General features: G+C 62.3%; 53 protein-coding genes (1 of these 53 running past the window's edge). 27 read left to right on the plus strand and 26 right to left on the minus strand.

Going from position 1 to position 56,408, the window contains the following annotated elements:
• Positions 1 to 140 precede the first annotated feature (140 nt).
• The gene (locus GFJ39_RS04755; protein WP_153430268.1) at positions 141 to 2,135 is read left to right on the plus strand and encodes a hypothetical protein; all 1,995 of its coding nucleotides are present in this window, start codon (positions 141 to 143) and stop codon (positions 2,133 to 2,135) included.
• Positions 2,136 to 2,246: 111 nt separating this feature from the next.
• On the opposite strand, the gene GFJ39_RS04760 is transcribed toward GFJ39_RS04755, so the two are convergent.
• From GFJ39_RS04760 to GFJ39_RS04770, 3 genes are all read right to left on the minus strand, one after another.
• On the minus strand, positions 2,247 to 3,155 hold the full coding sequence (locus tag GFJ39_RS04760) for a GDP-mannose 4,6-dehydratase (RefSeq protein ID WP_153430269.1): 909 nt from the start codon (positions 3,153 to 3,155) through the stop codon (positions 2,247 to 2,249).
• Between the two features lie 12 nt (positions 3,156 to 3,167).
• The gene (gene gmd, locus GFJ39_RS04765; protein ID WP_153430270.1) at positions 3,168 to 4,151 is read right to left on the minus strand and encodes a GDP-mannose 4,6-dehydratase; all 984 of its coding nucleotides are present in this window, start codon (positions 4,149 to 4,151) and stop codon (positions 3,168 to 3,170) included.
• A 465-nt stretch (positions 4,152 to 4,616) separates the two neighbouring features.
• On the minus strand, positions 4,617 to 6,329 hold the full coding sequence (locus tag GFJ39_RS04770; protein ID WP_194285293.1) for a putative bifunctional diguanylate cyclase/phosphodiesterase: 1,713 nt from the start codon (positions 6,327 to 6,329) through the stop codon (positions 4,617 to 4,619).
• 169 nt (positions 6,330 to 6,498) lie between these two features.
• Here GFJ39_RS04770 and GFJ39_RS04775 point away from each other — a divergent pair, with 169 nt between their 5' ends.
• Positions 6,499 to 7,581, plus strand: coding sequence for a glycosyltransferase family 4 protein (locus GFJ39_RS04775; RefSeq protein ID WP_228391800.1), 1,083 nt, complete (start codon positions 6,499 to 6,501; stop codon positions 7,579 to 7,581).
• Between the two features lie 2 nt (positions 7,582 to 7,583).
• Here the strand turns inward: GFJ39_RS04775 and GFJ39_RS04780 are convergent, their stop codons facing one another.
• Entirely contained in the window at positions 7,584 to 8,582 is a 999-nt protein-coding gene (locus tag GFJ39_RS04780) for an aldo/keto reductase (RefSeq protein ID WP_153430273.1), read from the minus strand.
• A 51-nt stretch (positions 8,583 to 8,633) separates the two neighbouring features.
• On the opposite strand from GFJ39_RS04780, the gene GFJ39_RS04785 reads away from it, so the two are divergent.
• The 3 genes from GFJ39_RS04785 to GFJ39_RS04795 are packed head-to-tail and all read left to right on the plus strand — an operon-like array spanning position 8,634 to position 12,020.
• Positions 8,634 to 9,965, plus strand: a complete 1,332-nt coding sequence (locus tag GFJ39_RS04785) for an O-antigen ligase family protein (RefSeq protein ID WP_325062832.1) — start codon at positions 8,634 to 8,636, stop codon at positions 9,963 to 9,965.
• 19 nt (positions 9,966 to 9,984) lie between these two features.
• Positions 9,985 to 10,983, plus strand: a complete 999-nt coding sequence (locus tag GFJ39_RS04790) for a CobW family GTP-binding protein (RefSeq protein WP_153430275.1) — start codon at positions 9,985 to 9,987, stop codon at positions 10,981 to 10,983.
• Complete coding sequence (locus GFJ39_RS04795; RefSeq protein ID WP_153430276.1) at positions 10,980 to 12,020, plus strand: WD40 repeat domain-containing protein; 1,041 nt, start codon at positions 10,980 to 10,982, stop codon at positions 12,018 to 12,020. The genes GFJ39_RS04790 and GFJ39_RS04795 overlap by 4 nt, the downstream gene beginning before the upstream one ends.
• A gap of 149 nt (positions 12,021 to 12,169) precedes the next feature.
• On the opposite strand, the gene GFJ39_RS04800 is transcribed toward GFJ39_RS04795, so the two are convergent.
• On the minus strand, positions 12,170 to 12,463 hold the full coding sequence (locus GFJ39_RS04800) for a SelT/SelW/SelH family protein (protein WP_153430277.1): 294 nt from the start codon (positions 12,461 to 12,463) through the stop codon (positions 12,170 to 12,172).
• A gap of 145 nt (positions 12,464 to 12,608) precedes the next feature.
• On the opposite strand from GFJ39_RS04800, the gene GFJ39_RS04805 reads away from it, so the two are divergent.
• Positions 12,609 to 13,418, plus strand: coding sequence for an acid phosphatase (locus GFJ39_RS04805; protein ID WP_153430278.1), 810 nt, complete (start codon positions 12,609 to 12,611; stop codon positions 13,416 to 13,418).
• A 24-nt stretch (positions 13,419 to 13,442) separates the two neighbouring features.
• Here GFJ39_RS04805 and GFJ39_RS04810 read toward each other — a convergent pair whose 3' ends face one another.
• The 3 genes from GFJ39_RS04810 to GFJ39_RS04820 form a co-directional block, all read right to left on the minus strand.
• Complete coding sequence (locus tag GFJ39_RS04810; RefSeq protein ID WP_194285298.1) at positions 13,443 to 14,801, minus strand: chloride channel protein; 1,359 nt, start codon at positions 14,799 to 14,801, stop codon at positions 13,443 to 13,445.
• Positions 14,802 to 15,082: 281 nt separating this feature from the next.
• Positions 15,083 to 15,976, minus strand: coding sequence for a cation diffusion facilitator family transporter (locus GFJ39_RS04815; protein WP_153430279.1), 894 nt, complete (start codon positions 15,974 to 15,976; stop codon positions 15,083 to 15,085).
• 9 nt (positions 15,977 to 15,985) lie between these two features.
• A complete protein-coding gene (locus tag GFJ39_RS04820) occupies positions 15,986 to 17,041 on the minus strand; it encodes a cation diffusion facilitator family transporter (RefSeq protein WP_153430280.1) in 1,056 nt (351 codons plus the stop codon).
• Between the two features lie 140 nt (positions 17,042 to 17,181).
• Between GFJ39_RS04820 and GFJ39_RS04825 the strand changes: the two genes are divergently transcribed.
• The 3 genes from GFJ39_RS04825 (at position 17,182) to GFJ39_RS04835 (ending at position 20,074) form a co-directional block, all read left to right on the plus strand.
• Positions 17,182 to 17,784 carry a DJ-1/PfpI family protein gene (locus GFJ39_RS04825; protein WP_407645865.1) on the plus strand — a complete coding sequence of 201 codons (603 nt, stop codon included), beginning with the start codon at positions 17,182 to 17,184 and terminating at the stop codon, positions 17,782 to 17,784.
• Between the two features lie 65 nt (positions 17,785 to 17,849).
• On the plus strand, positions 17,850 to 18,467 hold the full coding sequence (locus GFJ39_RS04830) for a TIGR00645 family protein (protein ID WP_153430281.1): 618 nt from the start codon (positions 17,850 to 17,852) through the stop codon (positions 18,465 to 18,467).
• On the plus strand, positions 18,467 to 20,074 hold the full coding sequence (locus GFJ39_RS04835; protein ID WP_153430282.1) for an NAD(P)/FAD-dependent oxidoreductase: 1,608 nt from the start codon (positions 18,467 to 18,469) through the stop codon (positions 20,072 to 20,074). Before GFJ39_RS04830 ends, GFJ39_RS04835 begins: the two co-directional genes overlap by 1 nt.
• Here the strand turns inward: GFJ39_RS04835 and GFJ39_RS04840 are convergent.
• Complete coding sequence (locus GFJ39_RS04840) at positions 20,071 to 21,354, minus strand: MFS transporter (RefSeq protein WP_153430283.1); 1,284 nt, start codon at positions 21,352 to 21,354, stop codon at positions 20,071 to 20,073. The two genes, GFJ39_RS04835 and GFJ39_RS04840, sit on opposite strands and share 4 nt — an antisense overlap.
• 292 nt (positions 21,355 to 21,646) lie before the next feature.
• On the opposite strand from GFJ39_RS04840, the gene GFJ39_RS04845 reads away from it, so the two are divergent.
• On the plus strand, positions 21,647 to 22,618 hold the full coding sequence (locus GFJ39_RS04845) for an EAL domain-containing protein (protein ID WP_325062833.1): 972 nt from the start codon (positions 21,647 to 21,649) through the stop codon (positions 22,616 to 22,618).
• A 64-nt stretch (positions 22,619 to 22,682) separates the two neighbouring features.
• Here GFJ39_RS04845 and GFJ39_RS04850 read toward each other — a convergent pair whose 3' ends face one another.
• Entirely contained in the window at positions 22,683 to 23,081 is a 399-nt protein-coding gene (locus tag GFJ39_RS04850; RefSeq protein WP_153430284.1) for a YidB family protein, read from the minus strand.
• Between the two features lie 163 nt (positions 23,082 to 23,244).
• Complete coding sequence (locus GFJ39_RS04855) at positions 23,245 to 23,949, minus strand: pirin family protein (RefSeq protein ID WP_153430285.1); 705 nt, start codon at positions 23,947 to 23,949, stop codon at positions 23,245 to 23,247.
• A 99-nt stretch (positions 23,950 to 24,048) separates the two neighbouring features.
• On the opposite strand from GFJ39_RS04855, the gene GFJ39_RS04860 reads away from it, so the two are divergent.
• Both GFJ39_RS04860 and hemA read left to right on the plus strand, forming a co-directional pair.
• Positions 24,049 to 25,008, plus strand: coding sequence for a LysR family transcriptional regulator (locus GFJ39_RS04860; protein WP_153430286.1), 960 nt, complete (start codon positions 24,049 to 24,051; stop codon positions 25,006 to 25,008).
• Entirely contained in the window at positions 25,005 to 26,222 is a 1,218-nt protein-coding gene (hemA, locus tag GFJ39_RS04865; protein WP_153430287.1) for a 5-aminolevulinate synthase, read from the plus strand. Before GFJ39_RS04860 ends, hemA begins: the two co-directional genes overlap by 4 nt.
• A gap of 120 nt (positions 26,223 to 26,342) precedes the next feature.
• Here hemA and GFJ39_RS04870 read toward each other — a convergent pair whose 3' ends face one another.
• Positions 26,343 to 28,211: a Hint domain-containing protein gene (locus GFJ39_RS04870; protein WP_153430288.1), complete on the minus strand. Its 1,869-nt coding sequence runs from the start codon at positions 28,209 to 28,211 to the stop codon at positions 26,343 to 26,345.
• Between the two features lie 435 nt (positions 28,212 to 28,646).
• Between GFJ39_RS04870 and GFJ39_RS04875 the strand changes: the two genes are divergently transcribed.
• Genes GFJ39_RS04875 through purF form a run of 3 tightly spaced genes read left to right on the plus strand, consistent with a single transcriptional unit; the run spans position 28,647 to position 30,877 of the window.
• Positions 28,647 to 28,847: a hypothetical protein gene (locus GFJ39_RS04875; protein ID WP_228391801.1), complete on the plus strand. Its 201-nt coding sequence runs from the start codon at positions 28,647 to 28,649 to the stop codon at positions 28,845 to 28,847.
• Position 28,848: 1 nt separating this feature from the next.
• Complete coding sequence (locus GFJ39_RS04880; protein ID WP_153430290.1) at positions 28,849 to 29,412, plus strand: CvpA family protein; 564 nt, start codon at positions 28,849 to 28,851, stop codon at positions 29,410 to 29,412.
• Between the two features lie 25 nt (positions 29,413 to 29,437).
• Complete coding sequence (gene purF, locus GFJ39_RS04885) at positions 29,438 to 30,877, plus strand: amidophosphoribosyltransferase (RefSeq protein WP_153430291.1); 1,440 nt, start codon at positions 29,438 to 29,440, stop codon at positions 30,875 to 30,877.
• 98 nt (positions 30,878 to 30,975) lie between these two features.
• On the opposite strand, the gene GFJ39_RS04890 is transcribed toward purF, so the two are convergent.
• From GFJ39_RS04890 to GFJ39_RS04940, 12 genes are all read right to left on the minus strand, one after another.
• Positions 30,976 to 33,141 carry a histidine kinase dimerization/phosphoacceptor domain -containing protein gene (locus GFJ39_RS04890; protein ID WP_153430292.1) on the minus strand — a complete coding sequence of 722 codons (2,166 nt, stop codon included), beginning with the start codon at positions 33,139 to 33,141 and terminating at the stop codon, positions 30,976 to 30,978.
• A gap of 200 nt (positions 33,142 to 33,341) precedes the next feature.
• On the minus strand, positions 33,342 to 34,841 hold the full coding sequence (locus GFJ39_RS04895; RefSeq protein ID WP_153430293.1) for a S10 family peptidase: 1,500 nt from the start codon (positions 34,839 to 34,841) through the stop codon (positions 33,342 to 33,344).
• Positions 34,842 to 34,961: 120 nt separating this feature from the next.
• Positions 34,962 to 36,365, minus strand: coding sequence for a class II fumarate hydratase (locus GFJ39_RS04900; protein ID WP_153430294.1), 1,404 nt, complete (start codon positions 36,363 to 36,365; stop codon positions 34,962 to 34,964).
• 126 nt (positions 36,366 to 36,491) lie between these two features.
• Positions 36,492 to 37,388, minus strand: a complete 897-nt coding sequence (locus GFJ39_RS04905; protein ID WP_153430295.1) for a DMT family transporter — start codon at positions 37,386 to 37,388, stop codon at positions 36,492 to 36,494.
• Between the two features lie 92 nt (positions 37,389 to 37,480).
• Positions 37,481 to 37,762, minus strand: coding sequence for a hypothetical protein (locus GFJ39_RS04910; protein ID WP_325062834.1), 282 nt, complete (start codon positions 37,760 to 37,762; stop codon positions 37,481 to 37,483).
• Positions 37,759 to 38,499: a c-type cytochrome biogenesis protein CcmI gene (gene ccmI / locus GFJ39_RS04915; RefSeq protein WP_153430296.1), complete on the minus strand. Its 741-nt coding sequence runs from the start codon at positions 38,497 to 38,499 to the stop codon at positions 37,759 to 37,761. The genes GFJ39_RS04910 and ccmI overlap by 4 nt, the downstream gene beginning before the upstream one ends.
• Positions 38,500 to 38,504: 5 nt before the next feature.
• Entirely contained in the window at positions 38,505 to 38,975 is a 471-nt protein-coding gene (locus tag GFJ39_RS04920; protein WP_153430297.1) for a cytochrome c-type biogenesis protein, read from the minus strand.
• Positions 38,972 to 39,526, minus strand: coding sequence for a DsbE family thiol:disulfide interchange protein (locus tag GFJ39_RS04925; protein ID WP_153430298.1), 555 nt, complete (start codon positions 39,524 to 39,526; stop codon positions 38,972 to 38,974). Before GFJ39_RS04925 ends, GFJ39_RS04920 begins: the two co-directional genes overlap by 4 nt.
• Before the next feature lie 12 nt (positions 39,527 to 39,538).
• A complete protein-coding gene (locus GFJ39_RS04930) occupies positions 39,539 to 41,518 on the minus strand; it encodes a heme lyase CcmF/NrfE family subunit (protein WP_153430299.1) in 1,980 nt (659 codons plus the stop codon).
• A gap of 7 nt (positions 41,519 to 41,525) precedes the next feature.
• A complete protein-coding gene (gene ccmE / locus GFJ39_RS04935) occupies positions 41,526 to 42,029 on the minus strand; it encodes a cytochrome c maturation protein CcmE (RefSeq protein ID WP_011253174.1) in 504 nt (167 codons plus the stop codon).
• Complete coding sequence (locus tag GFJ39_RS14035; protein WP_194285294.1) at positions 42,026 to 42,193, minus strand: hypothetical protein; 168 nt, start codon at positions 42,191 to 42,193, stop codon at positions 42,026 to 42,028. Before GFJ39_RS14035 ends, ccmE begins: the two co-directional genes overlap by 4 nt.
• Positions 42,190 to 42,951 carry a heme ABC transporter permease gene (locus tag GFJ39_RS04940; protein WP_325062835.1) on the minus strand — a complete coding sequence of 254 codons (762 nt, stop codon included), beginning with the start codon at positions 42,949 to 42,951 and terminating at the stop codon, positions 42,190 to 42,192. The genes GFJ39_RS14035 and GFJ39_RS04940 overlap by 4 nt, the downstream gene beginning before the upstream one ends.
• Positions 42,952 to 43,112: 161 nt before the next feature.
• On the opposite strand from GFJ39_RS04940, the gene GFJ39_RS04945 reads away from it, so the two are divergent.
• Positions 43,113 to 43,529 (plus strand): EVE domain-containing protein, encoded by a 417-nt coding sequence (locus GFJ39_RS04945; RefSeq protein ID WP_325062836.1) that lies wholly within the window; start codon positions 43,113 to 43,115, stop codon positions 43,527 to 43,529.
• A gap of 6 nt (positions 43,530 to 43,535) precedes the next feature.
• Here the strand turns inward: GFJ39_RS04945 and GFJ39_RS04950 are convergent, their stop codons facing one another.
• The gene (locus GFJ39_RS04950; RefSeq protein ID WP_153430300.1) at positions 43,536 to 44,054 is read right to left on the minus strand and encodes a hypothetical protein; all 519 of its coding nucleotides are present in this window, start codon (positions 44,052 to 44,054) and stop codon (positions 43,536 to 43,538) included.
• Between the two features lie 142 nt (positions 44,055 to 44,196).
• Between GFJ39_RS04950 and GFJ39_RS04955 the strand changes: the two genes are divergently transcribed.
• Together GFJ39_RS04955 and GFJ39_RS04960 are read left to right on the plus strand one after the other, a co-directional pair.
• On the plus strand, positions 44,197 to 45,039 hold the full coding sequence (locus tag GFJ39_RS04955; protein WP_153430301.1) for an EcsC family protein: 843 nt from the start codon (positions 44,197 to 44,199) through the stop codon (positions 45,037 to 45,039).
• Between the two features lie 27 nt (positions 45,040 to 45,066).
• Positions 45,067 to 45,456 (plus strand): MAPEG family protein, encoded by a 390-nt coding sequence (locus tag GFJ39_RS04960; RefSeq protein WP_153430302.1) that lies wholly within the window; start codon positions 45,067 to 45,069, stop codon positions 45,454 to 45,456.
• Here GFJ39_RS04960 and GFJ39_RS04965 read toward each other — a convergent pair.
• A complete protein-coding gene (locus GFJ39_RS04965; RefSeq protein WP_153430303.1) occupies positions 45,443 to 45,646 on the minus strand; it encodes a hypothetical protein in 204 nt (67 codons plus the stop codon). The genes GFJ39_RS04960 and GFJ39_RS04965 overlap by 14 nt on opposite strands.
• A gap of 106 nt (positions 45,647 to 45,752) precedes the next feature.
• Here GFJ39_RS04965 and aat point away from each other — a divergent pair, with 106 nt between their 5' ends.
• The 9 genes from aat to GFJ39_RS05010 form a co-directional block, all read left to right on the plus strand.
• The gene (gene aat, locus GFJ39_RS04970) at positions 45,753 to 46,430 is read left to right on the plus strand and encodes a leucyl/phenylalanyl-tRNA--protein transferase (RefSeq protein ID WP_228391802.1); all 678 of its coding nucleotides are present in this window, start codon (positions 45,753 to 45,755) and stop codon (positions 46,428 to 46,430) included.
• On the plus strand, positions 46,427 to 47,344 hold the full coding sequence (locus GFJ39_RS04975; protein WP_153430305.1) for a hypothetical protein: 918 nt from the start codon (positions 46,427 to 46,429) through the stop codon (positions 47,342 to 47,344). The genes aat and GFJ39_RS04975 overlap by 4 nt, the downstream gene beginning before the upstream one ends.
• On the plus strand, positions 47,341 to 47,961 hold the full coding sequence (locus tag GFJ39_RS04980; RefSeq protein WP_153430306.1) for a hypothetical protein: 621 nt from the start codon (positions 47,341 to 47,343) through the stop codon (positions 47,959 to 47,961). Before GFJ39_RS04975 ends, GFJ39_RS04980 begins: the two co-directional genes overlap by 4 nt.
• A gap of 164 nt (positions 47,962 to 48,125) precedes the next feature.
• The gene (locus tag GFJ39_RS04985; protein WP_153430307.1) at positions 48,126 to 48,503 is read left to right on the plus strand and encodes a hypothetical protein; all 378 of its coding nucleotides are present in this window, start codon (positions 48,126 to 48,128) and stop codon (positions 48,501 to 48,503) included.
• Between the two features lie 63 nt (positions 48,504 to 48,566).
• A complete protein-coding gene (bcp, locus tag GFJ39_RS04990; protein WP_153430308.1) occupies positions 48,567 to 49,073 on the plus strand; it encodes a thioredoxin-dependent thiol peroxidase in 507 nt (168 codons plus the stop codon).
• Between the two features lie 59 nt (positions 49,074 to 49,132).
• Complete coding sequence (locus GFJ39_RS04995; protein WP_153430309.1) at positions 49,133 to 52,399, plus strand: YhdP family protein; 3,267 nt, start codon at positions 49,133 to 49,135, stop codon at positions 52,397 to 52,399.
• Between the two features lie 127 nt (positions 52,400 to 52,526).
• A complete protein-coding gene (locus GFJ39_RS05000; RefSeq protein ID WP_153430360.1) occupies positions 52,527 to 53,936 on the plus strand; it encodes a replication-associated recombination protein A in 1,410 nt (469 codons plus the stop codon).
• Complete coding sequence (locus tag GFJ39_RS05005; RefSeq protein ID WP_153430310.1) at positions 53,933 to 54,940, plus strand: RluA family pseudouridine synthase; 1,008 nt, start codon at positions 53,933 to 53,935, stop codon at positions 54,938 to 54,940. The genes GFJ39_RS05000 and GFJ39_RS05005 overlap by 4 nt, the downstream gene beginning before the upstream one ends.
• On the plus strand, positions 54,937 to 56,408 hold the 5' portion of the coding sequence (locus GFJ39_RS05010) for an AsmA family protein (RefSeq protein ID WP_153430311.1). Its footprint extends 1,027 nt past the window's final position; the window shows 1,472 of its 2,499 coding nt (coding positions 1-1,472); it begins with the start codon at positions 54,937 to 54,939; the stop codon falls past the right edge of the window. Before GFJ39_RS05005 ends, GFJ39_RS05010 begins: the two co-directional genes overlap by 4 nt.

A 56,408-nucleotide genomic window follows, 5' to 3' on the forward strand; every position in this document is an offset into this window, starting at 1 on the left:
GGGACGGAGGCTGATTTTTCGTGGTCCCGTAACCATGGTCCCGTAAGGTCCCGCGTTTTGTCCTTCGGGAGTGTGATCGCCCTCGAAGCAGGCTCGTTTTTTATTTAACCATCCCTTAAGACGCTTAGAAAAAGAAACGGATGTTTGCCGATGATCGCTGCCTTGTGAAAGCCGCCACAAAGATACGAACCAGTGCGTTCGTGCTCTATTTCGCACTCTCTGCCTTGCTGCTCGTCAAAGGGTTTTCCCTGCGTCACCACCTGATTGGTGTGGGGGCCGATGTGGAGGCCTTTGCCTGGATGCTTTACTGGTGGCCCTGGGCCATCGGGCATGGCATCAATCCGTTTGTGACGGATCTGGCGTGGAATGGTCTGGGCTATAACCTGACCTGGGCAACCGCGCTGCCGACGTTCGGGCTTCTCCTTGCGCCTCTGACCTGGCTGGGTGGCCCGGTTCTGACAACCAATCTTGTGATTGTGCTGGCCCCCGCCTGTGCGGCTTTCGCGGCTTTCGTGTTGCTTCAGTCCGTGACCGGGCGCTGGGGGGCGGCGTTTCTGGGGGGGCTGGTTTTCGGGTTCTCGCCGTATGAGGTGGGGCAGTCGCTTGGTCATCTCAATCTGACGAGCGTCGCTCTGGTGCCGGTCTGCCTGCTTTTGTGCAAGGCGTATTTCGACCAGACGATCACAAGGACCCGCTTTATTGCGGTGCTGTCGATTACGGCCTTGCTCCAGCTCGGCATCTCCACGGAGGTCCTGTTTACTTCTGCCGTGATGGGGGTTGTGACCTGGTGCGTGTTTGTGGTGACTGCGCCGGGCAAGGTACGACACGCTTATTTTCTGCTGGCACGTGATGTCGTTCTGGCCGGAATCGTAACGATTATTCTTGCATCGCCGTTTTTATTCTATCTGGTCAAGGGCATGAAGGTCGTGCCGGGTCAGTTGAATGATGCGGATTTCTATTCTGCCGACATTCTCAATTTTCTGGTTCCCACGCCGGTGACGCTGCCCGGTGGGGCGCTGTTCAGTTCGATATCCGATCAGTTCACGGGAAATATCAGTGAGCAGGATGCTTATATCGGGTTGCCGTTTTTTCTTCTGACCGTCTGTTTTTCAACCATCGCCTTGCGGAGTTCGCTTCTGGTGAAGCGGTGTGTGCTGGTGTTCTGGATTTCCGCTCTTTTCTCGCTGGGCGGTGTTCTCCACGCCGGGAAGAACGTCGCCCATGTTCCTCTGCCATGGCACCTCGTGGATCGTCTGCCGATTGTGAGTTCGGTTCTTCCAGTCAGATTTGCGATGTTTACCAGCCTGGCTCTGGCTGTCCTGTGTGCGGTGTTTCTCGCGCAACGTCCGACAGTGGGCCGCTATGGCATTGTTCTGTGTGGGCTTCTGTTCCTGTTTCCCGCTCCGGCGGCGCAGGGGTGGGAAGCGACAACGTCCAGTCCGTTTTTCACCGAGGCCAGTATAAAGCGTCATTTCGGGAGCGATCCTGTCCTGGTTGTCCTGCCGTTCGGTTATCTGGGTCATGCCATGTGGTGGCAGCTTCAGTCCGGCTACGCCTTCCGGCAGACGGGTGGATATCTTGGCTATACTCCGACCAGCGAGCATAATGATGCTGTTCTTTCAGCCTTTCTGAATAACGCCATACTGCCGCATTTTGATGAGCAACTGGGTTTTTACTGTCTCGATCATCACGCGGCGGCCATTGTCATCGGGCCCGGGACGAAGGGCGTATTGAGGCAGGCGATCCTTGAAACACACTGGCCGGCTGAACGGGATGGAGACACGATCATCGTGCGGGTTCCACCGCGCGAGACGCTACCGCTCTTTCACATTTCAGGAGACTACTGGCCCAGTGCCGCTGAGGTGAACTGGATGGGGCAGCAGATCGTGGTCGAGACGGGTGTTATGCCAGCCCGGCTCGAAATTGGCCGGCCCTATGCTGTTTCTTCGCCCGGAGTGTCGGTCGCTACGGGCCATAGTGTACGACACATTGGCTTTCAGCCTGGAGAGAAGACGGTGATCGATCTTCCGGCAAACAGCAGGACGACCATTCGGGCGGATAAGGTGTTTGTGCCTGCAAAGGAGAAAATCAATACGGATCAGCGGGCCCTTTCCCTTCTGATTGGTCGTCGCTGATGCCGCATCAATGGGGAAAGTAATGTCCGCGAAACCCTCGCCTGTATCGCCAGCAGAACTGATTGCATCAGGGGAGGGGTTCTGATTCCTGACGGAGCCGTCAGGTGAGACTCAGGCCGTTGTCTTTCGCATGCAGTCTTCATAGACATCACGCAGGGTGTCTTCCCATGCGATCTGTCGTCTCCATCCCAGCCTTGAGGTTATGAGTGTCGCATCGCCTCGGGCAACGGGGATATCCGAGGGGCGTAACCTGTCAGGGTCCGTGACGATTTCGGCGTTGACGCCGCTGATGGTCAGAAGATCGTCCAGAATGGAGCGAATGGAACGCGTCTCACCAGAGCACACATTGAAGATCGTGCCTGGCGCCAGAGACTTATTCGCCATGAGGACATCAAGATAGGCGTCGCACACATCGCGGACATCGAGAAAATCGCGCCGGGCGTCCAGATTGCCGACGCTGATTTCCGGCTTCTGTAGCCCTTTCGCGATGCGCGCGATCTGGGACGCAAAGGCGGGAACCACGAAATCGGGAGACTGGCCGGGGCCGGTATGGTTGAACGGACGCATCCGGATGACCCGCAGGCCCTCTCTGGCCATTGCGCCCAGGGCCAGGTCGGCAGCAGCCTTGGTCGCCGCATAGGTATTGCCCGGGGCGAGGGGGGCATCCTCGCTCAGCGCCGTCCAGCGCTGGAACGTGGTTCCATAGGATTCTGCCGTGGAAGCGAAGAGGAAGGCGCTGTTTGGAACATGGCGCAACATGGCGCGTGCGACATTGAGGGTGCCATGCAGATTGACTTCCCAGGCGTGATCGGGAGACTTTCGGGCCGCGCCAATGGTCGATACCGCGGCGAGATGGACGCAGTGGTCCGGCTTTGCGGACGCGATGGCCTTCTCAACCGTCTGCGTATCCCGAATATCCGGGATGGAAGGTAAAATCTCGCTGTCTGGGAAGCGTTTTTGCGCCTGATGTTGCAGGTGTCGCCCGACAAACCCCCCCGACCCCGTTATGAGCAGGCGCATACGACCAGCCGTTCAGAGGCTGTGACGTTTGCGATGCCGGACGAGGTCCGCTTCCACCATCTCGGTAATCATCCCTTCGAGCGTGGTTTCCGGCTCCCACCCAAGGGCTTTTTTCGCCTTGCTGGCGTCACCCAGAAGGACTTCGACTTCTGCCGGACGCAGGAACGCGGGATTGGTGACAACGTGATCCTCGTAATTCAGGCCAACCGACGAGAAGGCGATGCGGCACAGGTCGCGGATACTGGTCGTGCGGCCAGTTGCAATGACGTAGTCGTCAGGAACTGACTGCTGGAGCATCAGATACATGGCACGGACATAGTCTCGCGCATGTCCCCAGTCACGGGTGGCGTCCAGATTGCCCAGGGCCAGCTCTTTCGCCAGGCCGAGTTTGATGCGGGCGACGCCGTCCGTGACCTTGCGGGTTACGAATTCGATGCCCCGCAGCGGGCTTTCATGGTTGAACAGGATGCCTGAGGACGCATGCATCCCGAAGCTCTCGCGGTAGTTTACGGTCATCCAGTGCGCGTAAAGCTTGGCCGCGGCATACGGAGAGCGCGGATAGAACGGCGTTTTTTCGTTCTGCACAGGCTCCTGGATCAGTCCGTACATTTCGGATGAGGAGGCCTGATAGAAACGGGCATCGCTTTTGACGATGCGGGCCGCTTCAAGCATGTTGACTGTTCCAATGCCGGTGACGTTTCCGGTCAGCAGGGGCTGCTGCCAGGATGCGGCGACAAAGCTCTGGGCGGCAAGATTGTAGATTTCGTCAGGCTTGACGGTTTCCACGATGCGAATGAGCGAGGACAGGTCCGTCATATTGCCATCGAGCAGTTCGACATCATCAAGAATGCCGAGCCAGCGGAGACGCTCGCCAATCACATCTGCGGAAGCGGAACGGCGCAGAAGGCCGACGACGCGGTAGCCTTTTCCAAGCAGAAGCTGACTGAGATAGGCGCCGTCCTGGCCGGTGATTCCTGTAATGAGAGCTGTAGGCATGCTTTTTCACGTCCGGCTTGATGGCGGTCTGTGCCCATCGTAGGGGCTTATATGGTTTCAGGGGTTAACCTTCCGTATCGCAGTGGTCAACGTCTGAGTGGGCGTCCTGTCCGGACATTGTGGAGCAGAAGTCAGGACTGTCCTGTACAAATCACGAAGAGGTGTCTGTGCGGAGGGCAATATGCTCACACTGATGCAGGCAGGGGAGGCACACCGGCCCCCTCGACAGATCAAAAGTATTCCGGTTACAATCTGTAGCAAATATCTGAATGGAAAGACGATGGCATCTTACAGAAAAACAGAGGGGTCTTCGTTTCATATTTCTGTGGAGTCACAGGGCGCCCCGTCTTCTGAAAGGGAGAGCAAGCCGGCGCTGTCGGCGGTTGAGAAGTATCGTCTGCTTCGCGAGACACGTCGTGTCCTCAGGCGCGAGCGCCTCGCCGGAGAGCGGAAAGCCGCCCTGCGTTAAGGGGCAGTCGCCAGGGAAGTCCTGTCCTGACCTGATATGACGGAAGTGTCTGTCAGCCCAGGATGGGCTGACAGATTGGTGAGAGGGGCTGGTCGTCCCATCAGGAAGCCCTGCGCCGTGCTGCAGGAGGTGTGCTTCAGCATGTCGAGCTGGGCAGCGGTTTCGACGCCTTCGGCGATGACTTCCATCGACATGGCGTGTCCCAGTGTCATGATGGCGTTGACGATACTCTGGGCCTGGGGGTCATTCAGCATGTCGCGGATGAATGAGCGGTCAATCTTGATCCGGTCGAAGGGGAATCTGCGCAGGTAATTGAGGCTGGAAAACCCGATACCGAAATCGTCCATGACGATCTTGACGCCAAGGGCGCGGATCTTGGTCATGGTTTCCAGATTGCGCTGGACGGCGTCGAGAAAAATGCTTTCCGTCAGTTCGAGTTCGAGACGCTCCCCAGCCAGTCCTGTCTGGAAGAGGGTCTGGATAACGGCAGCGTACATGTCGTCCTGAAGGAACTGGACGGCGGAAATATTGACGGCGACCCTGACATGCGATTGCAGCCTGCTGATCTGGGCGCAGGCTTCGAACAGGACCCATCGGCCGATCGGGACGATGAGACCGCTCTCTTCGGCTATGGGAATAAACTCATTGGGAGAAATGACCCCTCTTGTCGGGTGTTGCCAGCGCAGGAGTGCTTCAACGCATTCGATCCGGTTCGTCCTGAGGCAGATCAGAGGCTGGAATTCCAGGAAAAACTGGTTTGTTTCGAGCGCCTGTTGCAGATCATGTTCCAGCTCTGAGCGATGATGGACATCGGCATGCATGATAGGGGTGAAGTTGATCCAGTCCGGAGACTGAAGACGACGGGCTTCTTTCATGGCCAGCTCAGCGTAATGGCAGGCTGTTTCGAAGCGATAGGTATCGAACGGAATGAGGCAGCAGCCGATACTGGCCGTCAGATGGATTCTGTGCCCGTCTATCACGAGGGTGGTGTGGAAAATATCCCGGACAATCTGGGCCCAGCGGTTGGCGTGGGTGGGGTGTTCATAAGGAAACGGGCAGAAAATGCCGAAATCGTCGCCGATCGGTCGTGCGACGATGCACTCCTCGGTCAGAAAGGCGCGAAGGCGCTGCCCGATTTCGCCGAGAACCCAGTCGGCAATGCGCAGACCATAACGCTCGTTAATGGTGCGGAAACGATTGATGTTGGCGTGCAGGAGGATCCCTGCCGGCTGTCGTGTCGTTCCATTGCCGAGAAATGCTTTTACACCTTTCTCGAAGTCCGCCTGCTCGCACAGTCCCGTACCACTCTCCGGGGAGGGGCTGTGGGATGCGGAGAGGCAGGGAGGAAAGGTGATGGCCAGAGCCAGACAGTCCAGGTCATTACGTCGAAGAGGGGTCAGCCGGAACTCAACCTGAAAGCTGCGTCCTTCCAACGTCCGCAGCATTCCGGGATGGTAACTGTTGTCCGGAGGGGTTTTCAGGGCTCCGGGCAGGATATCGCGAATGGAAGGAAAGTTCTGAAGCTCGGTTCCGACACAGGAGAGGAGGGGCCTGTTGGCCTCGATGATCCGGTCCTGATAGAGGATGGCCAATCCTTCGCTGGAGGCGTCGGCGAGATGATGGATGGGAAACAGGGCCGTGATGTTTTCTCGTGAGGTGCTGTCAGGTGCCTTTTCCCAGGGCTCAGTCTGCGGAAAAGCGGCGTCCATGCGATGTGGCGCCCCTTTCTGACTGGGCCTTTGGGAAATACGCACGATCATTTCTGTTCCTCTGTCTTCGAAGAGGATGGCTCGGTTTTTGTTAAGAAACTGGAAATATCGGACAGTCAGGAATTGTCCAAACTAAAACAAAATGTTTCTGAGGGAGGATTTGGACATCATGCAGCACCCTGTCCTGACCATTCTGCCACCGCGGGAGCGTTATGAGGCGGGGCATGCGGGGGCGATTTCCCTTCTTGTCAGTCGGCAAGCACGGTTGTCGGATATTGTGGCGGGGATGGGACGGATCGGAACGCCTCTGCCCGGCGGGCAGTACAGGCCCCTGATCCTGCCACCGTTTCCGCTCTCACGGAGATGGCGTCTGCGTCTCGGCTGTCTGGCGATGATGCGGTTCTGTCGCCCGGCTTTGACGGAAGTTCACAATCGCCCCGATCTGGCGCGCTTTCTGGCCCGGTTCGGCCCCGTCAGACTGATTCTTCATAACGATCCCCGCACCATGCAGGGGGCACGCTCCGCCCGGCAGAGGGAAGATCTTGCCCGGCATGCTCTGGTCTGCGGCGTTTCGGACTGGGTGACCGGGTGTTTTCGCGAAGGATGTGGGCCGATCCGGACGGAGGTGCAGCCCAATTGTATTGATTTGTCTGTCTTGCCGGAGACAGGTCCGCGACAGAAGGTTGTGCTGTTCGCCGGGCGGGTTGTGGCCGACAAGGGGGTGGATGCGTTTGTCCGGGCCTGGGGGACGATCCGGGCGCGGTATCCGGGATGGCGGGCTGTCATCATGGGGGCGGACCGCTTTGGACCCGATTCACCGGAAACGCCTTTTCTGGAAAAGCTGCGGCCTCAGGCTGCCGCCGCGGGGGTCATGATGACGGGATACCGGCCTCATAATGATGTGCTGGAGGCGATGGCCGGGGCGGCTGTCGTGGTGGTGCCCAGTCGCTGGGAAGAGCCTTTTGGCATGACGGCGCTGGAGGCCATGGGATGTGGCGCTGCAGTTGTCGCGTCACCTGTGGGGGCGCTCCCTGATCTGGTGGGAGATGCGACTTTGCTCGCAGCGCCAGACGAAGCCGGGGCCCTGGAACAGGCTCTGAGCCATCTGATGGACGACGAGGGGCTTAGAAGCCGGTTGGGAGAACGGGGGCGCGAACGGGCAGCGCTGTTCGATGTGGCGGCTGCCCGTGTCCGGCAGGAAGAGCTGCGGCAGGCGGCGATTGCATTCGCGCGCCGCCCATCGCAGCTTTGAGGTCAGTCCCGTGCTGGGGGCGCCATGAAGGTCGGGTCGATGGGATTTGGGACGTGCCGGGCCAGAATGTCGTCCACGGCTTTATTTTCCTCGTCGGTCAGGGACCAGCCGAAGACGTCCTTTACGCCTGAGACCTGACCCGGCTTGCGGGCGCCCCACAGGGCGATGACCGGGCCCTGGTCGAGTACCCAGCGAACGGCGAAGGCCATCACCGACTTGCCGCGTTTTTCAGCAAGCTTTTCGAACTCGTCCACGGCTGCGAGATATTTCTCGAAATTCGGCTTTTGGAACTTCGGATCGTTCGAGCGCAGGTCATCTTTCGGGAAAGTCGTGTCTCGGTTCATCTTGCCTGTCAGCAGGCCGCGGCAAAGGGCGCCGTAGGCCAGTACGACGGCATTGTGCTTTTCGGCATAGGGCAGGATGTCCTTTTCGATCGTGCGTTCAAAAAGGTTCAGCGGTGGCTGGATGGTCGCGAGCGGGGCGACTTCACGGAAAATGTCCATCTGTTCCGGCGAGAAGTTGCTCACGCCGAGGGCACGGATCTTGCCTTCCTGATGGAGCTTCTGAAGCTCGCGGGCGCTCTCGTCGATCGGGGTCTTGTCGTCGGGCCAGTGGATCTGTTCGAGATCAATCGTCTCCACACGCAGGCGACGCAGGGAGTCCTCGACTTCCTTGCGGATGCGGGCCGGACGGGAATCCCGGAAAACCTTCATGTTCTTTTCGTCTTCGCCCACCCAGTGCAGGCCGAGCTTGGTCGCGACATGCGCCTTGTTGGGCTTCTCGGCGAGAGCGCGGCCGACGATTTCTTCGGAATGGCCAAAGCCATAGACCGGGGCGGTGTCGATCAGGTTGATGCCTTCGTCGAGGGCCGCGTGAATGGTGCGGACACCGTTGTCATCGTCGGGGCCGCCCCACATCCAGCCGCCGATGGCCCAGGTGCCAAGGGCGACGCGGGAGAGGGGCGTGTCGATGCCGGGGATGCGGATGGTGTCGGATGCCATGAGTGTCTCCACTTGAAATGGACGGTAACGAAAAAGCGCTTCGGACTGTAAGTGGTTGCATGGCGGCGGGAAACCTTCCATCCACGCCAGATGCGTTTCTCTCCTTCTGTCCTGACCCGGACCGGCCGCTGGGCTGCTGTGGTCCTGCCTCTGGCCCTGACGCATGTGCGCGTGGCAGCAGAGGCCGATCTCGATATTCTGGCCGTTCTGCTCCTGCTGCATTCCGCGATGATCGGACGGCGGCAGGGGGGATGGGACTGGTTCCGCGAACCCTGGGTTGTCGTCACGTTCTGCTGGTGGGGATGGCAGGTGCTGTGCACGCTGTGGGTCTCGCCGGGACATGGGGCACTTGTCCAGTCGCTGCTGGCGATCCGGTTTCCGCTGGCCGCGGCGGCATTGGGGTGCTGGGTGCTGCGGGACGCAGTCTGGCGGAGGCGTGTGCTCTGGCTGACCTGTGCCTGCGGGCTTTATATCGCCGGGCAGATGCTGGTTCAGGCCGTGTTCGGGCGTAATCTGTTCGGAATCCCGCGTTTTCATGATGGAACGCTGACGGGGCCTTACGAGCATCCCCGCGCCGCGGCGCCGCTGTCACGGCTGGTTCTGCCGCTCCTGATGGCCGGATGTGCCATGGCTGAAGGAGCACGAAGCCGTCTGATGCGGACGCTGGGTCTGTGCGCGGCAACGGTTCTGGCTGTTGGAGTCATGGTGCTGGCGGGACAGAGGATGCCGCTGGCCCTGTCGCTGCTTGGAATCGGAGTGTGCGCGCTGCTGTATCGTCCGATGCGTCCGGCGGCGTTTGCGGCTGCGGCGACGCTGCCCGTGCTCGTTCTGGCGGCACGGATTTTCTCGCCCGGCAGTTTCTTTCATCTCGTGACGCTGGCCCGGCAGCAGCTGACCCATTTCGGGCAGTCCCCATATGGAGAGATCTATACCCATGCGCTCGTCATGGCGCAGCAGCATCCGTGGCTGGGGCAGGGATATGACGGCTATCGTCACTACTGCTCGGACCCGACCACGTTCCACGGGATTTCATGGTTGTCCGATGCCGTTCCGAAAACAGGCTGGCTCGAACTGTGCGTGCAGCACCCGCACAGCCATTATCTTCAGGCGCTGGTCAATTCCGGCGTGCCGGGGCTTATCCTGTTTACGCTGATGATCGCGACATGGCTCAAGGCGATCTGGCCGGGACGAAACGGGCAGGCTGTTCCAATCGGTCTTTTCGCGGCGGTGCTGATCCAGGAATGGCCGATCGCTTCCACCTCCGATTTCCTGAACCTGCCATTGAGCGGCTGGGGATTCCTGCTTCTGGGGCTCGCTCTGGCTCATCGGGCCTCCCCGAGACAGGACGGCTTTCAAGCAGGCGGGGTCCGGCCTATATCGTAAGGCGGATTACGGAGGCCTTATGTCCAGCACCCCTGACACCACTGCGACCCCGGCACGGACCGGAACCGTTCCCGTGACGGTCCTCACGGGCTTTCTCGGCGCCGGCAAGACGACGCTTCTCAATCATATCCTCACGGCGGAGCATGGCCGCAAATACGCGGTCGTCGTGAACGAGTTCGGCGAACTCGGGATCGACAACGACCTCGTGGTGGATGCTGACGAGGAAGTGTTCGAAATGAACAACGGCTGCATCTGCTGCACGGTGCGCGGAGATCTGATCCGCATTCTGGGCAGTCTGCTACGGCGTCGGAACCGGTTTGACGGTATCATCGTCGAGACGACCGGGCTCGCCGATCCGGCCCCGGTCGCGCAGACGTTCTTCGTGGATGAGAACCTGCGCGAGAAAGCGCGTCTGGACGCGGTCGTGACAGTCGTTGATGCGTTCAACGTCATGGAAACGCTGGACGAAAGCCCCGAGGCCGTGAACCAGATCGCATTCGCGGATGTGATCGTGCTCAACAAGGTCGATCTTGCGGATGAAGAACGCCGCAGGGAGATCGTGGCCCGTCTGCGCAAGATCAATGCGGTGGCGCAGATCCATGAGGCGCGGCATGGTGGCGTGAAGCTGACGGATATTCTGGACCGTGGCGGCTTCGATCTGACGCGCGCGCTCAGGACGATGCCGGATTTTCTGGAGAACGAGCATCATTCCCATGAGGAAGGCATCACCAGCATTTCCCTGAGCATCAGGGAACTGATCGACCAGCGTCGTTTTCAGGCCTGGATCGGAGCGATCCTTCAGGAGCAGGGTGCGGACATCCTGCGGGCCAAGGGGATCCTGCATTTCAAGGGCGAGAAGGACCGCTTTGCGTTTCAGGCCGTGCACATGATGGCGGATGGCGACTTCATCGGTCCGTTCCGGGAGGGTGAGAGCCGGGACTCCCGTCTGGTGTTCATCGGCCGCAACCTCAATCGTCCGCAGCTTCGCCGCGGCTTTGAAAGCTGCATCGCGGAATGATGGGTGATCTTCTGGCGGACCGGAGCGGAGAGCGCCGGTTCGGGAGCCCGGTTGTCCATGTCGTCTCTTCGCGCGACGGGCACGGTTTCGCGGCGTTGACGGCGGACGGGGAGCTTGTGCTGATCCCCCGGGACCGTCTGCGTGATCCGGAAAGCTGGACGGTTATCGCGGCGCATGATGGCGGCCTGTGTCTGGCGCAGGATTGCGCTCCGGATGCGTTCCTGTCCGGCGGTGAGGACGGAAAGCTTGTCCGGACCTTTGCTGACGGCCGGAGCGAGACCCTCCATGAGGGTCGGCGCTGGATCGACTGTGTGGCGAGCACGCCGGACCATCTGGCATTCTCGACGGGCAAGCGGATCGAGGTCCGCATGGCGGAAGGGCATCAGACGCTCAAGGTTCTGGAGCACCCTTCGACCGTGACCGGCATCGTATTCGATGCGAAGGGCAAGCGGATCGCGGCGTCACATTATAATGGCGCGTCGATGTGGTTCGTGCAGGCCAAGGTCGATACCGTGCGGCCGTTTGAATGGAAGGGCAGCCATATCGCGATCGCCATCCATCCGGGCGGTGAGGCGCTGGTGACGTCCATGCAGGAAAACGACCTGCATGGCTGGCGCCTGTCGGACGGGCACAACATGCGCATGAGCGGCTATCCGAAGCAGGTGAAATCGCTGGCGTTTACGCGCAATGGCCGCTGGCTGGCGACGGCCGGGGCGGATGCGATCATCCTGTGGCCGTTCTTTGGCGGTGGACCGATGGGCAAGGCCCCGGCCGAACTTGCGCGTCTGCCGGGACTGTTCGTCAGTGCGGTCTGTCCGAACCCGAAGGAAGACATCGTCGCGGCGGGTTATGAAGACGGGACGGTCGTGCTCGCGGAAATCGGAGGAGGCGACCAGCGCGTCCTGCCGCTGTGCTCCGGGCAGGATACGAAGCGGGGCAAGGTGACGTCGCTGGGGTTCACGCCACAGGGCGGGTCTCTGGTGTTCGGAACCGAAGAGGGTGTTCTGGCGGCGATTGACCTGTCCAGTGCGGACTGAAGCCTGAAAGGGGCGGCGGCTTTCCTGGTGAATTGTTGCTGTCCCTGAAACAGCTATGCTCGGTGGCGCGGGTGTTCGTTTCCAGGCCGGGCAGGGTCAGGCAGGTTTTCGAGACGATGCCCTGGCCGGACTGTGCTTCAGCGTTCCGGCTATGGATCCGAGGGCCGGTCCGTGTGGCCGAGGTCGCGTTCGGGGGCAATGATGTCCCTGACGCGCTGTTTCAGTTCTTTCGGACCAGGAAAGCCGCCGTCGCGTTTGCGCTCCCAGATCAGCGTTTCGTTTACATGGATTTCGAATCGGCCGCCCGTATCGGGGATGAGCGCGACTTCCCCCAGGGCCTGACCAAAGGTGGAGAGCAGTTCCTGCGCCATCCAGCCCGAGCGGAGCAGCCAGTTGCACTGCGTGCAGTAGCGGATGGAAACGCGGGGTGAAGCAGGTGTCATGAAGATCCTGTGGAGGCTTTGGAATGTTTGTCCCGAGACAGTCTCATAAGAGTTTCACACGTAAAAGCCTTCGCGCCCGCGGCCGTGAACGTTAAGGATACGGACTGGTTCCTCATTCCGTTTTCCTGACTGGATTTTCCGGCTTATGCGTCCTGCCTTTCGTCTGCCCGCTGCACTGCTCCTGTGTGCGACCGTTCTTTCCGCCTGCGCTCCTGCGGCGCATACGTCCGGAGTTGCCCAGGGCGGCATCCTGCCGGATAGTGCGGCTCCGGACGAGCGCCTCGTTCTGGCTCCGCCGCCCGCGCCAGGAAGTGCCGCGCAGAGTGATGACGACCGGGTGTTTCATGTCACGCGCGCGCTGAAGGACACGCCGCGCTGGAAACTGGCGCAGAACGATGCGGATCTGGATCCGGCGCATCTGGTCCGGGATTTCTCCTGTGCGGCGGGTTTCGGGATCGATCTGGCAAAGGCGCCGCATCTGGCCCGCGTGCTGGAGCGGATTCGCCATGCCGTCGGGCACCGGACTTCGGACGTGAAGAAATACTGGCACCGTACGCGGCCTTTCGTGGGCACGAACCTGCCGATCTGTACGTCCCCCGAAGGGCTGGGACTCCACTCGTCCTATCCGTCCGGGCATACGACGGCGGGGTACGGAATGGCGCTGCTGCTGGCACGTCTGATGCCGGAACATGCCTCGGCCATTCTCCAGCGCGGGCGTGTGTTCGGGGAAAGCCGGATCGTCTGCGGGGTACACTGGAAATCGGATGTCCAGGCGGGATATCTGAATGCGTCCACGCTGGTGGACGTACTGCTGGCGCGGCCGGAGCTTCAGGACGATCTGGCGGCGGCGCGGCAGGAACTGCTGGTCATGCAGGGAACGGCCCCGGCGCCTGAGGCGGGGACATGTGCCGTTGAGCATGACGCCGCGATCCATTCCCTGCTGAGCGAACCGTAAGTTCGCGACCGGTGCCCTGAGAGATCAGGGCACCGGTTTCCCGTCAGCCGGCGGTGGGTGGCTGTGGTGAGCGCCACGGTCATTGGCTTCCATGAAGCGGTCGGCCAGGCTGCTATACAGCGAATGTGGACAGATCATCTTCGAGACGCCGAAGGCGAGGAAGGACGTGGCCAGAAGCGCCAGCGTGACCTGCTGGTTGTCGCACATTTCCATGACGATGATCGTCGCGGTCAGGGGAGCCTGCGACATGCCGCAGAAATATGCCACCGTGCCAAGCAGTATGACTGCGCCGGGTGTGGTATGGGGCAGGAACTGCTCCACCCAACCGCCGATCCCCGCCCCGATGGCAAGCGAGGGCGCGAACATGCCGCCCGGGATTCCCGAGCAGTATGAGACGATCATCGCCAGGTATTTGAGGATGAAGAATGAGGCGGGATAGTGCTCGCTGCCATCGAAGATGGCGCGCGCCTGATCGTAGCCCGTACCGTAGGTTGCCCCTTTCGAGACCAGTCCAATCAGTGCGAGCACGAAGCCGCAGATTGCCGAGAAGGCGATCGGACGCATAGCGGCGAACTGCCCGATTCGTCCCGGAATACCTTGGGATGCCTTGATGAGAATGGCCGAGAAGCACCCGCCCGCCAGCCCCCCCAGAATGCCGCAGGTCAGCACCGCGATCCAGGCCGTGCCGACCGGCACGTCCACGTCTGCATGGCCGAAATAAGTGTAATTTCCGATCAGCGCGATGGCGGTGACGCCGGACAGGACCACGACGGTCAGAGTGCGCCCCGAGGTCTTCTGTTCGAAGGAGTGGGAGAGCTCCTCAATGGCGAACATGATTCCTGCGAGCGGCGTGTTGAAGGCGGCGGCCATACCGGCCGCTCCACCGGCCAGGATCATGCTGCGACGCGCGGTGATGTTCGACTGTCCGAGCAGGCGGGAAAAGGCGTGCATGATGGACGCGCCGACCTGAACGCTGGGACCTTCACGACCGATGGACGCGCCGCAGATCAGTCCGAAGGATGTCAGCAGGATCTTGCCGAGGGAGGTCTTGAGAGACAGGACACGGTCCACGACGACAACGTTCTCGATGTGTAGTGTCGCAATCGTCTGCGGGATGCCGGAACCCTGCGCGCCCTTGACGATGGTGCGTGTGGCCCAGGTGATGAGGGCGAGTCCTGCGGGTGCCACGACCAGCATGGCGGTGGGGTGCCAGTCAACGATCTGATGGCGCACGCTTGCCGCCAGGTTACCCAGCCGGGCGAACAGGACCGCCACGATGCCGACCAGAACCGCACCCACCCAGTAGACTGCCGTGCGGCGCCACTGATGCGTCGTGACCTTCGCCGAGCGTCGCAGATGCAGAATGCGGTCTTTGCGGCGCATGGCATGCTGCGAGGAGCGGGCCTCCTGGAACGTAAGCTCGGGCGGGACGACGGCGACGGGTGAAGGAGGCAGTTTATCAGCCAATATTCGGACGTCCGGGAGGGAGGGCAGGATGTGAAAGAGACGCCCGGTTCAAGCCCGTGCGCTGATGTTCTGCACGTGCCATTAACGCGGGAAAGGGGTCAAGAGTTCTTGCCCGATGGGACACGGGGACCGCAATCCGTCCATGGCTGTGTCATAAACCGCACAGTCTGATGCAGCTTCTCCGCAGTCGTGGTGGTTCAGGTCAGGACGAGCGCGCCGGAATGTTTGGCCTTGTCTTCAGGCTCGACATGGATGTGGATGGAGGCGCGGCCGAGTTCCGATCGGATGGCGGCTTCGATCTGGTCACAGATCTCGTGGGCATCATGCACCGTGAGCGTCCCTGGAACCACGAGATGGAACTCCACGAAGGACAGGGCGCCGACCTTGCGGATGCGCAGGTCATGGGCCTCGAGTGCACCCGTGGCGCTTCTGGAAATTACAGCCTTGACCGCATCCATCTGCTCTGGCAAGGGCGCTTCGTCCATCAGGCCGGACAGGGAGTGCTTCATCATGGAGAAGCCCGCGCGCATGACGTTCAGTGCCACCAGCGCGGACAGAACGGCATCAAGACGGTCCCATTTAAGCACTGGGATCAGCGAGACACCGATCACGAGCGCAATCGTGGCCCAGACATCCGAGACGACATGCTCGCCCGCGGCCTGAAGGGCCTGTGAGGACTGTTTGCGGCCGACCGCGAGCAGGATGCGACCCCAGGCGAGATTGACCAGTCCCGCCAGCGCGTTGAGCGCCACGCCGGAGAAAGGGGCGTTGACCGGTTCGGGGTGGCGCCAGTCATGGATGGCGATGGCCAGGATGCCGATGGCGGTGAGGACGACCAGCACGCCTTCGATAACGGCGGAGAGATATTCCGCCTTGCCGTGTCCGTAAGGGTGGTTGTCATCGGCGGGGCGGGCTGCCACGGACATGGCCCAGAGCGTTCCCACGGCGGCCACCACATTCAGGATCGTCTCGATCGCATCGGACAGCAGGGCTTCCGAACCTGAAACCACATACGCGGCGTATTTGATGCCCAGCGCCACCAGACTCAGCATGATGGAGGCGCGGGCGACCGTGATGCGGGTGGATGTCATGACAGGTCCTCAGCAGCAGGGCTGGTGCGTGTCGCAGACCGAGGGGTGGGTTTCAAGCTGGAAAGTGGGATGGGCGATGTCAAATCGCGTCCGGACCAGTTCCGCGGCATGCGCGATGAGCAGATCCGTGCTGACGGGTTTCGTGGGGTCGCAGACGAGATGGACGGTCAGGGCGGTCTCGGTCGTGCTCATGGCCCAGATGTGCAAATGATGCAGGCCGGAGACGCCATCAAGCGACAGGAGGGCGGCCTGCACGGCATCCGGATCGATCCCCGCCGGGACCGCATCGAGCGCCAGGTTCAGCGAACTCCGCAGCAGCGACCACGTCCCGACCACAATGGAGACCGACACGATCAGGCTCATGATCGGATCGATAACCGTATAGCCCGTGAACGCGATCAGCAGTCCCGCGATGACGACTGAAAACGCCATGACGGCATCGGCCGCCATATGCATGAAGGCACCACGGATGTTGAGGTCGCTCGATGCGCCTTTCATGAAGAGCAGGGCTGTCACGGCATTGACGGCGATCCCGACCAGAGCAACCCAGCTGATGACCTCGCCCTGGACATTCTGGTGCGAGAACAGGCGCAGGACGGATTCCCAGACGATGCCACCGGTGACGAGCAGCAGGATCGTGGCGTTCGCGAGGGCCGAGAGGATTGTCGAGCGTCGCAGGCCGTAAGTGAAGCGCGCGCTGGACGGGCGTGTGGAGAGAACCTGCGCCAGCCAGGCACCGGCGAGACCAAGTACGTCCGACAGGTTGTGTCCCGCATCGGCCAGAAGGGACATGGATTGCGCCCAGATGCCCCACAGGGTCTCACCCGCGACATAGGCCGTGTTCAGGGTGATGCCGACTGCAAACGCCATGCCGAAACTGGCGGGAGCATGGACGTGCTGGTGGCCGAATCCGAAACCGTGACTGTGCCCGCCGCAATGGTCGTGATCATGGTGATGGTCATCATGATCGTGGTCCGCGGGACCATGTGTGTGATGCTCATGCGGAACGGTGATGCCATGATGATCGTGATCGCAGGCGCAGTCGTGATGGGAATCCGGGGTCATGGAGGCCAGTGCTGTGAGAATTGAAAGCCGGACCTTACTGCATGTGAGGCGGCCGTCCCATATTCTATTGCCGAACCGTGCATGGCATGGTGTCGTGACTGGTATGAACGGCAGCGCTCCTGATGCGTCAGGATGTGCACATGAAGAAGGATAAAGAGACGATGGCTGAAAAGCGTATTCTCATGCTCGCAGGTGATTTCGTCGAGGACTATGAAATCATGGTTCCGTTCCAGATGCTGCTTCTGGTCGGGCACAAGGTCGATGTCGTCTCGCCGGGAAAGAAAGCCGGGGAGCAGGTCGTAACGGCCATTCATGATTTCGAGGGGCATCAGACCTATACCGAAAAGCGTGGCCATAACTTCACGCTGAACGCGACCTATGCGGGTGTGACGGCCGACGCCTATGACGCGCTGGTTATTCCGGGCGGACGGGCTCCGGAACAGCTCAGCACCGATGAAAGCGTGCTGCATCTGGTCCGCGCCTTCGTCGAGAGCGGAAAGCCGGTCGCGGCTGTCTGTCATGGCCCGCAGCTTCTGGCGGCAGCGGGTGTCATCAAGGGGAAGAAGATTTCGGCCTATCCGGCCTGCCGGGCGGAAGTGCTGCTCGCCGGAGCCGAATACCAATCCCTCCCGATGGATGGCGCGGTGACGGACGGCCAGTTCGTGACGGGACCGGCATGGCCCGCGCATCCTGCCTGGATCGGGCAGTTCCTGAAGGTTCTGGGCACGCAGATCACGCCGTAAGGGATTTGCGCCGGATCGCTCACAACATTGTGGCGAAACGCGGCCTGAAATCGTAGAGAGGGAGCATGACGACTTCCTCTCCTTCTCCCGATCAGCAGCCCAGACGACGCACCGGCAGTTTCGGCCGTGCCGAAGGTCTGGTGGAACGTGCGTTCTTTGCCACGCGATGGATTGCCGCACCGCTCTATTTCGGGCTGACGGTCGGGTTACTTCTGGTGGCCTTCAAGTTCTTCCAGCAGTTGATCGGACTGGTGCTGAAAGCCTCAGGGCTGGATTTCGACGACGTGTTCGTCGGTGTGCTGGACCTGATCGATCTTGTCCTGCTGGCCAACCTGCTGCTGATCGTCATGTTCTCGGGATACGAGAACTTCGTCTCCCGCCTCGATATCCGCAGTCACGAGGATTATCCGAGCTGGATCGGGCATGTCACGTTCGGGGACATCAAGATCAAGCTCATGGCCTCGATCGTGGCGATGTCCGCGATCCATGTGCTGGCGGACTTCATCCGCGTGGACGAGACCTCGACGCGCGCTCTGGAATGGAGCGTAGGCATCCATCTTGCCTTCGTCGTCTCCGGTGTGCTGATGGCCATCATGGACCGGATCATGGAAGGCTCACCCGATACGCATCACGCTGACCCCGCGCCGGCTGTCTCAAAAACGACAGGGGACGGGCACCACTGATGATCCGCATTACCGAACTGCGCCTGCCGCTGGATCATCCGGAGGAGGCGCTGCGTGAGGCTGTTCTCGCACGTCTGAACATTCCTGCCGAAGACCTGAAGTCCCTGCACGTTGCGCGTCGTGGATACGATGCCCGCAAGCGCGGCCATATCGTGCTGGTCTATAACGTGGACTGCGACGTTGCCGGCGAAGCTGCGGTACTGGCCGCGCATGAGGACGACCAGCATGTGCGGCCGACGCCGGATACGACCTATCATCCGCCGGAAGCCACGCTGCCCGAGGGCATGGCGCGTCCCGTCGTGATCGGGGCCGGACCATGCGGGATCATGGCGGCGCTGACGCTGGCTCAGGCCGGGCTGAAGCCCATCATCATCGAACGTGGCAAGGACGTGAAGGCGCGGACGGTCGATACGTTCGCCCTGTGGCGCAAATCCGTCCTGACGCCTGAAAGCAACGTGCAGTTCGGTGAAGGTGGAGCCGGGACGTTCTCGGACGGCAAGCTCTATTCCGGCGTTTCGGACCCGCGGCATCTGGGGCGGCATGTCTTGGAAGAATTCGTGCGGGCAGGGGCTCCGGAAGAAATCCTGACCATTTCCAAACCCCATATCGGCACGTTCCGTCTGGTCACGATGGTGATGTTCATCCGTGCCGAGATCGAGCGTCTGGGTGGTGAGTACCGGTTCGAGACCCGCGTGGAAAGGTTCGAGATGGAAGGCGAGGGCACGGAGCGTCGGCTGCGCGGCCTGCGTCTGTCCAATGGCGAAACGCTGCCGGCGGAACGTGTCATTCTGGCTGTCGGACATTCGGCGCGTGATACGTTCGAGATGCTGCGTGACGCGCAGGTGGAAATGGATGCCAAGCCGTTCTCTATCGGTGTGCGGATCGAACATCCGCAGTCGGTGATCGACGTGGCTCGGTTCGGGGCCAGTGCCGGGCATGAAATGCTGGGGGCGGCGGATTACAAGCTCGTCCATCATGCGTCGAATGGCCGTGCGGTCTATTCGTTCTGCATGTGCCCCGGCGGACAGGTCGTAGCGGCGACATCCGAGGAGGGGCAGGTTGTCACCAACGGTATGAGCCAGTATTCGCGGGCCGAGCGCAATGCCAATAGCGGCATCGTCGTCGAGGTGAAGCCGGAACTGGATTTTCCGGACGATGTTCTGGGCGGCGTGGCGTTTCAGCGGAAATGGGAAAAAGCAGCGTTTGTCGCAGGCGGCAGCAACTACAACGCGCCAGCCCAGCGCGTCGGGGACTTTCTGGCCGGGCGTCCGTCCACATCGCTTGGGGCAGTCGTGCCATCCTATCAGCCGGGTGTGACGCCGACGGATCTGACGCAGTGCCTGCCGGTTTTCGTAACGGATGCCATCCGCGAGGCCCTGCCGCAGTTCGAGCGCAAGCTGCGCGGATTTTCGATGGAAGATGCGGTCATGACCGGCGTGGAAACGCGGACCTCCTCTCCGATCCGGCTGCGTCGAGACCGTGACGGCCAGAGCCCGACATTGCGCGGTCTGTTTCCGGCCGGGGAGGGCGCAGGATATGCCGGTGGTATCCTGTCCGCCGGTATTGATGGCATCCGCGCAGCGGAATGGCTGGCGGCCTCTCTTTAAGAGGCCGTTTCGTCGCCTTCCATGTGTTCTCCAGGAAGGTCTTTCGGGCGGATGAGGGCGATGGCGCCGGTTACGAGGCTGGTGCCCAGTACGAAGATTTCCGCTGACAGCGGCAGGGTCAGGGCTGTCGGGCCGAACATGGGCACGAATTTCTGCGCCATGCCCTGCCCGATGGAGCCGAGCGCATAGCCCAGCCCCATGCCGAAGCTGCGCGTGTCGGACGGAAAGCGCTGCGCCAGATAATGCGGGACAAGGGCGAAGATGCCTGAAGCGGCTCCGCCCATGACGAAGGCGGCGATCAGCAGCATGTTCCAGCCAGGTGCACTCAGGAACGGCCAGATCGTCAGCATCACGACAACCAGCGCGCTGAGCATGACGCGGACTTCCCCGAACCGCTCTGCCAGCCAGCCGCAGAAGACCTTTCCGCCAAACGATCCAAGGCAGTAAAGCGTTACGGGCCAGAAGATCGCCTGCTGGGTCAGGTGATGGCTGCCGCGCAGAATTGTCGGATAATAGGTGTAGATCGCGGCTTTCTGGAATTCGAGAAAGCTCATGAACGCAATGGCCTGAAAGGCTGCGCCCGTGAGGCGGAATTTCGGACGCAGCCGGGGCGGCGCGTGCTCCTTTCGCCCCTGTGCCAGGCGGGCTTCGCGGTTGCGAAGCCACACCGGGCTTTCGGGCACGCCGATCCGGATGAACAGCGCCAGCGCGGCGGGTGCCAGACCGATGAAGAACAGAACGCGCCAGCCGTAATGCGGCAGGATCAGGGCCTGCACGCCGGCCGCGACGAAATAGCCGACTTCATAGCCGGACATCATGAGGGCGGAGGCCATGGGGCGTGTCCAGGCGGGAACGCTTTCCATCAGGAGGGCGGCCGAGGCGGTCCATTCGCCGCCAAAGCCGATTCCGAACATGAACTGCACCGCCATGAGCACATAAAAGTGATGGGAGAGACCCGTGAGAGCGGAAAAGACCGCAAACCAGACCACGCCGAGCATGAAGGCCGGCTTGCGACCATAGCGGTCGGCCAGCCATCCCCAGCCGGTATTGCCGACGGCCCGACCGATGGACTGCCCCATCAGAACGGCTCCCAGATCGGCGATGGTGCACCCGAAATCATGGGCAATGTCCGGCAGCGTGAACATGAGCGTCGTCTGGTCGAAAGCATCCAGAAACCAGCCCAGAAAAGACGCGAAAGTGACCTGCCAGTAGGGCAGGAGGGCGCTCAGGGAGCCTTGGGAAGAAGATGTTACGGCGGAGCGGGTGGTGGCATCCGTCATGCAGAATGGGTCCTGTTCCGGCATTGGAGAGAAGCCGTGCCGAAGGGGTGTCACAGGCCCGGAAAAGCCTCCGGGCGGGAAACCGTAACAGCTTTGTCCGGATTGATCGAACGAAGAGTTCAGGCCGCCAGGGAATGGATAGGCGGGGTGGGTATGAGAGCGCGGCGTGTGTCAGGATCGCGCCATAAAAACCCATCCCATTAAGGAAAAATTAGGCTCTTGAGCGGCATTGTCCCCGGCATGAAGAACGGAGGTGTCCGCATTGGATGATCTAGGACAGGGAGCGACTTCGGTGCCGGCAGCCCCTCAGGACCTGCATGCCGGCCGGACAGTCATGGCAGAGGGACTGTCCGACCTGCCGAAAGGCAAGACCGGCCACGCCTTACCCATGGCTGCGTCCAGCGCAGGAATGTTTGCAACGACATTAAGGAGTCGGAGAGCACGCCAGAAAAGTGCGCTGCCCCCTCTGCGATGGCTGCCGCGCTTTGTGGTGGGACGCGGTGGAGCAGACAAGGTGATCGGGGCGCAGGTGGATATGAGCCAGCTCTGGCTTTCGGTTCCGCGCCGGACCCTGCGCAAGAGCCGGCGCAAGAGCTTGGGCCAGCAGCAGCGGGAGTTTGACGCGGATCTGCTGGGAAATGCCTGTGCACAGGCCGCGACATGGCCGGAAGGCATGCGGCTGATGGTTTCGCTGGAAGACGATCAGGCGCCGGATGGGGATTTCAACAACCGCCTGAATACCGTTCTTCAGGATAGCGGTTTCCCGGTCAGCCGACTTGATCTCGTGTTTCAGGAAAGCGGTCTGGCGCAGGACGACAAGGAAACCTGTTACACTCTGTCAGCGCTGCGCGATCAGGGATGCCAGATTTTTCTGGGCGGGTTTGGCAGCGCGCCTTCCAGTCTGAGTCTTCTGCGGGAACGCGCGATGGGAGGATTGCTGGACGGGGTCCAGTTCGATGCGTCCATGCTCGCACCCTCCGGCATGACCTGGCGTCAGTCCGGCGATGCTCCGCTGCTGGATGAAACCGCCACGCTCTTTTACCGCGCGGCACTTGAGACCGTGAAGGCACTGGGCCTGAAGGTCCGCAGTATCGGCGTGGATCTTCCGGATCTTCTGACTTTCGTACAGAAAGTCGGATGTATCGAAGCGTCCGGAACGGTACTGGCCGCACCGGAAACCACGGCACAGATCAACGAGCGGTTCGAGGAGACGGCAGGACGTCCGCGCCGCCGCCGCATGGCAAGAACGGCGGAAGGTCTCTGAGGGGACCTTCCGCCGTATTGGCCGCAAAGGAACGGGACAGTCTGTCAGAACGGGAGAGGATCGCTCAGTTGATCCTGCACTGATAACTGAAGAGGCGTTCCGGATTTTCCCGAAGCATGGTGGCCAGCATCGGCAGCACTTCGGTCAGCGCCGTCTCGACGGCTTCTGGCGACTGACCGGTCTGGTCACAGATATAGTTCAGCCGCTTTTCCCCCATGAGATCATCGACCTGTTCGGGGGACAGGGGCGTTGAAGGAGGAAGCCGGATTTCGCTGATGGTGGTGGCGAACTGGCAGTCTTCCTTCATCATCCTGATTGTGACTTCCGTCAGGCCGGAACGGTCAGTGCTTGCGCCGCTCAGCCAGTCACCGAAACGGGTGAACACGGATGTCGCGGCCTGGGCTTCGGTCTGGCCTTTACCGGATACCGGAGACTTGGTTGTGAATGTGTTCTGAACGGTCATTGTCAGGCTCCTTCATCTCAGGAGAAAACGGGCCTTTGCCGGGCTGGTGGCCCTGCGATCACAACGCCCTTCAGGACTGAAGGCTGCGCGACCGGGACAACACCTTTCTGTGTGATCTGTCACAGAATTTCCGGGTGTTGTCACAATCCGCCGCCTGGCCGGTTCAGCGGAGCGCGGCACTTTCCACGAGAACGATTTCCGCATCTTCCAGCGCGGTGATCGTGAAGCGCTCCACGTCATGAATCGCCGCGCCATCCCTGTGTCCGACAGTCCGGCCGTCGATTTCCACGCTGCCGGTGGCGGGGACGAAATAGGAAAACATGCTGCGATCCGTCTCGTAGGTCAGGGTTTCTCCAGCCTCCAGCGTCGCTCCGAGCACCCGTCCGCGGGTGCGGATCGGCAGTGCGTTGTCTTCCGGAAAGCCGGATGCGAGCGGAACGAACCGCCCGTTGCGCTCATGTCGGGGAAAAGGACGTGTGCCCCAGGACGGCGTACCGCCCGTTTCATCCGGGATCAGCCAGATCTGGAACAGCGTCGTGGCTTCGTCATCCCGGTTGAATTCGGAATGGATGATGCCGCTTCCCGCTGACATGACCTGCACATCGCCTGCTTCGGTGCGTCCGCGATTGCCGAGGCTGTCTTCATGCGTGATGGCACCCGTGCGGACATAGGTGATGATTTCCATGTCGTGGTGCGGATGCGCGCCAAAGCCGTTATGGGGCGCGATGCGGTCGTCGTTCCAGACGCGCAGCCGTCCCCAGTGCATGCGGTTGCGGTTGTGATAGTCCGAGAAGGAAAAATGATAGTGGGCGTCGAGCCAGCCATGGTTGGCATGACCGAGGGTCTTGAAAGGTCTGATGTCCAGCATGGGATCATGCTCCTGAATTGATGTCCTGTCGTAGAGAATGGGGTATGGAGACCATGAAGGAAATGGAAAGGATGGAAATGTGAAGTTTCCGAAAACGGCATGACCGGTCTGCCCGACTTTGAAGGCTGGGCCGTTTTCGCGCGGGTTGCGGAAAGCGGCTCCTTTGCTGCTGCCGCGCGCTCCCTGGGACTGTCCGCCCCCACGGTATCCAAGATCATGGGGCGGCTGGAACATCGTCTGGGAGCGACGCTGTTCCAGCGCAGTGCGCGCCATCTTTCCCTGACGGCCGAGGGCGCGGAATGTCTGGATCGGGCGCGCCGCATCCTGTCGGAAGGAGAGGGGCTGGAAACCGAACTGCGTGAAGGAATGGCGACGCCACGCGGCATGATCCGGCTGGCAGCCCCGATGACGTTCGGCCGCGAGGTGCTCGGCCCGGCCTTGCCGGGATTTCTGGAACAGTATCCGGATATTATGCTGGAGATGGATCTGGATGACGGGGTCGTGGATCTGCTTGGCGGCAGATTTGAAGCGGCGGTCCGGATCACGTCTGGCCTGTTGCGGCCGGCGGTGTCGGGACAGGCGTTCCTGCTGTGCCGGTCCGTGACGCGGCTTGTCTGTTCGGAGCAGTTTCGCGCCCGGCTGGATGAGGTGGAAAATCCCGAGGATCTGGCGGGGCAGCCGGGGCTTCTTTACACCAATGCGGCCGTTCCGGATTTCCTGCGCCTCAGACACACCGATGGTCGTCAGGCGTCTGTCCGGCTGAAGGGGCGGGTGAGTGCCAATAGCGGAGACATGCTCCTGCCAGCCATCCGGGCCGGACTGGGGATCGCGCTTCTGCCCGATTTCATGCTGAGGCCGAATCTGGAAAGCGGCCGGATTGTGGAAGTGCTTCCCGGCTGGACAGGCGCCGAACTGTCCGTCTGGTTCATCGTCACGGGGTGCGGGACCACGCGGACGCAGATGTCGGCAAGGCTGCGGGTTCTGCTGGCTTATCTGGAGAGAGTGCTTGGCGAGATCGTGTCACAGGATTACAGTGCCGGGCAGGAGAAAACGCGATGAACTATGATGCGATGTTTCAGTCCGCCCTTGACGGTCTGCATGCGGATGGCAGCTACCGTTACTTTGCGGATCTGGAGCGCCGGGCCGGAAATTTCCCCAAGGCTTTCCATCATGGCCTGGGCCGTGATGTCACGGTCTGGTGCTCCAACGACTATCTCGGCATGGGGCAGCACCCTGAAGTCCTGACGGCCATGCACAAGGCACTGGACGAAACGGGCGCCGGAGCAGGCGGAACCCGCAATATTTCGGGCACCAACCACTATCATGTGGAACTGGAAAAGGAGCTCGCCTCCCTGCACGGCAAGGAAAGCGCCCTGCTTTTCAATTCCGGTTACCTGTCGAACTGGGTGACGCTCGGAACCATCGCGGGACGTCTGCGCAACTGCGTCGTGCTGTCCGATGAACTCAACCATGCGTCCATGATCGAGGGCATCCGTCATTCCCGCGCCGAGAAACAGATCTTCCGTCACAATGACGTTGAGGATCTGGAGCGTCGTCTGAAGGAACTTCCCGCGGATGTTCCGAAGATCATCGCTTTCGAGTCGGTCTATTCGATGGATGGCGATATCGCCCCGATCGAAGCTTTCTGTGATCTGGCCGACAAATACGGCGCCATGACCTATCTCGACGAGGTTCATGCCGTTGGCATGTATGGCGATCACGGCGCAGGCGTGGCTGAGCAGCTTGGCCTGTCCCATCGTCTGACGGTCGTCGAGGGAACGCTCGGCAAGGGCTATGGCGTTGTGGGCGGCTATATTGCCGCATCCGCCGCGCTTTGCGACTTCGTCCGTTCCTTCGGGTCCGGGTTCATTTTCTCCACGGCTCTTCCGCCCATGATTGCGGCCGGCGCGCTCGCCAGTGTGCGTTACCTGCGCGGCAGCAGTGCGGAGCGTGAAGGCCAGCAGCGTGCGGTTGCCTATCTGCGTCAGGCTCTGGACAAGGCCGGCATCCCGCATGTCATGAACCCGAGCCATATCGTGCCCGTCATGGTGGGCGAGGCCGAACTGTGCCGCAGCCTGTCGGACGAGCTGCTGAACCGCTTTGGCAACTACATCCAGCCGATCAACTTCCCGACCGTCCCGCGTGGCACGGAGCGTCTGCGCATCACGCCGACGCCGCTGCATACGAATGAGATGATCGACGAACTGGTCGGGGCTCTGGCAACGCTGTGGCAGGAGCGTCAGCTCAGGACTTCCAAGTCCGCCGCGGCCTGAAACGGAACGGCGAGCGTTCGCACGCGAACGTCTCTCCGTTCATTTCCGGAAATGTCATGAAAAAAGGCAGACCCTTTTCAGGGCCTGCCTTTTTTATTTCAGGTCATCCGAAGACGTGGATCAGGCTGCGGCTTTTGCCTCGGCCTGGGCGCCATGGGAGAGGATCTGCAGGCTGAGGATGCCACCGGACATTTTTAGCGTCTGACCGAGGTCCAGACGGGCATTGCCGCCGGTCCAGCGCGCATGGCTGACTTCGATGCCCCACCAGCCATCGGCATAGGGGTCCGAAAGATGGGTGGAGATACGGTGCGTGCGTTCGCCGGTCCAGATCGTGATCTCGCCGACGAGTACGCCGAGTGTGCGGCGATCATCGACGAAGGGGCCGATCCGGTCAGCCGGGCGGGCGGCCTGACTGATGATGCGGACGCTCGGGCAACCTTCGGGAAGCATGAAGACGAACTGCTCACCATTGGTGCGGATCGGGTACAGGGCTGTGCCGTCTGTCAGGACGAGATGGATCTCGTTCGTAACATCTGCGGACGGGGCGGCCTGCGGGGCGGTGTAACCCAGCGTCTCGGCGCGCAGGGCAATCGCCGCGAAGAGGGGCTCGACGTGCTCACGATCCGTGACCAGCGGCAGGGCGGCGTCCTTTTCCCAGCTCAGGGGTCGCAGCCGCGCCACCGGGCTGCCCTGCATGAGGGCGTCCGGGCGATGACCGGCATCCAGGAAGCTTTCCGACAGCGCGCCATTCGCGACCAGAACCGAGTGCTGTTCGGTTTCGAGATGGTAGTAATCGTATTCCGTGATGGCGTGGTCATAGACAATGCTCATGCCGTTGACCAACATCCGGACCGGAACGAATCCCTCCTCCAGCATCATGCAGTGCTCGGGCGTGACAAGCAGGTCGCGGCTGGGGATACCGTCGGCCAGGGCTCCGGCGCACACGCGCACGGGAACGGCGTCTATGTCTGCATGACCTGTTGTTCCGGTCTTTGCATGGGCATGGCCAACGCGAAGGATCGTTCGTGTGCTGGTCGTGCCATCGGCATAGACAGTCACCTGATCGCCAGCCTTGAGGGTCTCGATGGCGCGTTCGCCTTTCGGCGTCAGGATCATGGTGCCGGCCAGGTAGCAGATCTGCCCGTTATAGCCGGCTGCCCCGCCAACAACGCTCCAGGTTCCATCGGTATTGTGCACGATCGTCGGCGTACTCGGGCTGGAATTCGGACCGAAGGAGACGTCCGTCAGCGTGATGCCGTTGCCATACTGGTCAAAGGCAACTGTCAGCGTGTAGGTTCCGTTGCCGTTATCCGTGAATTTGGCGCTTACCGGAGCGGTGTTGCCGCTGCCGATGGTGATGATGGAAGCCGCGTCGTAACCCGTGATGGGCGTGGTGACCGTCTGGTTGTAATCGGCAAAGACGAGCTGGCTGGACGTGCCATCCACTGCATCGCGACCAAAGACGATCTTGCCGCCGGCACTTGCATTGTTAATGTAGAGCGTAGAGCCGTTTTGCAGAACCGTTGTCAGGGACGAACCCATCTGGAACTGGGCGCTTGTGCTGCCAAGCGTGGTCCCGTCGAGGATCAGGATGCCCGTGCCGTCGACACTGTGGCTATTGATCGTGATGGTCGGAGCGTCGCTGATCTGCAGGGTGCCGTTTACTGTCGGATTACTGCCCAGGTTTACGGCGTCAGGCGTGGCGATATTCATCGTCCCACCCTCATCGACTGTCAGTTGGTTGGTGCTGAAGATCGTAGTGTCGGAAACAGAAGAAGTTGCCGTGACATTGAGTGTCGCATTGGTGGCGACAGTCAATGTACCGAAATTTGTTGAACTCGCCTGCGCAGCATTGATCGTGACCGTTGCCTTATCGGACGTGCCAGCGACTACGTCGTCCCAGCCATAATTCTGCGGGATCTGGCCTTTACTCCAGTTTGCTGCGGCGAACCATTTTCCGGTTGTGCCACCCTTCCAGTAGTTTGTCATGTTTTATTTTCCTGATGGGGGGCAGGAAGCTGTCCCAGAGAAAAAGAAGGTAAGTTCCCCAGCCTGCCTTTGTGTGACGCGTTATCTCACGTGCAAAGGTTAATTATTAGATAATCCGAGTGCAAGATCGTTTGGGTTTTAAAAACGAAAACGTCGGTGACAAATCGTAATATTATTATTTTTCAGTGATTTGCGTAAAAGATGTCCATCACACTACGAGACGTGATGTAAAATTGGAGATGTTTGTTTTTCAAAGAACGCAGAGCCTGCTCATGTCAGTAAAAAACGGCGAAACGGGTTGCCTGTCAGCAGGCTTCCGATCATCATGTCGTAATGATATCACAGGAAAAATCGGTTCCCTTCCTTAAGAATCGAAAAGTAACGCAGCTTTCGCAAAGAATGGGCATTGCGGGAACTTCCTGTGTTCTGGATGTCATGATCAACGACCGGTCTGCCCTGATCCGGGACAGCGCGGCTTTCATTGTGCTTCTGGAAAGAATCTGGAAAGCGCGCGAGGTCGATGCGGGTCTGGTGTGGTCGGAGATCAACGAGAGGATCCGTCTGGCGGACGAGTTGCGTGCGAGTGGGATCCGTCCCTACAAGGGGGGCCGTTTCCGCTCGACGAAGCTGCCGTGACATGCCGCCTTTGCCAGACCTGTCCCATATCAACCCTGACGATCTGACCCGTCTCGACATCGTTGCCCTGATCATCATGGCGCTTTCGGCGTTATGGGGGCTGACGCGGGGTTTTGCGACCGAACTGGCCGGGCTTCTGGCCTGGGTGGGGGCGATTGTCCTGACTTACCGGTTCCACGGGATGCTTGAGCCTTATCTGGAACCCTATCTGCATCAGGCGGCACTGGCCGGGAGTGCGAGCACGGCGATTCTTTTTGTTGTCGTGCTGCTGGTCTTCACCATGCTGGGCGCGCGGATCGGTTCGGCGGCGCGGGGCGTCCTGTCTGGCGCCGTGGACCGTATTCTGGGTGCCGTGTTCGGTGTGGCGCGGGGTTATGTGGCCCTGATCGTGCTTTATCTGCTGGCGGGGTCTTTTTTCGGGTCCTGGATGACCTATGTGATGCAGGGAAGCCTCATCGGCCCTTACATTGCCGCTGGAGCCACCCATCTGACAGGTTATCTGCCTCATTTCCTGCAACCGCATCTTGCGTCTCCGTTCACAAGCGGCCATGAGGCGTCCTTGTGAAACCAGTCCGGAAAGGCCGCGCCGCATGACCCAGTCCGACAGTCTCAACCGCCCCTACGAAGAGTGTGGGGTTTTTGGCGTCTGGGGTGTGCCTGATGCGTCCGCCCTGACGGCTCTGGGGCTGCACGCCCTGCAGCATCGCGGCCAGGAAGCCGCTGGTATCGTCAGTTTCGATGGAGAACGGTTCCATCAGCACAAGGGCCTGGGACTGGTCGGCGATGTGTTTGGTGACAGCCGCGTCATGGCGACGTTGCCCGGCACGGTGGCCATCGGTCACAACCGCTATGCCACGACGGGCGGGACGCATGTCCGCAATGTGCAGCCGCTTTATGCCGATTATGAGTTCGGCGGTCTGGCGGTGGCGCATAACGGCAACCTGACCAATTCCGCGACCCTCAAGCAGGCGCTGGTCAAGCGTGGATGTATCTTCCATTCCTCGACGGATACGGAAGTCTTCATCCACCTGATCGCGATCTCACTTTATACGACCGTGCTCGACCGCTTCATCGACGCCGTCAAGCAGGTCAAGGGTGCGTATTCCCTGGTGACGCTGGCGCCGGATGACGGGCTGATCGGCATGCGCGACCCGCTGGGGGTGCGTCCGCTCGTTCTGGGCCGGATGCCGGGCCATGAGCAGGGCAATGGTGGCTGGGTTCTGGCCAGCGAGACCTGTGCGCTGGATATCATCGGGGCGGATTATGTCCGGGATATCGAGCCGGGCGAGATTGTTGTCATCAATAATGACGGTCTGCGGTCCCTGCGTCCTTTCGGGGATCAGGGTGGCCGGTTCTGCGTGTTTGAATATATCTATTTCGCGCGGCCTGACTCCGTGCTCGAAGGTCAGCCGGTCTATGAGGCGCGTCGCCAGATCGGTTGCGAACTGGCCCGGGAAAGCGCGGTCGAGGCGGATGTTGTGGTGCCAGTGCCGGATTCCGGTGTGCCGTCCGCGATCGGCTATGCGGCGGAGAGCGGTATTCCGTTCGAACTTGGCATCATCCGTAACCATTATGTGGGCCGGACCTTCATTGAGCCGACGGACCAGATCCGTAATCTCGGTGTGAAGATGAAGCATTCCGCCAACCGTCCGGTTCTGGCGGGCAAGCGCGTCATTCTGGTGGATGATTCGATCGTCCGGGGTACGACGTCACGCAAGATCGTGGATATGGTGCGTGCGGCCGGTGCGACGGAAGTGCACATGCGCATCACGTCTCCGCCGACGAAGCATGCGTGTTTCTACGGGATCGATACGCCTGAAGAGAGCAAGCTGATGGCGGCGACGCATACGCTTGAGGAAATGGCGCAGGCGATCGGCGCGGACAGTCTGGCCTTTGTCAGCTTTGACGGGCTTTATCGGGCGTTGGGTCATGCCAACCGGGCCGAGGGCGCGCGCCGTTACTGTGATGCGTGCTTCACCGGGGATTACCCGATCGAACTGGTGGACAAGGAAGGCAATCTGGTCGCGTAAGGCCGGATTTTCCCCGGAGAACACAAGATCGGAGAACACAAAAAAGGCGCCGGACCACAGGTCGGGCGCCTTTTTTCATGCCTGAATGCGGGGAAGGCTCAGGGATATGGGTAGGGGGTCTGGGACAGGGCGGCCTCAGTGCTGGTATCCGCTTCCGAGGGAAGGATCGAGTCCAGCGGCAGGGTCATGACGGCTTCCAGACCCGGAGTGAGCGCGGTGTAGGTCAGCGTGCCCGAGAGGCTGCTGACGACGGCATTCATCATGCGCGTGCCGAAGCCCGTTCCCTTGAGCTGGGGCGTGCATTCGCCCTGATCCGAGACCGTCAGGATCAGGCGGTCGCTGGTCTGGGCCAGGCCGACATGTAGCGGGCCAGCCTTGCCGTCATAGGCGTATTTGCTGGCATTGATGACCAGTTCGGTCAGGACCAGACCGATATTGATGGCGCGATCGGCCGAAATCATGATCGGGAAGAAGGAGAGGTGCAACTGTTCCTGCCAGTCCCCGCCCAGTGACGAGCACAGCTCTTCCATCAGTTCTTCAAGATAGCGGCCGAGGTCCACGATCCCGAAATGCTCGTCCCGGTACAGGCGGCGATGCACGAGGCCAATGGCGGCGATGCGGTGCTGCGCTTCGGTCAGGGCGGTCGTGGTTTCTTCGTTCGAGGCGCTGCGGGCCTGGAGTTTGAGGAAGGAGGCGACCATCTGAAGGGAGTTCTGCACGCGGTGATTGACTTCCCGGATCAGGAAATCCTTCTGGCGGAGCAGGCTTTCGCGCTCTTCCAGTGTGGCGGCGAGGGTCGCATTGAGCTCGCGGAGCTGCTGGGTCTGGTAGTCCGCGATCAGGACGCGGCGCAGGCGTCGGGCGGCCTGTCTCTGTTCGCTGGTCCAGCGTGTGCTGTGACCGCGGATCGTCTGTTCCCAGGTTCTGAAGGACGCACGGGGGAGCAGGACGTCGCTACCCTCCGCCGTGTCCTTGTGCGGGTTTCCGGCCCATTCGATGGTCTGGATGATTTCAACTCGGCTCCAGATCAGGCAGGTCGGCGTCCGGAACGGGAGCGTGATGGCCAGAAGGCCCGCCGAGCGTTCAGGCCACTCGGCTGCGGGCGGATAATCCTTGCCCAGCTTGGTGCTGACGAAAATGCCGCCGTTCGTGCCCAGTCTCAGCCAGTCATGCAGCCGGTGCAGGTTGTCTTCATCGGGCAGTACGCCGGTCCCGCTAATGGTCTCGCCACTGATGACGGCAAAACCGTTGCATGGGAACAGGGATTGCAGTTCATTCATGAAGCTGCACAGGTTGCTTTCGATGGGATGGCGCACGTCGAAATGGGACGTGACGAATTCCATCGCATTGCGCAGGCGCAGACGCTCCTGATAGGTGACCAGCTCTTCCTTGTTCCGCAACTGCCGCGACATGACGCCGGCGAGTGTGCGGCAGGCGGCGCGGATGTCCTCGGAGAGGGCGCGCGGCGTGGCATTGTGGCAGGCGATCAGTCCCCACAATACGCCATCCACGACCAGTGAGACGGAGGCCGAGGCCCGCGTGCCCATATTGAGCATGTACTGGAGATGGATCGGCGAGACGCTCCGGAGCTGGACATCGCTGAGATCAAGCCCTGCCAGCCCGGCTTCGGCGGGGCGGATGGGGGCGGCCTCATAGGTGATGTCGGGGATGACGCGGATACGGTTGCGCAGATAGAGCGCCCTGGCCTGCGTGGGGATGTCACTGGCCGGGAAATGGTGGTTCATCAGGGATGGGAAAGCGTCGTTGCGACTTTCGCCGACGACGCGGCCGGTTCCGTCTTCCATGAAGCGATAGACCAGAACACGATCGAAACCCGTAAGCCTGCGGAAGATCGCAGCACCCTGGCGGCAGACGGATGTTGTATCCGGGCAGCGCTCGAAACGGTCTGCCGTGCTGTCGATTTCGCCGAAAATGTCCCAGGTCAGCAGGTTGTGCGCTTCGACCGGTTCAAGTTCGATGAGGAGATGCGTGTCCTGAACATGGCGCAGGATGCTGAAGGTCTCGTCTTTCAGCCCGGCAACACGCAGATCGGACAGGGAAGGCCGCTTTTCATCGTGAAGGCGGCTTTCCGGGATTTTCAGCACATCCGCCAGAGGGCGTCCGAGCCAGTCGGGAGCGAGACGCCCTTCGATGTCCCCTGCGCCACCGATGATTTTCAGGCTCGTGCTGTCAACGATGAGCAGGAGCCCATAGGGCTGGATGGCGTTCGGGCGATGGATCGGCTCGCGATCGCACGAGGTCATGACGGCATGCTCCAGCGAACAGCCCGGTTCGGGGGCGAGGGAGCGCTGACTGTCAAATGGAGATCCACCTGAAAGAGGAAGAGACCGCCCGAAGTCTCTGAAAGACAGCGGACATGGAAGGTCCAGAAATCATTCCGTCCATCATCTGTTCCTCCATCAGGACTGTCAATTTATGACACCCTGTTTCATCGATGGCTGTTTTAGGGCTGGCGACCATCGGCCTGGATCCAGGATGCCACATCCGCCGAGAGAGCATGACGGCTGGCCGGGCGGGTATAGAGCATGTGGCCGCCCTGATAGAGATGCAGGGACACGCGGTCCGCGCCCACGGTCAGGTGATCCTTCATCCAGCGTGCGGTGCCGAACGGGCAGGCCACGTCGTAATAGCCATTGGCTACGAAGACGCGCAGGCCCGGATCGAGCGCCAGCAGGCGGTTGAGGACGGGGATCTGGTGGATCGGCGAGGGGCCGCCCGAACTCCACTTCCAGCTTCCGTTTACCTTGAGGGAGAGCAGGTCGTAGGTCAGCGGGGTCTTGAAGCCGAGTTCATTGGCCGCGTAGCCGGAGAAGGCGTTGCCATAGGCGCGGCCGAAGCCGAAGAGCGTTGGATCGGGGCTTTCGTCCAGACCGTCGGCCGAGGGGTCGGCGATCGACTGCGTGAAGTCGTACAGTCCGTAGAGGCGACCATCGCGGGACATGATGTCATGCGAGCCGATGGCGGGAATGCCGTGCTGCCGGGCGATCACGTCCTGCGGCAGGCCGGTCCGCTGGGCGACTTCGGCGTAGAGGGCCTGGCCTTCCTTCCCGGAGGGCAGTTTTCCGGCAATTTTCGGCAGATAGGTGTTCAGGGACCACTGATAGGCTTCGTCCGCCGTCTTTTCCGTCACGTTCGGGCTCTGATGCGCGGCGATCAGGCTCGGCATCATGAGAGCGGCGGAGAGCGGATTTTCGTCCGAATCGAGCAGGGGCATTTCGATGGCCGGGGAGATCATCACGATGCCGTTGAGCAGGATTCCCTGCTCCATCTGGAGCGCATTTGCGACCTGGATGGAGCGGATGCCGCCATAGCTTTCGCCCACGAGATAATGCGGGGAGGTTTCACGACCGTTGGCCGACGTCCAGAGGCCGATGGCCTTGGCGAAGGCGCTGGCGTCCTGCTTGACGCCGTAGAACTGGTCTCCGGCCTTGGCCGTATCGGTGGGGCGGGAATACCCCGTGCCCACGGCGTCGATGAAGACCATGTCGGTGACGGGGAGCCAGCTATCGGGATTGTCACCGATCGCGGCGTGGGTGCCGTCCGTCGGGTCTTTGGCGGGCATGGTCAGGGCCTTGGGGCCTGCGGCGCCGAGGTTCAGATAGGCCGTGGCTGCGCCCGGACCGCCATTGAAGAAATATGAGACCGGGCGTGTGCCAGCCGGAACACCATCCTTCGTGTAGGACACATAGAACATGCGGGCCGTGGGTTTGCCGTCGGGGCCACGCAGGATCAGTGTTCCGGCATGGGCGGTGTAGGCAATGCCGTTCAGATGATGCTGGGTGACGGAATCCGCTGGCAGCAGGGCCGCTTCGCCCGTGAAGGTGTCGGGCGTTTTGCCGGTTTCGGCCTTGCTGGCGTCAGTTTTGGGGGCGTCGGCCGCCGCGGCCGTACAGACGGGAGACAGGAGCGTTAAAGCGAGCAGGGCTGCGCGGCGGGTCATCATCTGACGGGCATCTCCGGGAAAAGAAACAGGAATAATCCGCCGTATCAGTCCTGAGGCGGAACGGCTACCGCTGCCGCATGAAGTTTTCGTCATGCGGCAGCGTAGGAGGCCCGGAACTTGTCAGGCCTTGGGGGGCGTGATGTTGGGACGCAGCATCAGGCGCGGATCGGCGAAGCGGTCATACTCTTCCGAGGTCATGAAACCGAGTTCCAGCGCGGCGTCACGCGGGCTCAGATCCTTTTCCATGGCGTGATGCGCGACCTTCGAGGCGCGGTCATAGCCGATTGCGGGCGAGAGTGCCGTGACGAGGACGAGCGAGCGTTCCAGATCCTGTTTCAGCTTGTCGGTATTGGCCTTTGTGCCCTCGACGAGGAAGCGGCGGAAATTTTCTGACCCATCATGCAGAAGCGTGATGCCCTGCATGATGTTGTGGATCATGAGCGGCTTGTAGACATTCATGTCCAGCATGCCCGCTGCCCCGCCGAGGCCGACCGCGACGTCGTTGCTCATGACCTGAAGGGCCAGCATGGCAAGGGCTTCGGCCTGTGTCGGGTTGATCTTGCCCGGCATGATGGAGGAGCCGGGCTCGTTCTCCGGCAGGTGCAGCTCGCCCAGACCGGCGCGCGGGCCGCAGGCGAGCAGGCGGATGTCGTTGGCGATCTTGAACAGGCTGCCCGCTGTTGTGCGCAGCGCTCCCGACAGATGCACAAGGGCGTCATGGGCACCCTGAAGAGCGAATTTGTTCTCGCCAGCCGCGAAGCCGAGGCCCGTCAGGCGGGCGATTTCCGTACACGCGCGACGGTCGAAGCCTTCATCCGTGCTGACGCCCGTGCCAAGTGCCGTACCACCGAGGGCGAGCGGGAACAGACCATCGCGGGCCTGTTCCAGGCGGGCGATATTGTCCGTCAGCATTCCCGTATAGCCGTGCCATTCCTGACCCAGCGTGATGGGGACGGCATCCTGAAGATGCGTGCGGCCGACCTTGACCAGATCGCGCCATTCTTCTGCCTTGGCGGCCATGGCGTCCCGCAGGCGCGTCAGGGCCGGGATCAGACGGCGATGCGTACCGAGAACGGCCGCGATATGCATGGCGGTCGGGAAGTTGCAGTTGGTGGACTGCGACATGTTGACGTGATCGTTCGGGTGCAGCGGCGTCTTGCTGCCCAGTGGATTTCCGGTGATCTGACAGCCACGATTTGCGATCACTTCATTGACGTTCATGTTGAACTGCGTGCCCGAGCCCGTCATCCAGACATGGAGCGGGAACATCCGGTCATGTTCGCCCCTGATGATCTCGTCGCAGACAATGTGTATCAGATCCGCCCGCTCCTGCGACAGGCGGCCGCTGGCGGCATTGGCCGTGGCGCAGGCGCGCTTCATGATCGCATAGGCTTCGATCATTTCATGCGGCATCAGTTCGCGGCCGATGCTGAAATATTTCAGGGAGCGCTGCGTCTGCGCGCCCCACAGCACATCGTCAGCGACGTCGATCGGGCCCATGCCATCGGTTTCGGTACGGCTCATTGTCTGTTTTCGGCTTTCCTGCGTGTGATCCGGCTCATGTCTTGCGGGAAATTATCGCACAATCGCCGCAGGACAAAGGAACACAGCCATGGAAAATCCAGATGTCGCCACAGCAAGGGAACGGTTTCAGGATTCCACGATCTGGGCCACCGGGTGGCGGCCATAGGTATTGGTCAGGATCACACCGGTCATGACGACCGCGCCGCCGATCAGGGTCCGCAGGGAGGGGATTTCGCCGGTGAGGAAATAGGCCAGAACCATCGTCACGGGCGGCAGAAGATAGAGCAGCGCCGCACCCCGCGAAGCGCCGAGATGGCCGATGACGAACCCCCAGGCGGCATAGCCGAACGCCGCCGGGAAAATGCCAAGCTCCAGCACGGCGGCCTGTCCCTGCCATGAGGCATGGGAGAAGCTCGTGAGGCCCTGAGGCAGCCATGGAGTGAGGAAAATCGCACCGGAAATCAGGACATAGGCGATGGTGGGGAGGGCGCCGTAGCGGCGGATCAGGCCCTTCTGAAGGATCGTGTAAAACGCCGCGCAGACAGCCGCGCCAAAGACCAGGGTCGCGCCGGAGCCAAAGGACAGGCCGCCGCCCTGTCCCTTGGCGATCATGGCGACGCCGCTGAAGCTCAGAATCGATCCGGCCCAGCCCCAGCGGGACATGCGCTCGCCGAGGAACATCATGGCCAGCAGTCCCGCCATCAACGGCGCCGCACTGATGAGAAGGCTGGCGGCTCCGGACGAGACGGTCATTTCTCCGCAGTTGAACAGGATGTTGTAGAGCATGATTCCGATCATGCCGCAGGCCAGAATCTGGGGAATATCGGTGCTCAGGGGGCGAGCGGGGCGTTTCCAGAAAAGCCAGAGAGCCGCCATGAGGGCTGCGACGGCGTAGCGCAGTGCGGCCAGGGGCACGGGCGCAAAATCATGCAGGGCAATCCGGACGACGGGATAGGCACTCGCCCAGGACAGGATAGCCACGGCGACGAAAAAGGGCAGGGAGCGTCCGGAGGAATGTGTCATTCATGCCCATTAGCAGGAATGTTCCGGATCCGGGAAGAGAGCGTCGGAAACGGGATGGCCGGATCAGGCCCCGGTCCGGGCCAGACGGGATATTATTTCAGCCAGCGATCGCCGCTGAAACGGTTGTGGGAGAAGAGAAAACCGGCCACCAGGCCGATGGCGGCGAACATGATCGTCCACAGCGAGATCGGCAGCAGCAGGGTCGAGAGCGCCGCGAGCAGGACCATTCCGGCGAAGGCGCAGACGGCGGATTCGAGGCCGCGCGGACCGTAATGGCGTTCCGCCCCGCAACTGGGACATTTTTCCGAGGTCGGGCGCATGGGCTGGCGGCAGACGGGGCACAGCGCGATGGCGTTGGCTTCGGGTTTTCTCACTGACCGTTATTCTCCTGATGTTCGCCGACCGCGATACGCGCTTCCACGGCCATACGCCAGGGCGCATCGGCCGGTGCCGCCGCCAGGGCGCGGCGATAGAGGTCAAGGCTCTCACCAGAGATATGGCTGCCGTTGCGACTTTCAAGCTCGGCAAGGCGGATGGCGAGTTCGGGCTCGAAATGCGCGTTCAGAGCAGCTTTCCAGTCCCGGATCGCCTCATCCGTCATGCCGGATCTTGCTTCGATCTGCCCCAGAAGGAAATGCCCGGTCGCATAGGTCGGTGATCCGGGGGGGATGGTGGAGACCTGGGCCTGAAGCTTGTGGATCATCTGCAGGCTCTTCGCGTCCGGACCTGTCTGCCGTCCGCTCAGGGGCTGGGGCGGAAGGGAGGGATGACCGTTGACGATATAGAGCGCGAAGGCGAGAACCGGAATGCCGATCCCGACGGCTGCGAGCGGCAGGATACGGCTGCGTTTTGCGGGCTCGGCGTTCAGGTCCTCGACGGCGGCTTCGCCATCCGTGGCCAGCAGGCGGCGCTGAACTTCCAGACGGGCGGCCTGATATTCCTCGTCATTGATGAGGGCGAGAGCATGGTCGCGCTCCAGATCGCCAAGCTGTCCGCGATAGAGGGCGAGAGCGGAGTCACGCGCGTTGACGCGCCGGCGCAGGGTGCGCAGCCCCAGAAATGCGGGACACAGGGCCACCGCCGTGATTATCAGGATTCCCAACCAGAACAAAAAGTCTACTCCCGGCCCGAAAGGGCATCCAGACGCGCGCGCTCGTCATCCGTGAGCGGCGCGGGCGTGACGACGGTGCGGTGTTTGGTCGCACGCCATGCAATGACAAGTCCGGCCACCAGCGCGAGCGCCGGCATCAGCCAGAGCAGAGCGGTGGACCATGAAAACCGTGGGGCCAGACGGATGAATTCGCCGTAGCGTTCGGTCATCCAGTTCATGATCTGCTGATCGGATTTCCCGGCCGAGACCTGCTCGCGGACGACCTTGCGCAGGTCGCGGGCGAGGGGGGCACTGCTGTCCTCAATGCTCTCGTTCTGACAGACAAGGCAGCGCAGATGCGCGCCGATGGCTTCGGCCCGCTTTTCCTGGGCCGGGTTCGGCAGCATTTCGGCGGGATCGTCCACGGCGAGGGCCACGCCGCCACCGATCAGGCCAGCCGCGAGTAGCAGCGCCGGGAAGCGTCTGGAGCCCTTCATAGTCCGGCCAGCCTCGGACGGATTTCCGCCTCGTAGATCTGGGGATCGAGGGCCGCACTTCCATGCCAGATGATACGGCCGCCGGGTGCTACCAGAAAGCTCTCGGGCACGCCGGTCACGCCCCAGTCGATCGCCACGCGGCCATGCCGATCGGAAGCGACGCGGGCGTAAGGCGAGCCGTCGCGCTGGATGAAGGCGCTGGCGTTTTCGGGCTTGTCCTCATAGGCGATGCCCCAGATCGGCATGTTGCGCGAAATGGCGCGCAGGCCCGGCATTTCCGCCACGCAGGGAATGCACCACGACGCGAAGAAGTTGACCAGAACCGGGCGGTGCTGGGCTTTGAGTTCCGCATCCGTAAAGCCGTCGCCAAGGCCGGGGAGGCCCGGCATGGCGAAGCTCGGGATTGGCTTGCCGACATTGGGGTTCTTGACGGCGCGTGGGTCGAAAGCGCCGCTGCGCATGTCGCTCAGCATCCGCCAGAACCCGACGCCGAGGACACCCGCGCCGATGATGGGCACGGCCGTGAGGATGCCGCGTCGTGTTGCGTTCATGTCTCTCTCCCCTCAGGCGCGGGCCATGTTGCGGGCGGCGGCACGCTTGGGCGCGCCGATCCGCATCCGGCGGTCAGACAGCGAGAACGCGCCGCCGATCGCCATCACCAGTCCGCCCAGCCACATCCAGGGCGCGAGCGGATTGCGGTGCAGGCGCAGGACATAGGTCGTGTTCTTGCCCTTACCGTGACGGTCGCCCACCACGCCGTACAGATCGGTGATGAAATTGGTGTGGATCGCAACTTCGGTCGTGGTCTGGCTCTGCGTCGTGAAATCGCGCTTTTCAGGATGCAGGATCGTCACGAGTTTGCCGTTATGGCGGATGGCGATGTCCGCCTGCATGGCCTTGTAGTTCGGCCCGATATAGTCGTGCACGTCCAGCAGGGTCCAGTCATCTCCGGCCAGAGAGCGCGTCTCGCCGATATGGACTTCGACGATGGCGTGCTGCGCCTGGGACATGCCGCACAGGCCGAGCACGGTGATGCCTGCGCCGATATGGGCGAGAGCCGCGCCCCAGCTTGAGCGCGGCAGGTGCTTCATGCGCTCCCACACGCCCTGAGCGGAGGTATGACCCATGCCGATCCGGCGCAGAACGTCGGAGGCGGAGGCCGCGATGACCCAGATGGCGAGCGCGCCGCAGGCGATGGGCAGGACACCGGAGAGCTTCCAGAAGCACAGGACCAGCCCGATCGCGGCGATGCCGGCGGCGGCATAGAGATGCGAGAAGGTCCGGGCGAGTTGTGCGCGTTTCCACGGCAGGGCTGTGCCGACACCCATGGCCAGCAGGAGCGGCAGGGTCAACGGGATCGTGGCGGCGTCGAAGAACGGCTTGCCGACGGAGATCGTCCGTCCGGCCAGAAGCTGCATGAAGGGCGGGTACATCGTGCCCGTCACGACCACGGCGCAGATCGAGCAGAGCAGGATGTTGTTCAGGACCAGCGAGCCTTCACGCGAGATCGGCGAGAACAGGCCGGTCGAGGTGAGGGACGGCGCACGCCACGCAAACAGGGCGAGCGAGCCGCCGATGACGATGGCGAGCAGGGCCAGGATGAACACGCCGCGCGCGGGATCGTTGGCGAAGGCGTGGACCGAGTTCAGGATGCCCGAACGCACGAGGAACGTACCCGACAGCGAGAATGAGAACGTCGCGATGGCCAGCAGGACCGTCCAGATCTTCAGACCTTCGCGTTTTTCCACGACGATGGCGGAATGCACGAGGGCGGTGCCCGTCAACCAGGGAATGAGGGAGGCGTTTTCCACCGGGTCCCAGAACCAGTATCCGCCCCAGCCCAGCACATAATAGGACCACCAGGAGCCCAGCGCGATGCCGCAGGTCAGGAAGCACCAGGCCGCCACGGCCCAGGGACGGACCCAGCGGCCCCATGCCGCATCGACGCGGCCTTCGATCAGGGCGGCGACGGCAAAGGCGAAGGGGACGGCGAAACCGACATAGCCGGTGTAGAGAATGGGCGGGTGGAAGGCGAGGCCGGGGTCCTGAAGAAGCGGGTTCATGCCCTGACCGTCCATCGGTGCCGGGAAGACGCGGTCGAACGGATCGGATGTCAGCAGGCAGAACATCTGGAACCCGGCGGAGACACCACCGAGAATGGCCAGAACGCGCCCGCGCAGGATGTCCGGCAGGTTGCGGCCGAACAGCGACACCGCGCCGCCGCAGATCGCGAGGATCAGCGTCCAGAGCAGGACGGAGCCTTCGTGATTGCCCCAGACGCCGGTGATCTTATAGAGCAGCGGCTTGGAGACGGCGGAGTTTGCCGCGACGTTCTGGACCGAGAAATCGTCGCTGACGGCGCACATGACAAGGCACAGGAACGAATAGCCCAGCGCAATGAGCTGCGAGACCGCGAGATAGGGCGCGAGCCCCACGAGACGGGCATCGCGGCGGTTTGCGCCCCAGAGCGGGACGGCGAACTGCACGAGGGCGAGCACGCAGGCGAGGGCCAGGGCGAAATGGCCCTGTTCAGGTCCGAACATCAGGCGGTCAGCCCCCTGCTTTCTTTGCGGTCATGGTGTCCCAGCTTGAGGCGTCCGGGGCCTTGCCGAAGCGCGGGTCCCATTTGCCGGTGCGCTTGAGTTCGTCCGCGACTTCCTTGGGCATGTAGGTCTCGTCATGCTTGGCAAGGACTTCGCTGGCCGTGAAGCCGCCGTCTTTCTGGACGGTGCCGAGGGCGACGACGCTCTGCCCTTCGCGGAACAGGTCGGGGAGGATGCCGGTGTAATGGACCTCGACCGCGGCCTGCCCGTCCGTGACTTCGAAAGCGTTCACGGGGGTGCCGTTCTCGTTGATGCGGTGCAGGCTGCCGGCCATGACCATGCCGCCGAGGCGGATGGTGCGGTCCGGCGAAGGTGGATTGGCCTTCACCTGCGAGGGCGCCATGAAGAACACGATGTTGGACGAGAATGCCCGCAGGGTCAGGGCGGCGGCGGAGCCGACACAGGCCAGACAGGCAATGACGATCCAGAGGCGACGGGTCTTGCGGGTCATGATGCTGACCTTTCACGGCGGCGGGCATGGCCCTCAACGGCGGCCAGACGGGCCTTGGACTTCCGAAGGCGCAGGGCGGCACTGATGCCGAGGACGAGCGAGCAACCCAGAGTCAGGGCATAGGAGGCCGCGATGTAGGGCCAGTGGTTCGGGAGGTGCATCATGCGACTTGGCTGTCCCTGCGGTCGAGGCGCGAACGGGCCAGAAGCTGGCGCGCGCGGCTTTCATGGATGGCGGCGCTGAGCCGGGTGAAGATGACGGCTGCGACACCGAGCGTGAAGCCGATCGTGCAGATCAGCAGCGGCCAGAGCATCATCATGGACATGGTCGGTGCGCCGGTCAGGGTGATGCTGTCGGGCTGGTGCAGGGTGTTCCACCACTGGACGCTGAACTTGATGATCGGCAGGTCGATCACGCCGGCCAGAGCGAGGATCGCGGCGGCGCGCTGGCCCCGGGCCGGTTCATCGAAGGCGCGGATCAGGGCGATATGGCCCAGATACAGGAAGAACAGCACCAGCATCGAGGTCAGGCGTGCGTCCCATACCCACCACGTGCCCCACATTGGCTCACCCCAGAGCGAGCCGGTAATCAGGCACAGGGCGGCGGCGCAGGCGCCGACGGGTCCGATCTCGATGGCGGCGAGATCCGCCAGCGGATGGCGCCAGACCAGCGAGAGTACGCCGCAGATCGCAAGCCCGAGGTAGCAGGACGATGCCAGCCAGGCCATGGGGACATGCACATACATGATGCGCACAGTGTCGCCCTGCTGCCAGTCGGCTGGAGCGATGAACAGGCCCCAGATGACGCCGACGACCAGAAAAAGGATGGCGCCGCTGCTCAGCCAGGGCAGAAGCGCATGCGCCAGACGCAGGAACTGCCCCGGATTGGCATAGCGATGGAGCAGGTTTGGGGTAGGGCGCACTGGGACAGGGACCTCGGCAGAGTGGCGACGCGGCGATTGGTTCCTCTTGAAATAGTCCGAAGCAATCATATTCGGAAGAGGCGCGTTGTCCCATTGTTCCGATCACTGTTATCACGTTTCACGGAAATGAGCGTCAAATGCCCATGCAGCAGGAGTGAACCGTGGCGTACTGGCTGGTGAAATCGGAGCCCGAGGCGTTTTCATGGGCTCAACAGGCTCATAATGATGTGGAGCCGTGGACGGGTGTCCGGAACTATCAGGCGCGCAACAATCTCGCGGCGATGAAAAACGGCGATCTGGCGCTTTTTTACCACTCCGTCAGCGAAAAACGCATTGTCGGCGTGGTTGAAGTGGTGCGGGAAGCCTATCCGGACCCGACGGCGGAGGATCCGCGCTGGGTCTGTGTGGATGTGAAGGCGATGGGGGCGTTTGTCCATCCCGTAAGCCTGGCTGATATCAAGGCTGATCCGGCTCTGGCGGAGATGGCGCTATTGAAGCAGTCCCGACTGTCCGTGGCGCCGGTGACGGAGGCGGAGTTCCGCCATCTGACGCGGATCGGGGGCTGGACGCGCCCCTGAGGGGGATCAGTGAATGGCGGAGGAGTCGCCATTCACGAGGATGTTCGTCTGGCCGTTGACGGGATGTCCGGCGTAGCTCGTGGGAGAGTCTTCGTCCTCATAGGGGGATTGCACCGGGGCGTTGAACTTCACTGGCATGCCGAACAGCGAGAAATGGGACGGCAGGTTGTTGGTGCCGTTGGTCTTCTGCTGCGCGTTCGTGCCGGGCATGCCGACCGGAAGATGAGTGCGGACGCGATCGCTGTAACTGGCGAGAGCCGCTTCCGAGTCTTCTACTTCGGTATAGCCATGTGGCGGCGGCGGCGCGCCTTCATCAGGGAGGGCAGACTGCTGCGCCGGAGTCAGCGGCTTGGCCGGTGCGCCGACAATCTGGCCAGATGTCGGGCCCATCTGCGGCAGATTGGCCGTGCCATGCGTGGCATGGTGACGGGGATGTCCGGAGGCGGCAAACGCCGGAAAAGCGGCCGGAACGAGGAGGCTGACGGCCAGCGGGGCAGACAGGATCCAGCGCGATAATGCGGTCATTGGTGTAATTCTCCTCACCCCGACGGTAGCCTCTCTGGGTAGTCTTATGGAGCCGATATCCCCATGATGGTGCCATGTTAGGATATGAAACCTGCTATCCGGTAAACGGTTTCGGGTCTTACGAACAGGAGTTTTGATCGTCATGACCGCAGTGAATGACACGCAGCTTCCGACCAGCGAATTCGCATCGATGGCGCTGGACGGAGATTCCCTGGCCCAGCTTCAGTCGGTTCTCGAAAAGGTGGAGCAGGGCCGTGGGGTCCTCGTGCGTCTTGCAGACCTGATGGGCGGCGCCGTCGGACAGGCCACGCGACTCGGTATGCAGGGGCTCGGACTGGCGCCATCGGTGCAGGAAAAGTTCCATAACGCGGCTGAAATCGCTATTGAGCGGGCTTTTCGGATTGCCGTTCTGGGGATCGATAATGACGCCCCGACGCCGTCCCGTGATCCCATGCGCGAAAATCTGGGACAGGCCGCCGTGGCCGTCTCCGGCGCGCTGGGCGGTTTCGGGGGAATCTTTGGTCTGGCGCCGGATGTCGGCTTCACGACGCTGACCATCATGCGCGAGATCGCCCGCATTGCCCGTGAGGAAGGCGAGGATCTGCGCAACGAGGACACGCGCCGGGCCTGTCTGGAAGTCTTTGCCCTGCGCAGTTTTCCGGCGCGTCAGAGTGATGAGGAGAGCGAACTCGGGTTCTTCTCGGCGCGGGCGCTGCTGCGCGGACGGCCGATCGTCATGCTGATGGCGGAAGTGGCGTCACATTACGGAATTGGCCTGTCGCGCAAATTCGCGTTGCAGATGGTGCCGGTAGCAGGTGCGCTGTGTGGCGCGTCGCTCAATGCGGCGTTCCTCGCACATTACCGTGCACTGGCGCGGGCGCATTTCACGATCCGCCGTCTGGAACGCACGCATGGGCTGGCCGTTAAGGAAGCGGCTGCCGACCTGCGCGCAGGGGGAACGGGCACATCTGAAACATTTTCCTGATTTTCAGGATCTTCCGGGGAAAAGCCCATGCCGATCGGTCTTGTCTGGCTTGGATGGACACTGGTGCTGGCGGTCGTCCAGCTTTTCCTCACCGCCGCCGCCTGCCGTCAGCAGGACGGTCTGCAATGGGCGAGCAGCAACCGGGACGGTGAGGCACCCCATTACACCGGGATGGCGGCACGGCTGAAGCGGGCACAGGCCAATCTGGCAGAGACGCTGCCTATCTTCATCGGAGCGGTCCTGCTGGCTTGGGTTTCGGGCCGTTACAGCCCGCTGGCGGGCTGGGGAGCGGGGACCTATTTTCTGGCGCGGACGCTCTATGTGCCAGCCTACGCGTTTGGCTGGGGGCCGGTGCGCAGTCTGATCTGGGGTATCTCGATGGCCGGTCTGGTCCTGGTGCTGATCAGTCTGCTGTGAAGGACGCCTCGGTCATGGACGGGGGTTCGACGCCTTTGCGCATCATCCACAGATCCACGAGTGCGGAGATGACCAGGCAGACGGCGCTGACCTTGGCCAGGGTCATCAGCAGGCCATGTGCTTCGGGCATTGCGAGACGCAGCGCGCCGAGAATGACGAGAATGATGGCATAGATAAAGGCAAGCGGCACTGGCGGTCTCCCTGACGATGGGTCATTCTTATCATGTCCGATGTTGGTACGGCCATGTTTTCCCGTGATGTTCCGGATCATGACACGAGCAAAGACTGTATCTCACATGGATGACATCACGCCGGATCTTCTGCTGCGGGCCTATGCCTCGGGGATCTTTCCCATGGCGCCCGACGCCGGCAGCGCGGACCTCTCATGGTACCTGCCTGAAGAGCGCGGGATCATGCCGCTGAACGGGATGCATGTTCCGAGGAAGCTCATGCGGCTGGTGATGTCCGGCAAAATGACGGTGACGGCGGACCGGGCTTTCGATGCGGTCATGCTGGCCTGTGCGGAGCCTGCTCTAGGGCGGGAGACAACTTGGATCAGCGGACGCATCCGCGCTCTTTACGGTGCGCTGCACCGTCAGGGGAATGCCCATTCCATCGAGGTCTGGGATGGCGAAAATCTGGTTGGCGGCCTGTATGGCGTGTCGCTGCGAGGGGCTTTTTTCGGTGAGAGCATGTTTTCGCGGGAACGGGATGCTTCTAAGGTGGCGCTGGTCCATCTTGTCGCGGGGTTGCGCAAGGGGCGGTTCACGCTGCTGGATACGCAATACACCACGCCTCATCTGACGGGGCTTGGCGGTATCGGGCTTCCGGCGGCGGATTATCTGTCCCTGCTTCATCAGGCGCTGACCGTGCACGCGGTCTGGCCTGACGATTTCAGCCTTCAGGCCCTGCGGGAATCCATTGCGTCCCTGCGTGTGCCTGTCGGGCGCGCGCCTGCCGGAGATCCGCCATGACTGTTTTCACGCGCCCCGTCCTCATGTCTGCCGCGCCATTCGGGCTGCTGGCGGTAGGGCTGTGTCTGGTGACGCCGGCCCGCGCGGAGGATCATCCCCGCCTGACGCCGACGCGCGATGTCACGGTTGTCTATGAACTCACCACGCCATCCGCGCCGCCCAAGGCCGGGCCCAATACCGTCAAGGTGGCGTTCTCGGGGGCGGGCGATCTGCTGCGGATTGATTCGCAGGACGGCAATGGCGTCACGATTCTTGACCGGCTCCGACAGCAGGTGACGCTCGTGATGATGAAGCAGCATGTCTATACGCGCCTGCATCCCAGCCACGGCCTTCATAATCCGTTCATGCTCGATCTGGACATGCAGTACACGCCGGCAGGGCATGAAACCGTGGCGGGTGTGGCCTGTGAGCGCTGGGACATCCAGAGCAGCCACGGCAAGGCCAGCGCCTGCGTGACGGAAGACGGCGTCATCCTGGCTGAGAATGGCGTGGATGCGGATGGCGTGGAAGGGGCGATCAAGGCGCTTTCGGTGTCTTATCACGATATTCCTTCCTCGACCTTTGAGCCGCCGGCTGGATTCCATGTTCTGGAGCCGATGGTCCGGTCAGTCCGCCAGAGTCAGGCGGGAAGTGCGATGCCGTCTCCCGTGCCGGGAACTTCGGGGAACGATATGAAGACGACAATACCCGAGGCGGCTTCCCCCGCGAGGTCCGATTCCGATAGTCCTGTGATCGGGAGCCAGGACAATCCGGCCCCGGCGACGACGACTCCGGGCCCCGAGGCCCCCTTGCCGGGTCAGTCTTCCCAGCCGGATACGACGCAGCCTTCCGTTTCCAATGATTCTTCAGGGGATGGTTCCGTATCTGCTCCGGATCAGCCGCCCGGCGATCCGGCTGATGGAAATTACAGATGAGGCTGACGTTTCTGCGCGGTGCCGGTGGCGCATTCTGTGTTCTGATGGCGGCTGTGTGCGCTTTTCGGGCAGCGGCGGATGTGCCGTCCACTCCTGTTCAGGGGCCCGTACCGGAGCCGGGTTCGGCCCCGCTGGTGACGCCGCTGCATGACGCCGATATCGATTACGTCCTGACTGGCCCGTCCGGGCAGCATCTGCACCAGCGCATGCGCTGGACGTCCGCGCTGTGGCGGCAGCGGGTCGAGCCGGAGGGATCGGCGACTGTGATGCTGACGGATTACCGCACGCATACGCTGATGGTGCTGGATGGTACGAACCGCACGGCGACTGTCATGTCCGCGCCGGGTGAGGGGGTCTCCGCTCCCGGAACGCCGGCATCCGGGTCGTGGCGCAGGCTGGGGCAGGGCAGGATCGCGGGGGAAGCCTGCACGATCTGGGAAAGCGCGGACAGCGACCGTCACCCGACCACATTCTGTTACACGGATGACGGTCTGATGCTCGGGGCGCTGCATGATGGAAAGCCGGTCGTGGAAGCGGTTTCCGTCAGCCACGCGCCGCAGCCCGTCGAGATTTTCGACCCGCCGCCGGGTTACCACCGCGTCGATCCGCCGCGCTGAAGCCGTGGGGTGGGAGCAGGGGTGGACGCTGTTACAATTTGTCCGCCTCCTGCCATGATTGGCGCCTCTTGCTGCCATTTTCAGTGGGCATGATCTTTCTCATGGACGGAAAAACCCCTTTCATCCGGGGGTTCCGGTCCACGTGTTTCGAGGAGAAAGACGCCATGCGTCGCATCACACGTGCAGTTCTTATGGCTGCTCCCCTGCTGATCGGTTCTGCCATCGTCCCGAATGTTCTGGTGCCGCAGGCCCAGGCTCACTGGCATGGCGGCGGTCCTGGTCCCGGTTATGGCGGGCCGCGTGGCGGCTGGCATGGGGGCTATCGCGATCACTCCGGCGCCATCGTGGGCGGGATTCTGGGTGGTCTGGCTCTGGGTGCCGTGGGTGGCGCGCTTCTGGCGCAGCCTTATGCCCCTCCGCCGCCGCCTCCGCCGCAGGTGGTCTATGCGCCGCCTGCCGTGGTCTATGCGCCCCCGCCGCGGGTGGTTTACGGGCCGCCACAGCCGGTTCCGGTCTATCCGGGCATGTATCCGGGTTACTGATATCGGAATACTGAACGGTTTCCGTCCGGTTTGTCTTGATCGTGCCAGAAGGCTCGGGCAATCATGCCGTCCATGACAGCTCTTTCCCACCCATCAGGTCTTCAGCCGGGCGATCGCGCTCCAGATTTCAGGCTTCCAGCTTCGGGTGGCCGTACCGTCAGTAGCGCGGCACTGCTGGGGAAACCCTATCTGCTGTATTTCTATCCGAAGGCCGATACGCCGGGCTGCACCACGCAGGCCTGCGGTCTTCAGGACGTTCTGCCGAAGTTTGACGCCGATGGTCTGACCATCATCGGTGTCAGTCTCGATCCGGTGGCGAAAATTGACAAATTCGCCACCAAATACGGGCTTCAGTTTCCGCTGGCCTCCGACGAGGACCATGTCGTCGCCGAGGCTTACGGAACATGGGTTGAGAAATCCATGTATGGCCGGACCTCTATGGGAATGGAGCGCAGCTCCTTCCTGGTGGACGGGCAGGGCATCATCCGGAACGTATGGCGCAGGGTGAAGCCTGCGACCCATGCGGCTCTGGTGGCTGAAGCGTTCCGGGATCTCTCTGCGGGGGCCTGAGGGTTTCCTCCATAAACTTTTACGAGGGAGACAGGCCGGAAACGCGCCGATGACCGTCTATGGCCGTCCCCGACTTCCCGCGCCTTCCCCGCAGGCATTTGCGTCCTTTCTGTCCGGGGCCGCATTTTCCCCGGCATCTGCATATCGCGCGCTGGGCGGCGCTGGTGTGCGTCACGCCCATCGCGCTCCTCGCTGCCGCGGGAAGCGTCTTTCTGTGGGAGCTGGCGCATGGTCCGGTGGACATCACGCGCGTCTCGCATCTCGTGGAGCCTGTTTCCATCGCGGCGGGCAAGCGTCCCGGACATCCTGCCGGCCGTCTGAGCTGGGATACGCTGCGCATCCAGTGGCAGCCTGCGGCGGGCGGCGTTCCCGCCGGGCTGGTGCTGATGGCGCGCGGACTGAAAGTCACCCGCTTCGATAATCTGATCGCCGAACGTGCCGAAGAGGCCGATGCGGTTCTGTCGCTGAGCGCGCTGTTCGAGGGCGTGATCGCGCCACGGACTCTGCGGCTTGAGAATGCCACGCTGGCCCTGCGTCGTCTGCCCGATGGTGATGTGGACATGGATCTGCCGAACCAGAAGCGGGGCGGGCGGGGCGTGCCGACGCGGCTGGACCGGCTGAGGGCGATTGATGTCCACAATGTTTCCGTCACACTGGCCGGACTGCCGCAGGAGCGGACCGCCGTGATCGGGCCGGTCGAGATGCAGGCGCGCCGCATCCGGGTGGCGCCCCATTCGCCGGATTTTGTCTGGACGGGGACGGCCCGGGCGATGGTTGTGCTCGACGGGTTCCGCACGACCCTGACGGCGCAGGCCAGGCAGGTCGGGAATACCGGCAGGCTGCATCTGGGCAGTACGCCGTTCGAACCTGCGGAGCTTGGTGTTTTCAGCCCGCTGGCGGCGGCCTGGCATGTGCCGGTGTCGGTGGGCGCGGATGCGGTCTTTATGCCGCATGGCATGGATGCGCAGCCGTCGGAGCTGACGCTGAACCTGTTGCTGGGCGACGGACAGGTTTTCCAGAAAACGGCCGATCCGATTCATCTCCATGCCGGACAGGCGAGCGTGCATCTGCGAATGGATCGCCCGGGTCTGGACGGGGGGGGCACGGTTTCGGTGCCGTCTGCCGGGCTGGATGTGGCGGATAATGCGGGTGCGCTGACGCATGTGCATGCCTCGGCCAGTCTGAGGCTGGACAGTCTGCGCCAGCCAAAGGTGATGGACGGGGACGCCGAGGCCGGGCTGGACGGAGTGCGCTTTGCGACGCTGGGCTCCATCTGGCCGGCCAGCATCATCAAGGGCGGCCGGCGCTGGATTTCCCGGAACATCACCGACGGCACGGGGCGCGATCTTGAGGTCAAAGCCCATCTGCACGGCGATCACGGGCCGGACAGCATCCTGCCGGTCTCGGTTCAGGGGCAGCTGACGGGGCGTGGGCTGACGGTGAACTGGTTGCGGCCGGTTCCGCCCGCGACGGGCCTGGATGCGTCCCTGCATTTCGACGGGCCGGAGACGCTCGTGATTGATCTGAGCCGGGGTGTCCAGCCCACGGGCGTGAAGGAGAATGTGCTTCTTCCGGATGGGGAGATCCGGATTGGCGATCTGTATGCCAAGGATCAGACCGGTGATATTTCCACGCATCTGACGGGGCCGCTGGCGGGGTTCATGTCCGTGCTGGCGCATCCGCGGCTGCATCTTCTGGCGCGGCATCCGCTGCCGTTCACGCATCCGGAAGGGATGGTGGACGCGCATGTGCGTCTGACGCTGCCGCTGGTCGCGCATATTCCGGACGGGGCGCTTCATGTCTGGACGCAGGCCGCGTTTTCCGGCGTGCATCTGGGCAATGTGCTGATGGGGCATGCGGTGGACGGGGCGTCTGGAAAGATGTCCGCGACCGAGGATGGGCTGGACCTGACGGGGGACGGGCGGCTTGCGGGGATTCCCACACATGTCGTGCTGCATGAGAATTTCCAGAAAGGTGCGCCGTCGCGGGTGTTGCAGACGATCGATGCGCGCTCGGTTCTGGACCCGCAATCCACGGCGAAGGCGCGGATTGCGCCGGGGGGGCTGTTTGACGGGCATGCGGTTCTGAATGCGCATTTCGTGCAGCAGGCCAATGAGATGTCCGATCTGAAACTGTCGCTGGACATGGCGCAGGCGGTGCTGACGGTGCCGATCTGGGCCAAGCCGATGGGCGAGCCTGCGACGGCGGTGGTGCATATCGGGTTCCAGAAAGGGCGGATGTCGGTTCTGGACGGATTGCAGGCACATGGGACCGGGCTTTCCGTGGCGGGACGGGGCGTGACCCGTGCGGGCAAGCTGACGGGGATCGTGCTTGAGGGCTTCCGGATCGGCAGGACGGAGGGTGATGCGCGTATTGCCCTGCCGCAGAGCGCGGATCAGCCGATTGGCGTGACGGTCGATGCCGATCCGCTGGATCTGGCGCCGATGTTCGCGCCGCATCTGCCGAGAGCACCCGCTGCCGCGTCACAGGGTGACGCGGGCGAGAAGAGCGTGTCCATGGGGGATGACTGGTCTATCAGTCTGAATGCGCCGCATGTCTATTATGGACCCAAGGCGCAGGTGGGAGGTGTCGTCTCGCAGATCGAACTGCGGAATGGGCATCTGACATCCGGGCGGTTTGCGCTCGATGCGCCGACGCGGGTGCGGGCGGTTCTGGCCGATACGGGGCGTGAGCATCCGTTCGTGCTGGATATCGATAATCTGGGGACGCTGCTTGAAGGTCTGGGGCTGTATGACCGTATCCGGGGCGGGCAGACGCATCTGGACGGGGTGTTCACGCCGGACGAGACGACCGTGCGGAAGGTGCCGGAAGGTCGGAATACGAAATCTGCCGGGTTGTGGGGCGGGTTGCCGCCGTTCCGCGGGCATGTGGAAATGGGGCCGTCGCAGTTCCTGCGGCCGCCTCTGACGCTGACGGCGGTGTCGGACCTGTCGCCGCTGCACTGGCTGACCAATCATCTGGACCGGTTCGAGATCAGCCATCTGGCGACGCGTCTGAGCCTGGCGGGGAACCTGCTGGTGCTGCATGACGGCGTGATCGGCAATCAGGCGCTTGGGGCCACGATGGAAGGGCCGATCGACCTGACGACGTCTAAGTTGAACCTGAACGGGACGATCGTCCCGCTCTTCGGGCTCAATGCGCTGCCAGGGCGGCTGCCGGTGCTGGGGCATCTGCTGTCTCCCGAAAAGGGGGGCGGCCTGCTGGCGGCGACGTTCGATCTGCACGGGACGGTCGAGAAGCCGGATCTGTCGGTCAATCCGCTGTCGATGCTGCTGCCGGGCGTGATGCGGCGCATCCTTCATTAAGTCGGCGGCCGGGGTTATGCTCCGGTAACGTGAGGCCGGGGATTTTCCTGACCGGCCGGGCTCCCCATATCCGGGGAAGCAGACCTTCTGACGGGGCTTCGGGGAGCGGGAGACGCCAGTGACCGACATGACAGATCTTTTCGGCGGCGCTCCGGAAGCGAACCGCTCCCCCGGACATGCTTTGGGCCGTGGGCCGTCCCGTGCGCCGGAGAACATGCGGCAGCAGCGCCCGATCGAAGCACCTCAGGTGCAGCGCCAGCCGCCGTCGCGGACGCAGCCTCTGGCGGACCGTCTGCGGCCGAAGCGGCTGGAAGACGTGCGGGGGCAGGATCATCTGCTCGGGCCTGAAGGAACACTCACGCGGATGCTGGCGCGGGGCACGCTGTCCAGCCTGATCCTGTGGGGCGGTCCGGGATGTGGCAAGACGACGATTGCACGGCTTCTCGCAGGGCGGGCCGGGCTGTTCTATTCGCAGATTTCGGCTGTTTTTTCCGGCGTTGCAGATCTGCGGCGGGCGTTTGAGGAAGCGGACAAGAAGCAGGCGGCGACGGGCAAGGGCACGCTGCTGTTCGTGGACGAGATCCATCGCTTCAACCGGGCGCAGCAGGACGGGTTCCTGCCCTATGTGGAGCGCGGGACGGTGGTTCTGGTGGGGGCGACCACGGAGAACCCGTCTTTTGCGCTGAATGCGGCGCTGTTGTCGCGGTGTCAGGTTCTGGTGCTGAACCGGCTGGATGATGCGAGCCTTGAGAGCCTGCTGCTGCATGCGGAAGAGGAAGTCGGGCGTCCTCTTCCTCTGGACGGGGAAGCGCGGGCCAGTCTGCGGGCCATGGCGGACGGGGACGGGCGGTATCTGCTGAACATGGTCGAGCAGCTTGTGGCGCTTGACCCGTCGAAAGTACTCACACCGCGCGATCTGGCGGCGATCCTGTCGCGCCGGGCCATCCTGTATGACCGCGACCGGGAAGAGCACTACAATCTCATTTCCGCGCTGCACAAATCGCTGCGGGGGAGTGATCCGGATGCTGCTTTGTACTGGTTCGCGCGGATGCTGGAGGGTGGGGAAGACCCGCGCTACATCGCCCGGCGTCTGACGCGGTTTGCGGCCGAGGATGTGGGGCAGGCCGATCCGTCCGCGCTGCCGTTGGCCGTGGCGGGATGGCAGACCTATGAGCGGCTGGGCTCACCGGAAGGGGAACTGGCGCTGGCTCAGGTCGTGGTGCATCTGGCGACTGCGCCGAAATCCAATGCGGTTTATACGGCCTATAAGGCGGCCCGGGCTCTGGCGCGCGATACCGGAAGTCTGATGCCGCCGTCACATATCCTGAACGCGCCGACGACCCTGATGAAGGATATCGGGTACGGCAAGGGCTATGAATACGACCATGACAGCGAGGACGCGTTTTCGGGTCAGAACTACTTTCCGGAAGGGATGCCCAGAGCGTCCCTTTATCATCCCACGGACCGCGGACATGAGGGGCGGATCAGAAAACTTCTGGACATGCGGGCCGCCAAAAGGGCATCCCGCGAACCATGACAGTTACCAACCGCATCGTGACCGAGGATGAGGCCGATATTCGCCTCGACCGCTGGTTCAGACGTCACTACCCCAATCTGACGCAGGGCGCGCTCCAGAAGCTGTGCCGCAAGGGACAGATCCGCGTGGAGGGAGGGCGTGTTCAGACCAATACGCGCCTGATCCCCGGACAGAGCGTCCGCATCCCGCCGCTGCCGGACGTGGACAAGCCCGCGCCGCTGCCACCGCCGGACCCGATGCTGGAGCGCGAGATCCGCAAGATGGTGATTTACGAGGACGAGCATCTGCTGGTTCTCGACAAGCCGTCCGGCCTTGCGACGCAGGGTGGTCCGGGCATTACGAAGCATGTGGACATGATGCTGGACGGTCTGCGGCCCGAAGGCGGGGACCGGCCACGTCTGGTGCACCGCATTGACCGTGATACGTCCGGTATTCTCCTGATCGCGCGGACGCCGGGTGTGGCGGCGAAGCTTGCGGCGGCGTTCCGTGGGCGTGATGTGGAGAAGACGTACTGGGCCGTGGTTGTCGGACGGCCTTCGCCGGAATCCGGCATCATCGACCAGCCTCTGGCGAAGATCGGTGCGGGCGGCGCGGCTCTGGTGATTGCGGCATCGCGCGATGAGGAAGACGCGGCTTCGGCCAAGACGGAATATGAGACGCTTGATGCGGCGGGCAAGAAACTGAGCTGGCTGAAGCTGTCTCCGCTGACCGGTCGGACGCATCAGTTGCGCGTGCATACCGAATCCATCGGAACACCGATTGTCGGTGATCCGCGCTATGGCGGGAAAGCGGCGCATCCGGAAGGCTTCATCGACCGGCTGCATCTGCATGCGCGCCAGCTTGATATTCCGCATCCCGCCGGCGGACGTCTGATCGTGACGGCACCTCTGCCGCCACATATGCGCGAGACGTTCCGCACGCTCGGTTTCGTGCCGGGTGAGACGCCGGCGCCCAGGCGTGTCCGGGGTGGGAGCAGCAGCAAGGGCCGGGGGCCTGTAAAATGAAGAAGCTGACCGGCGTTCTGATTGCCGTCATCGTTGCCATTGTGGGTGTGAGTGTGGCCACGCATGTCCTGATCGATCAGGATGCGCTGCGCGAGCGTGTGGCTGTGGCGCTGAAGCACCAGACGGGGCTTACGATGCAGGCCGGTCATTCATCGGTGCAGCTTCTGCCCTGGCCGGCCTTCGAGGCTACCGACGTTGTGTTGACGCGCGATGGACAGGCACCGCTTCTCAAGGCCCATACGATCCATGCCGGGATCGCCGTTTTCGCTCTGTTGCACCGTGAGGTCCGGTTTCAGGATGTCGTGATCGAAAAGGCGACGGTCAGTCTGGTGCGAGGTCTGGACGGGCAGGCGAACTGGTCCCTGACGCCGGATCGTGAGAACGAGGACGCCTCGCTTCCCGTCCGTGGGCGGAGCGGGCAGCGGATTCATGCGCACTGGGATCTGTCTCTGGACGGGTTGCATGTCGCGCAGGCGGCCGTGCTCTGGAACGACCGTTTGACCCGTACGAGCGGGTCGTTCGGTGTCGATACGCTGGATCTGGACGGACTGCGCAGTCCCAGCCCGTGGATTAGCCTTCAGGGGCATCATGCGGGCACGCCGTTCACGCTTAAGGGGCATGTGGGCAACCTGTCGCAGATCCGCGGAACGGACCCCTGGGCGTTCAGCATCGGAACGACGCTGGGCGATGGCGAAAAGCGCGACTGGCTGAATCTGGACGGGCGGATCGGCAATCCGTCGCGGATGGAAAACGTGGTTCTGACAGCGCAGGGCGAGTGGCCCAATCTTCAGGATGCGCATCGTCTGTTCCCGCATGCCAATCTTCCCAATGTCCCGGCCCTTGGCGGGGATGTTGCGGTTCAGGGTAGTCCCGGACCGCTGACAGGACTGACCGGAGACGCGCTGCTACATCAGGTTCTGGGCAGCATGAATCCGACGCGGGTGCATCTGCATGCCGGCTATGTCGGGCTGCGGCAGGGCGCGTTGCAGAACCTGCATGTTGATGCCGCCGGGCCGGATGCGGCGCTGACCGTCACAGCGGATACGCAGTGGCGGGATACGGCCTGGCACGTCGAAGGCGGGGCAGGGACGATGCAACAGGCGCTTGCGGCCTGGCGCGACGGGTTGAAGACCGCTGTTCCGCTGACGGTGCAACTGCGGAGCCAGACGACGCTTCTGTCCGGTGCGCCTTCGCTCAATGCGCAGGACAGTGCCCGTTTTGCCCTTTCGGGAACGATCGGTGCGGAAAACGGACATGTCGTGGCGGAAGGGAGCGGCAGGACGCTCCATCTGCCGGGTGCGGTTCTGCATGATGTCAGTCTGCATGGCACGCTGGACGCGCCGGACCGCGAGAACCTGTCGCTCGACGGGCTGACTTTCGGCAGTCAGGAACTGTCTGTGGACGGAGCACTGAAGCTGGTTCTTGGGCATGGCGTTCCGCCGGTCGTGAGCGGGAACCTCCATGCCGC

This window comes from Gluconobacter aidae (assembly GCF_009547075.1).
In the GTDB taxonomy this organism is placed as follows: Bacteria; Pseudomonadota; Alphaproteobacteria; order Acetobacterales; family Acetobacteraceae; genus Gluconobacter; species Gluconobacter aidae.

Excerpts from the sequence above, each read along its gene's own strand:
- GFJ39_RS04755 (WP_153430268.1), top strand. The coding sequence starts at position 141 with ATGTTTGCCGATGATCGCTGCCTTGTGAAAGCCGCCACAAAGATACGA.
- GFJ39_RS04760 (WP_153430269.1), bottom strand. The coding sequence starts at position 3,155 with ATGCGCCTGCTCATAACGGGGTCGGGGGGGTTTGTCGGGCGACACCTG.
- gmd (WP_153430270.1), bottom strand. The coding sequence starts at position 4,151 with ATGCCTACAGCTCTCATTACAGGAATCACCGGCCAGGACGGCGCCTAT.
- GFJ39_RS04770 (WP_194285293.1), bottom strand. The coding sequence starts at position 6,329 with ATGGACGCCGCTTTTCCGCAGACTGAGCCCTGGGAAAAGGCACCTGAC.
- GFJ39_RS04775 (WP_228391800.1), top strand. The coding sequence starts at position 6,499 with ATGCAGCACCCTGTCCTGACCATTCTGCCACCGCGGGAGCGTTATGAG.
- GFJ39_RS04780 (WP_153430273.1), bottom strand. The coding sequence starts at position 8,582 with ATGGCATCCGACACCATCCGCATCCCCGGCATCGACACGCCCCTCTCC.
- GFJ39_RS04790 (WP_153430275.1), top strand. The coding sequence starts at position 9,985 with ATGTCCAGCACCCCTGACACCACTGCGACCCCGGCACGGACCGGAACC.
- GFJ39_RS04795 (WP_153430276.1), top strand. The coding sequence starts at position 10,980 with ATGATGGGTGATCTTCTGGCGGACCGGAGCGGAGAGCGCCGGTTCGGG.
- GFJ39_RS04800 (WP_153430277.1), bottom strand. The coding sequence starts at position 12,463 with ATGACACCTGCTTCACCCCGCGTTTCCATCCGCTACTGCACGCAGTGC.
- GFJ39_RS04805 (WP_153430278.1), top strand. The coding sequence starts at position 12,609 with ATGCGTCCTGCCTTTCGTCTGCCCGCTGCACTGCTCCTGTGTGCGACC.
- GFJ39_RS04810 (WP_194285298.1), bottom strand. The coding sequence starts at position 14,801 with ATGCGCCGCAAAGACCGCATTCTGCATCTGCGACGCTCGGCGAAGGTC.
- GFJ39_RS04815 (WP_153430279.1), bottom strand. The coding sequence starts at position 15,976 with ATGACATCCACCCGCATCACGGTCGCCCGCGCCTCCATCATGCTGAGT.
- GFJ39_RS04820 (WP_153430280.1), bottom strand. The coding sequence starts at position 17,041 with ATGACCCCGGATTCCCATCACGACTGCGCCTGCGATCACGATCATCAT.
- GFJ39_RS04825 (WP_407645865.1), top strand. The coding sequence starts at position 17,182 with ATGAAGAAGGATAAAGAGACGATGGCTGAAAAGCGTATTCTCATGCTC.
- GFJ39_RS04830 (WP_153430281.1), top strand. The coding sequence starts at position 17,850 with ATGACGACTTCCTCTCCTTCTCCCGATCAGCAGCCCAGACGACGCACC.
- GFJ39_RS04835 (WP_153430282.1), top strand. The coding sequence starts at position 18,467 with ATGATCCGCATTACCGAACTGCGCCTGCCGCTGGATCATCCGGAGGAG.
- GFJ39_RS04840 (WP_153430283.1), bottom strand. The coding sequence starts at position 21,354 with ATGACGGATGCCACCACCCGCTCCGCCGTAACATCTTCTTCCCAAGGC.
- GFJ39_RS04850 (WP_153430284.1), bottom strand. The coding sequence starts at position 23,081 with ATGACCGTTCAGAACACATTCACAACCAAGTCTCCGGTATCCGGTAAA.
- GFJ39_RS04855 (WP_153430285.1), bottom strand. The coding sequence starts at position 23,949 with ATGCTGGACATCAGACCTTTCAAGACCCTCGGTCATGCCAACCATGGC.
- GFJ39_RS04860 (WP_153430286.1), top strand. The coding sequence starts at position 24,049 with ATGACCGGTCTGCCCGACTTTGAAGGCTGGGCCGTTTTCGCGCGGGTT.
- hemA (WP_153430287.1), top strand. The coding sequence starts at position 25,005 with ATGAACTATGATGCGATGTTTCAGTCCGCCCTTGACGGTCTGCATGCG.
- GFJ39_RS04870 (WP_153430288.1), bottom strand. The coding sequence starts at position 28,211 with ATGACAAACTACTGGAAGGGTGGCACAACCGGAAAATGGTTCGCCGCA.
- GFJ39_RS04875 (WP_228391801.1), top strand. The coding sequence starts at position 28,647 with ATGATCAACGACCGGTCTGCCCTGATCCGGGACAGCGCGGCTTTCATT.
- GFJ39_RS04880 (WP_153430290.1), top strand. The coding sequence starts at position 28,849 with ATGCCGCCTTTGCCAGACCTGTCCCATATCAACCCTGACGATCTGACC.
- purF (WP_153430291.1), top strand. The coding sequence starts at position 29,438 with ATGACCCAGTCCGACAGTCTCAACCGCCCCTACGAAGAGTGTGGGGTT.
- GFJ39_RS04890 (WP_153430292.1), bottom strand. The coding sequence starts at position 33,141 with ATGACCTCGTGCGATCGCGAGCCGATCCATCGCCCGAACGCCATCCAG.
- GFJ39_RS04895 (WP_153430293.1), bottom strand. The coding sequence starts at position 34,841 with ATGATGACCCGCCGCGCAGCCCTGCTCGCTTTAACGCTCCTGTCTCCC.
- GFJ39_RS04900 (WP_153430294.1), bottom strand. The coding sequence starts at position 36,365 with ATGAGCCGTACCGAAACCGATGGCATGGGCCCGATCGACGTCGCTGAC.
- GFJ39_RS04905 (WP_153430295.1), bottom strand. The coding sequence starts at position 37,388 with ATGACACATTCCTCCGGACGCTCCCTGCCCTTTTTCGTCGCCGTGGCT.
- GFJ39_RS04920 (WP_153430297.1), bottom strand. The coding sequence starts at position 38,975 with ATGAAGGGCTCCAGACGCTTCCCGGCGCTGCTACTCGCGGCTGGCCTG.
- GFJ39_RS04925 (WP_153430298.1), bottom strand. The coding sequence starts at position 39,526 with ATGAACGCAACACGACGCGGCATCCTCACGGCCGTGCCCATCATCGGC.
- GFJ39_RS04930 (WP_153430299.1), bottom strand. The coding sequence starts at position 41,518 with ATGTTCGGACCTGAACAGGGCCATTTCGCCCTGGCCCTCGCCTGCGTG.
- ccmE (WP_011253174.1), bottom strand. The coding sequence starts at position 42,029 with ATGACCCGCAAGACCCGTCGCCTCTGGATCGTCATTGCCTGTCTGGCC.
- GFJ39_RS14035 (WP_194285294.1), bottom strand. The coding sequence starts at position 42,193 with ATGATGCACCTCCCGAACCACTGGCCCTACATCGCGGCCTCCTATGCC.
- GFJ39_RS04950 (WP_153430300.1), bottom strand. The coding sequence starts at position 44,054 with ATGACCGCATTATCGCGCTGGATCCTGTCTGCCCCGCTGGCCGTCAGC.
- GFJ39_RS04955 (WP_153430301.1), top strand. The coding sequence starts at position 44,197 with ATGACCGCAGTGAATGACACGCAGCTTCCGACCAGCGAATTCGCATCG.
- GFJ39_RS04960 (WP_153430302.1), top strand. The coding sequence starts at position 45,067 with ATGCCGATCGGTCTTGTCTGGCTTGGATGGACACTGGTGCTGGCGGTC.
- aat (WP_228391802.1), top strand. The coding sequence starts at position 45,753 with ATGGATGACATCACGCCGGATCTTCTGCTGCGGGCCTATGCCTCGGGG.
- GFJ39_RS04975 (WP_153430305.1), top strand. The coding sequence starts at position 46,427 with ATGACTGTTTTCACGCGCCCCGTCCTCATGTCTGCCGCGCCATTCGGG.
- GFJ39_RS04980 (WP_153430306.1), top strand. The coding sequence starts at position 47,341 with ATGAGGCTGACGTTTCTGCGCGGTGCCGGTGGCGCATTCTGTGTTCTG.
- GFJ39_RS04985 (WP_153430307.1), top strand. The coding sequence starts at position 48,126 with ATGCGTCGCATCACACGTGCAGTTCTTATGGCTGCTCCCCTGCTGATC.
- bcp (WP_153430308.1), top strand. The coding sequence starts at position 48,567 with ATGCCGTCCATGACAGCTCTTTCCCACCCATCAGGTCTTCAGCCGGGC.
- GFJ39_RS04995 (WP_153430309.1), top strand. The coding sequence starts at position 49,133 with ATGGCCGTCCCCGACTTCCCGCGCCTTCCCCGCAGGCATTTGCGTCCT.
- GFJ39_RS05000 (WP_153430360.1), top strand. The coding sequence starts at position 52,527 with ATGACAGATCTTTTCGGCGGCGCTCCGGAAGCGAACCGCTCCCCCGGA.
- GFJ39_RS05005 (WP_153430310.1), top strand. The coding sequence starts at position 53,933 with ATGACAGTTACCAACCGCATCGTGACCGAGGATGAGGCCGATATTCGC.